Genomic DNA, 49,615 nt, shown 5'->3' on the forward strand with positions numbered 1-49,615 from the left:
GGGAGAACAGTTTCATCGACGGGATCTGCGTCCCTAAAGATGCTTCGTTTTCCCGGCTACCACCATCGTATAACACTTACAAAAATAGGCCAACCAGAATTCTCTGGCTGACCTAATAATACGAAAAGATGCTTCCAGTTCCACTTATTAGTGGTTTGGAGGCATCTTTTCACATCATTTGGGACTAACTCATTGGATATTGGACTTTTCGGACGGACAAGCCTATTTCATTCGTTTAATGCTGCAAATTCGATCGTTCCGCGCTCCCGATCTGCAAGGATCAGCTTGCCTGAGAATGCTGCGCCATCTGCTGATTTCAGCGTAAGCTTGCGCGTCTCGCCATTAGTCACTAACGCCTTCGCCATCGCAGCTGTTATCGCTCTGCCCTGCTGCTCCTTCCAAATGACGAAGGAACAGCCTTCTCTGAAGCGGATACAGCCATAACCACGTTTTCCTTCAACGACTTGGCCACCGCAGCCTGGGCGAGGACAACCTCCGATGACAGCAGGAGCATTGCTTGAAGTCGCGGATGCCGGAGTGGCCGGTTCATTCTCTCCGCCCGCAGCGCTCTTCTTGGGAGCTGTTTTCCTCGTCTTCGGGGCAGAGACGCTCTTGTCGGATGACGCCTTCCTTCCTGCAGCAGCAGCGGATACGCTTTTCTCTGCGTCCCCCTTGCTGCGGCTGCGCCCCTTCTTCTCTGCTTCTTCCTCAGCGAACAGACTTGCTGCTGCCGGACGCTGGCGCTTTACTTTACCGACAATCATCTCGGCGAACTGCTTCACCTTCTGCATAAACTGCTCGTCCGATGCTTCACCCTTGGAGATTTGGTGAAGACGCTGTTCCCAGCGTCCTGTCATCTCTGGCGATGCCAGCAATTCCACGCCTGCACCGCGAATAAGCTCGATAGCAGCGCAGCCTTTCGTCGTTATATCCAGCCGTTTGCCAGTAGGCTTAATGTAACCGACCTGCTTGAGCCGCTCTATGGTAGCTGCGCGGGTAGCCGGTGTTCCAAGACCCGTCTGCTTCATCGCTTCCCTCAGCTCGTCATCCTCGATTGATTTGCCGGCACTCTCCATCGCCTTGAGCAGCGTGCCCTCTGTGAACGGCTTGGGCGGCTTAGTCGCCTTCTCCACAGCAGCAGCCTCAGAGCAATGCACCGGTAATGCTGCATTCACAGAGAACGGACGGTCCGTCACCATTAATTCATCCTCTGAATCATCAGCTCCGGTTCCATCGTCACCCTTCTTCTTGCGGGACTTCTCAGGCGCTCCCTTGCTCTCATCACCGCTAAGAACAACGCGCCAACCGGCATCAAGCTGCTCCTTGGCCCGTGTGCGGAACGTCTCCCCTTCAACCTCCGTTATCACCTCGTGATTGTTGTATACAGCGGGCGGATAGTAATGGGATAAAAATCTGCGCACAATCAGATCGTAAATATTCTGCTCCTCAGCACTTAATGCGCCGGGCTTCTTGGGAGTCGGAAGAATGGCATGGTGATCCTCAACCTTGGCCGGATTGCATACCGCTTTATTGCCTTTATGAACACGGCTGTGATCGGCCCCATTCGCCAAATCCCCGTACTGGGTGGACTGCTTTAACGTATTCAGCACATTGCCCATAACCGGGATATTCTCTTCCGTCACATAGTTCGAGCTGGTTCTCGGATACGTAATGACTTTATGCTTCTCATAGAGAGCTTGCGCAATATCAAGCGTTTTCTTGGCGGGATAGCCGAACTTGCCATTGGCTTCACGTTGAAGCAAGGTCAGGTCATACAATCTGAACGGGTATTCCTTCGATTCATTCGTTTCATAGCTGACAATTCGCCCCTGCTTGTCCGCCACCTTGGCAGCCAGCGCCTCAGCCTGCTCACGCTTCGTAATGCGATCACCCTGCCAAAGTCCCTTGTAGCTGAAATCCTCTTGATTGAATACGGCCTGGACTACAAAATAAGTTTCACTATCGAAGGCCGTTATTTCTTTGTGTCGGTCATAGAGCAGCGCCAGGACAGGCGTCTGCACTCTGCCTACCGACAGCAGCGTACGGTGGCGGATCGTGAAAGCTCTTGACGCATTCATGCCAACAAGCCAATCGGCTTCGCTCCGCGCCCGTGCGGCACGGGTTAACGGATCATATTCCTGGTCACTGCGCAGCATATCGAACCCACGACGAATAGTCTCCGGTGTTAAGTCGGAGATCCATAGCCGTTCAGTAGGCTGTGTCATTTTCAAATATTGCCTGATCAGGTGGAATATAAGCTGCCCTTCGCGCCCGGCATCGCAGGCATTAACCAAACGGTCGCAGCGCTTGGACAGATCTCCTATAATCTGCAGCTGATCCTTCGTCCTCGGATTAGGAAACAGAATGAAGCGATCCGGTATAATCGGCAAATCCGCTTCATTCCACTTTTTATATTTGGGATCATAATGATCCGGTTCAGCAAGACTGACTAGATGCCCGATTGCCCATGTAATGATATACTGCTCGCCTTCCAGATAGGACCGCTTGTTCTGCGCTTTAGGTTCAATGACAGCAGCTATCGTGCGGCCCATATCCGGCTTCTCAGCGATGATTAATGTTTTCAACTGATCGCCTCTTTACTACGGGGTATCTGTCTCCAAATGACGTTTCATCGCCTTAAAAATACTTCGTACACCATTGGACCAATTAGGGTCCTCTGCATACTCTCTGTTAATCCACGTAAAAGCATCCCTGTTATCCGGCCTGTCCTTGCTCAGCCGCATAATCGTACGTGCTGCTACAGCAGCCGACTGCTTGATCGTTGTATTATATTCTTCCCAGCTATGAAAAACATTGAACGGGTTGTTCGCTATCTTCTTCGCCTGTTTATGGTCTCTAGGCACAAACCCTTGCTCTTGCCCGGTAATAGCAAATAGAAACAGCGGATGAATATCAAATTCCCTGGCAGTATCCAATATGGCATTCATATAAGGTGCATCAGCAAGAATCGATTTCTTACTCTGCAGGAATGCCGTTAGCCGCGCCCGGTCTACCTCGATATATTGCAGTTCAGCCGGAAGCTCATTCTTGGATTGCAGCACGATGTCCTTCGTCGGAATTGGTGCCGCAATCGGCAGCGGGTCAGCAGTCTGCTCCGTTTTCATGAGGTGCCATCCATACATCGTAGTCGTAATGACAAGCAGCAAGGAAAGTACAGCATACAGTGATGTACGCATGACATTGTGCTGGCGCAGCGGCAGCTCTATCACTTGTCCGACGACACTGGCTAATGCTAGTCCGGTCTCGCCCCCGCTGATGCTCTGAAGACCGGCCGCATGAGACTTTGCCCTGCTCCATGCCGAACTGTCTTCCCCGTTTACCGCATCAGCGTTCGACGCCGCAGCCAGCAATCCGCGGAACGCTGCTGCATCCATGTCCAGATTCAGCCGCTGCTCCGTCCATGACTGGAGGGGCTCTAGAAGCTCCGGATCCTCCAAGCTCAAGGACAGGCAGCGTGAAAAAATATGCTCGGCGCCAACAGGCCGCTGCTCAGCAGCAACAACTTCTCGCAATAGCTCGGCTGCAAGCTTGCGCTTCACATCATTCGTGAAATCCGGCAGCTGCTTTAATACGATCTGCCGCATCGCATCCGCAACAATCTCGGCATGACGATGACTCGGCAGATCTCTATATTTCACCTTTACATAATGACGAATGTTGCCAATGTCGGTCGGCGTAAGCACAGTGGCGCCGTCGGTCCGCATCGTCATTCCCCCAACTGAAGAGTGGCTAATCCAATCTCTTCGATTCTACCACAACTTTCCTGCCGTTGGGGAGGATAGATTTGCAATGGCCAGCTGGATTTCCGGGCGCTCCATATATGCCGCTATCTGCTCTTTCTCGCTTGCCGTAAATTGAAACTCGCAATCGCAGCCTTCATCCAGAGGAACGATCTGAGCAATCATTCCATTGATCGTACAAATAACGAGAACCGTAAGCAAAGTTATACCAGCTGGAATTGGTGTTGCATCCGACAATTCAACATCCAGCTCAATATCAACCCATTGCCCGTCACGCGGTTCAATATGGGGATGGAATGCAGTGAATACCAGCTCCGTTATCGTATCAGACCCGTATTGAATCATTTGATTCCCTCCTCGCCTTCGCGCTCTTCATCTTCATCGTTTCAGCCTATTTCGCACTCTATGCCCGGCACAGACGAATTCCAAGCAAATAAAAAGCGCCCGAAGGCGCTTCGTTATACCTATTATGACACATCTCTATACTTTATGGCAGCATTGTTGTTCCCATCAGGTAGCGGTCAACCTCACGAGCCGCTTCACGGCCTTCATTGATTGCCCACACGACAAGACTTTGACCACGACGCATATCACCAGCCGCGAACACTTTGTCTACACTTGTGCGGTAATCTCCGTAAGAAGCCTTCACATTGGAACGGCGATCCTGTTCAAGACCGAGCTGATTAATAATGGAGTTCTCCGGGCCTTCGAAGCCGATTGCAATCATGACGATGTCTGCCGGCCATACTTTCTCCGTGCCTGGAATCTCCTTGTAGATCTTCCGGCCTGTTTCATCGACAGTGCGTTCAATTTGAACCGTGTGCAATTCCTTCAGGTTGCCGTTCTCGTCACCAACGAATTTCTTCGTCAGTACAGAGAAAGCACGCGGATCTTCGCCGTAGAGAGCTTTCGCTTCCTCTTGCGCATAGTCCAGCGTATAGACATTCGGGAATTCTGGCCAAGGATTGTTGATTTGATCACGCTCCAATGGCGCTTTGGCATGAGTACCGAATTGCGTGACCGACTTGCAGCCATGGCGAAGCGCTGTCGCTACACAGTCCGTACCGGTATCGCCGCCGCCGATAACAATTACATCCTTGTCTTTGGCGGAAATATAATTGCCGTCCTCCAGATTGGAGTCCAGATAACTCTTGATTGTGCCGTTCAAGTAATCCATTGCCAGATGAACGCCCTTCAAATCGCGGCCTTCAATATCGACCTCACGGGCTTTCGTTGCGCCGCCGCACAGGACAACAGCATCAAACTCGTTCATCAGCTGGTCTGCTGGAATATCCTTGCCGATCTCGGTATTCGTAACGAAAGTAATCCCTTCCGCTGCCAGCAGATCAACACGGCGCTGAACGACATGCTTCTCCAGCTTCATTGTCGGGATTCCATACATCAGCAAGCCGCCGATACGATCCGCACGCTCATAGACCGTTACCGTATGCCCTGCTTTATTCAACTGAGCCGCAGCCGCGAGGCCAGCAGGTCCAGAACCTACAACAGCGACGCGCTTGCCTGTACGCACTTTAGGAGGGTGAGGCACGACCCAGCCTTCGTCGAAGCCCTTATCGATAATTGCTTGCTCAATCGTCTTAATCGTAACCGCGTCGCCGATCAGGCCAACTGTACATGATCCTTCGCAAGGCGCAGGACAGACTCGGCCGGTAAACTCAGGGAAATTGTTCGTTTTGTGCAAACGCTCCAGCGCTTCATGCCATAGTCCGCGGTAGATCAGGTTGTTCCACTCTGGAATAAGATTGTTGACCGGGCAGCCGGACGTCCCGCCGCTAAGCTCCATTCCTGTATGACAGTATGGCGTGCCGCAGTCCATGCAGCGCGCTCCTTGAGTACGCAATTGGTCATCGCTGAAATGCTTATGAAATTCTCCCCAATCCTTTATCCGATCAAGCGGATCGCGGTCAGTGGGCAGCTCGCGTTTAAAGTCCATGAATCCAGTAGGTGTTGACATGATCGCTTATCCTCCATCTCTTTGTGCAAGGTACGCTCGAAACTCTCTCTCTAAAAAATATATCGAGAATTGCTGATTTTATCAATATCAAACTTTGCCATTGAGAGCAAAGCATCTATATAATCGTAGCAATTGCACATCAACCGTTAAATGGATTTTCCGTATAATAATTTGCACTTTAATACATATCATTCGTCATAGACTGGCATAAAATTCTAATTTTTCGACACCGTATTGCGTACATAAGTGCAAATTTTGAAATCATAGCTGTTCTTCTCGTCCCGTTCATGAGAGATTTCTTCAACCAAACGCCAATCGGCAGCATCAAAGGCAGGAAAGAATGCATCGCCTTCAACATCGGCATCCACCTTGGTCACCAGCAGCTTGTCAGCGAAAGGAAGGAATTGCTTGTAGACCTGTTCCCCGCCGATAACGACGAGTTCCTGCTCCTGGTCACTATGATCAGCCAGAAGGGAACATGCCTCCTCGACGGTATGGACGGCCTCGCAGCCCTCTGCATGCCAGTTGGGATCGCGGGTCAGTATGATATTCCGGCGGTCCTTGAGCGGCCGTCCGAGCGATTCGAACGTTTTGCGGCCCATTAGAACGGCTCTGCCTATTGTTGATCGGCGGAAGTGCGCCATCTCAGCCGGCAGCTTCCATGGCAGTTGATTATTAATGCCGATGACGTTATTATGAGCCATCGCAGCTACTAGCGTAATGCTCATGCGCAGCAGCCCCCTTTCTGTCTAGATCGCTACCTCTGCCTTAATCGTCGGATGATGCTCATAATGGAGAATTTCGAAATCTTCAAACTTATACTCAAAGATGGACGCCGGCTTGCGCTTAATTACAAGCTGCGGCAGCGGGAGCGGCTCTCTCGTCAACTGGAGCTTGACCTGCTCGATATGATTGCTGTAGATATGAACGTCCGCACCTGAATATATAAACTCCCCAACTTCCAGATCGCACTGCTGTGCAATCATATGTGTGAGGAGAGCATATTGCGCAATATTGAAAGGCAGCCCCAGGAACGTATCGGAAGAGCGCATTGTCAGCATACAGGATAATTTGCCGCCCGCCACATAGAACTGGAACACAAAATGGCACGGAGGCAGCTTCATATTGTCAATCTCAGCGACATTCCATGCGCTGACGATATGTCGCCGTGAATCGGGATTGCGCTTGATCGAATCGATGACGCCGGCAATTTGGTCAATTCTTCGTCCATCCGGCGCCTCCCACGCGCGCCACTGGGAGCCATACACCGGGCCCAGATCGCCGTTCTCATCCGCCCATTCATTCCATATCCGCACGCCATTCTCCTGCAAATAACGGACGTTCGTATCTCCCATGAGAAACCAGAGCAGTTCATGAATGATCGATTTCACATGCATCCTTTTGGTTGTGACAAGCGGAAACCCTTTGCTCAGATCGAAGCGCAGCTGCCTGCCGAATACAGACACCGTTCCCGTTCCCGTCCGATCCTCTTTGACGATCCCATTATCAAGCACATCCTGCAGCAAGTCCAAATATGATCTCAAAGCAGATGAAACCCCCTTCTCCTGCAATTACGTTAACTCTAAAGTTGATTGTTCTAACATTCTACCATCTAACGCGCAATCTGACGAGCAAACAAACTCCCGGCCTTCGCATGCTGTTTAGCGAGCGTCCTCCCTTTCCTGCTTCCGCGCCATCCGCTGCTCATAACGGCCCGGGGCCGAGGCATGCAGCGCCTTCTCCTCCTCGCTCTCTGGAATCACGATAGGAACCAGCGTTGGCCTTCCATTCTCGTCTAACGCCACGAAGGAGAAGAATGCTGTTACCGCGGTCGTTTTCTCGCCCGTATATACATTTTCAGCCACTACCTTTACATAAACCTCCATCGAGCTTTTGCGGGTCCACGTAACATAAGCCTCCACCTCAATCACATCGCCCACCCGAATCGGCGCAACGAAATCCAGACTATCCGTCGAGACAGTAACAGCAGGTTTACGGGCATGACGCATACTGGTAATCGCCGCTATTTTATCCATATATTCCATCACTTTACCGCCAAACATCGTCCCATGATAATTCGTGTCGGATGGAAAAATAAGCTGTGTCATTATCGAACGTGATTCACTTGCACGTCTGCTCTCCCGTTCCATGCCGGTATGCCCCCTGTCATCGTATAGGAATCAGAAAAGAGGCCAGCCGCTGCAACAGCGGCGTGACCTCCAAGCTCTCATGTCTCTAAACTTTGCTTACTTGCCAATCGCGTGTATAGGATGACCAAGCGCCATTTCGACTGCGTCGAGAACGATCTCTCCCAGCGTCGGATGCGCATGAATCGTAAGTGCAATATCCTCAAGCGTTGCGCCCATTTCGATTGCAAGACCTAGCTCGGCAATCATGTTGGATGCTTCAATACCAGCAATCTGAGCACCGAGAACAAGCCCGTTGTCAGCATCTGCGATCACTTTCACGAAGCCCTCTTTGACGCCAAGGGACAGCGCGCGTCCATTGATGTTGAAAGGAAATTTGCCAACCTTCACATTATGGCCTTTATCCTTCGCTTCTTTCTCGCTGTAGCCGACACTGGAGCATTCCGGATCAGAAAATACGACAAGCGGGATGCACTTGTAATCGATCTTGCTCGGCTGTCCGGCAATGACCTCGGCTGCTACGCGGCCTTCGTACATCGCTTTATGCGCAAGCGCAGGCCCATCGATAATATCGCCAATTGCGAAAATATGCGGGATGTTCGTACGGCATTGCTCATCGACTTCAATCAGACCGCGATCAGTCATTTTGATATTGATCAGATCAAGGCCAAGCTCGCCATCCGTATTCGGACGGCGGCCAACAGTAACGAGCAGATAATCAGCCGTCACTTGCTTGTCTTCTCCGCCTACCGTGTAAGTAACCGTAACATCTTTGTCCGTCTGCTCCGCGCTCTTCGCTTGTGCGCCGGTCACAATCTCTGCCTGTGAGCCCTTAAGCTTCTTGGCTACAAGAGAAGACATATCCTTATCGAAGCCCGGAAGAATCGTATCGGAGCCCTCGATGATCGTTACTTTCGTGCCGAAGCGGGCATACATTTGTCCGAGCTCAACACCGATATAGCCGCCGCCGATAACGATCAGGCTCTTAGGAATCTCAGGCAGCGACAGCGCTTCGGTCGAGGACACGATACGGCCGCCGTACGGGAATGCCTTCAGCTCGATCGGACGGGAACCCGTCGCGATAATACAGTTCTTGAACCGGTAACGAGGCGCTTCCTGATCATTAAAGACACGAGCCTCGTTCTCGTTGATGAACATCACTTCGCCGCTGAAGTACTCGATCTTGTTCGCCTTGAGCAGCGATGCAACGCCGCCTGTCAGCTTTTTCACAACGCCATTCTTGAACTCCTGCACTTTGCTCCATTCAACCTTCACATCAGAAGCGGTAATGCCGAACTGGGAAGCATGGCCGATGGATTCATATTGATGGGATGCGGAAATGAGCGCCTTGGAAGGAATACAGCCTACATTCAGGCATACGCCGCCGACATAAGCTTTATCCACAACAAGAACATTCTGTCCAAGCTGAGCGGCACGAATCGCCGCTACGTAACCGCCTGGTCCTGCACCAATGACTAGAGTATCAATATCCAGTGAAGCGTCACCTACTACCATTGGGTTACACCTCCATTACAAGCAATTGCGGGTCTGCCAGCAGTTGCTTGATATAATTCATGAAATTCTGAGCTGTTGCGCCGTCGATCAGACGGTGGTCGAAGCTAAGGGACAGTGCCATAACTGGAGCGATAACAATCTCTCCATTCTTCACAACCGGCTTCTCCGTTATACGTCCTGTTCCGAGAATTGCAACTTCAGGGAAGTTGATGACCGGCGTGAAGAACATGCCGCCCGCGGAACCGATATTGGTAATTGTAATCGTGCTGCCCTTGAGCTCGCTGCCCGACAGCTTGCCGTCGCGTCCGCGTGTTGCCAGATCCTTGATCGTCTCCGCAACCATCCACACGTTCTTGCGATCCGCATCCGCAATGACCGGAACGATCAGACCGTTGTCCGTATCTGTAGCAATTCCGATATTATAGTACTTCTTGTATACAATCTCCTGCTTCTCTTCATCCAGCATGGCATTCATAATCGGGAATTGGCGGCATGCCGCAACAAGCGCCTTCACGATGAATGGCAAGTAAGTCAGCTTGACGCCCTTCTTCTCGGCAAGCGGCTTCGCTTTCGTGCGGAGCGCAACGAGCTCGGTAACGTCCACTTCGTCCATAATCGTAACATGTGGAGCTGTGTAGACCGATTTGGACATGGCGTTCGCAATGACTTTGCGGATGCCTTTGAAAGGAACACGCTCCTCGGTACGGTCGCCAACCACAGTGCTTGCTTGAGCAGGCTTCGCTTCTCCTGCGCCTTGAGCCGCAACAGCTGCTGCGTCTTCACCTTTCGGTGCAGCTGCACCGCCGCCCGCTGCATATCCATCGATGTCCTCGCGTGTAATGCGTCCGTTCTTGCCGGAACCGCTAACAGCCGCGATGTCCACACTCTTCTCGCGAGCATATTTGCGCACGCTCGGTGTTGCTAGCACAAGACCGCCGCTTGACTTCGCAGGCGCTGCTCCTTGTGCTGCTGCCTGTGGCGCTGCATCCTTCGCTGTATCCGCTGCACTGGTCTTAGGCAGCTCTGATTCAGCCGGCTTGGCAGCCTGTGCCGGAGCCGGAGCGCTGCTGTGGCTGTCGCCCGCTGGAGCCGCTTGCTCTGGAACCTCGCCCTCTGCATCAATAACAGCGACAACTTCGCCAACATGGCATACTTGTCCGTCCTTCACTAGCACTTCCAGCACTTTGCCGTTCACTGGACAAGGCACCTCTACGATCGCCTTGTCGTTCTGTACTTCCATAATGATGTCTTCATCCGTTACCGTATCGCCTGGCTTGATGTGCATTTTAATAATTTCGCCCTCATGCAGCCCTTCGCCCAGCTCCGGAAAACGATACTCGAATTTCGCCACGTGACGTGACCTCCCTCATCTCGATCTTGACGACATGCCTTGAATAATTAAAGCATCTATAATAGCCGTACTAAAATTCCAATACTTTGTTCACTGCTGCGATCACACGAGCAGGGTTTGGCAGCCAAGCATCTTCCACCTGAGCGAACGGATATACCGTATCCGGTCCTGCCACACGCAGTACAGGCGCTTCAAGATGAAGAATAGCCTTCTCATTGATTTGTGCGATAATTTCTGCTGCAGCCCCGGACGTCTTCTGCGCTTCTTGAACTACAATCGCGCGGTTCGTCTTCTGAATCGAAGCTACAATCGTATCGATATCAAGCGGCAACAACGTGCGAAGATCGATAACCTCTGCCTTCACGCCGCTCTTCTCCAGCTCTTCAGCTGCTTTAACCGCTGTGTGAACCATCATGCCATAGGCGATGATCGTAACATCGCTGCCTTCACGGACAACATTAGCTTTGCCGATTGGCACTGTGTATGCCTCCTCAGGCACATCCTGACGGAATGCATGGTACAGATTCAAGTGCTCCATGAAGAAGACCGGATCGTTGTCGCGAATTGCCGATACAAGCAATCCCTTCGCGTCATAAGGATTCGAAGGAACGATAACTTTAATGCCCGGTGTTTGAATCGCGAGCCCTTCGAGTGAATCTGTATGAAGCTCGGCAGCTTTAACGCCTCCGCCGAACGGAGTGCGGAATACGATTGGCGAATTGTAACGGCCGCCGGAACGGTAACGCATGCGAGCAGCTTGAATGAACATTTGGTCAAGAGCTTCATAGATGAAGCCGACAAATTGAATCTCGGCTACTGGACGGAAGCCTTGAATGCCCATCCCTACCGCCATACCTGCAATTGCAGATTCAGCAAGCGGCGTATCAAACACGCGATCTTCGCCGAACTCGCCTTGCAGACCTTCCGTCGCGCGGAATACTCCACCGACTTTACCGACGTCTTCACCGAAAACAAGAACGTTGGGATCGTTTTTCAACTCTACGCGCATCGCGTCGCGTATCGCTTCTTTCATATTCATTTGAGCCATTGTCGAAGATCCTCCTCCAAGAGTTTTACCCGGTCTAGCTATATGTCAACCCATTATTGAAAATCGGCTTTTTGCTCTTCTAAGTATTGCGGAGTCGATTCGAACATGGAATCGATCAGTCCGCTAACTGTCATTTTCTCAGTCGCTTCGGCTTTCTTGATGTTCTCGTTAACAGCCGCTTTCGCTTCTTCTTTCACACGCGCTGTATCCTCATCCGACCATAGACCCTTCTTCTCGAGGAATTTGGCAAAACGAGTGAGCGGATCTTTCAAGCTCCATTCTGCTTCTTCTTCCTTCGTCCGGTATTTGGACGTGTCATCCGCCATGGAGTGCGGACGGAAACGGTAAGTCAGAAGCTCGATCAAAGTCGCGCCCTCGCCATTGCGGCCGCGCTCTGCTGCGTCGGAAACGGCTTTAATAACAGCAAGTACATCCATGCCGTCAACCTGAACGCCCTTGATGCCTGCGGCTACCGCTTTGTGAGCGATAGACAGGGCAGCTGTCTGCTTCTCGAAAGGTGTCGTAATCGCATATCCGTTATTCTGCACACAGTAGATAACAGGAAGCTTGAATACGCCAGCAAAGTTAAGGCCCTCGTAGAAATCGCCTTCCGAGGAACCGCCATCACCTGTATAAGTGATCGCTACGCGCTTCTCATTCCGTTTCTTGAATGCCATCGCTACGCCAGTAGCGTGGAGAATTTGCGCTCCGATAATAATCTGTGGCATCAGAACATTAACGCCCTCAGGAATTTGTCCGCCGTGCTGATGGCCGCGGGAGTAGAGGAATGCTTGATACAGCGGCAAGCCATGCCATACGATCTGCGGCATATCGCGGTAACCCGGACATACAAAGTCATCCTTGTTAAGCGCATACTCACTGCCGACCATAGAAGCTTCTTGTCCGGAAACCGGAGCATAGAATCCAAGACGCCCTTGTCTTCCGAGATTAACTGCGCGTTCGTCCCATGTACGAGTGAATACCATGCGGTACATAATTTCTTTCAGTTGATCGTCCGTCAAAGCCGGCATCAAATCCGGATTAACGATTTCACCTTCTGGAGAAAGCACGGACAACGGCAGAACCGGCTCCGTCTGAACTTCGTAAGGCAGCTTACTCATGATCGTTCACCTCAGTAAAATATTTGTAAAACGTCGAGTCTCTGTTATAGAATGATTATAACCCTGTTTTCTGTTTATGGTCAAAGTATAAAATAGTAAAACCCGTGGTTTTTCACACTTTCATTCACTTTTGACCTCAGATTGTATATGTAACAGTATATCGATTTTTATATAACAGCATAATACAACACCATCAGCATATGCCGCATCAGCGAGCTATTGATCTCCCTTTTGTTTACCCACAACAGGCGCAAACCATGCAAGATTGAAAGGAGAATTTCACAAATGACCGACAACCGCTATCTCAAACGCACCATCAATAAGGAAACGGTGCCCAGCACGCATCTTCCTGAAGGCTCCAGGGATCTGCGAGTCTACCTTCCGCCCGGTTACAATGAATTGCTAAGCTATCCGGTCGTTTACTGTCAGGATGGGGAGGATTTCTTCAACTTCGGCAGAATTGCCACAATCGCCAACCGGATGATTCTCGACGAGGGACTCGAGCCCTTCCTTATCGTCGGCGTTGAGGTAGACAAGAGCAAGCGCACGGATGAATATGCGGCTGACGGTGCACGGCATAACCAATACACCACCTTCTTCGGGGAAGAACTTATCCCGTTTATTGAGGGCAAATATCCGGTTCGGCGCGAGCCTTCTCAGCGCGTGCTCGCCGGAGACTCGCTAGGCGCAACGGTATCTCTGCACATTGCTCTCGCCTATCCTGATCTGTTCCATCAAATCATCTCGCTATCCGGGGCTTATTATCCCTCATCCTGCACCATTGCATCCGAGACCGGCGATCTGGGCTGGTTAACGATGTACATGATCGTTGGACTGCAGGAAACAGCTTACGAGACCGACCGCGGCATCTATGATTTTGTCGCGATGAATCGTGAGATGAAGCAAATTCTGGAAAGCAAAAATGCCACTCTGCACTACAGCGAGCATGAAGGCCAGCATGCATGGGGCTTCTGGCAGCGGATGATTCCCGAAGCGCTGCAAACCTTTATTGACTCTGATTCCTAACCGCCGCCAGCATGAGGGGCATAACAATAATAAAAACCGTTCACCGCAGGGGTCTCAGCTTAGCTGCCCCTGTGTGGTGAACGGTTATTCATCATCCCTTATACGCCCTCCCGGCTCAGCTGTTCCTCCTGAATCCGGGCCATCAGCCGCTTGCATCCTTGTTCCACAAGCTGGTATACCTCTTCAAAGTTGCCTGTATAATAGGGATCGGGTACATCATCGCATTTCTTCTCGGGCAGCAAACTCATAAATTTGAACACCTTCGCATTGCCGTCGGATTTGCTGCCGAACAGCTGGCGGACGTCCCGCTCATTGTTGCTGTCCATGCAGACGATATAGTCAAACTCATTGTAATCTGTCAAACGCACTTGACGCGCGCGCATCCCTTCATAGGAAACGCCATACTGATCCAACAGGCTTCGAGTTCCTTCATGCGGCTGCTTGCCGATATGCCAGTCCCCTGTTCCCGCTGAATCAACCGTTATCACGCCCTCCAGGCCCTGCTCCAACAGTTGATGCTTGAATACCGCTTCCGCCATAGGCGACCGGCAAATATTGCCAAGACATACGAACAATACCGAGATCATGCTGAATTCCCCTTCTTCTGTTCATCTATTGCAGCTGCCGCTGCTGCACGCCGCTCCTCAGAGTGAATGGATTGCGACAATGCATATTTGAGCGAGCGTCGTGGCAGCCTCCATTTGTACTTAACCGACAGCATTCGAAAAATAATGACAATTACGAACAGCATAAGCAGTTCCCACGGTGTCTGGAACCAGCCGAGACCAATTACTGCACCTGCCGCCATTGCCCATACCGCATAGATTTCGTCTCTCAGCACGAGCGGCTTGCGGCCGGCCAGCACATCCCGAATCATTCCGCCGCCTATTCCCGTCAGCATCGCTGCAACGATAACTGCGCTGAGCGGATGCTTGCCAGTTGCGTACAGCGCTCCTTGAATGGCGAACGCCGACAGGCCGATTGCATCAAAGAACGCCTCGCTTCTCTGCCATCGCTGTATCCACCTGACCGGGAGTATGAACGCAATCGTCATCGCGATTATCGCGGTTTTGAGCAGGGGCCCCTGTGTCCATAACGTCGTAACCGGAACGTCAATGAGCAAATTGCGTACAACCCCCCCGCCGAAGGCCGTAACAAGCCCCAGTACGTAGACGCCCAAAATATCGTACTCCTCTTCCATTGCTACAATCGCGCCGCTCACTGCAAAAGCGATCGTACCAATCACACTGAATATCGTGAAGATATCCATGTCCAAGTGCCAGTTCACCTCATGATGCCTCCGCTTACAGATTTGGCGATTATGGAGATTCCTTTCACAAGCAAGCCCCGCAATTGCTCAAATCATGTCCGATTCAAATCCTATCTCATTTTAGCTGTGCGAATCAGAATCGGCAAGCGAAAAATATTCAGTCCGGCTCGTCCTGCTTCATGAAGCGTAATTCCTGGCCAGCTCCGGCAATCATCAGCTTTTGCATTTTCGCCTATATTCATGCTGGTCAACAGACTCGCGCGCGGGTATACTGACGTAAGATTTGTCTTATAGAGAGGAACGATCTGCCGATGGGCAACAACCGCATACTAATCTTTACGGGCGGCCGTCTCGGTGAATGGGCGCTGGAACATATACAAGAAGGCGATACGCTTTATGGCGCGGATAGCGGCGCATTATTCCTGGTTAAGCACGGGTTCCGCCCGGATCTTTCATTAGGCGACTTTGACTCTGTTACAGGGGAGCAGCTCGCTGCGATACGGCAGGCTAGCACAGAAACATACGATTGCGACCCCGTTGATAAAGACTACACGGATACCGAGCTTGCATTCCGGCAAGCACTTGGGCAGCAGCCGGATGAGATCGTGCTGCTCGGCGCGCTCGGCACAAGGTTCGACCATTCCTTAGCGAACGTCCATCTGCTGCGCTCGGCCATTGAGCAGGGCATTGCAGCCCTTATTATGGACGAGCATAATACGATTCGGCTCATTGATGGCATGGTCGAGCTTGAACGCAGCCCGCATCGGTCCTATGTGTCCCTGCTGCCGCTCTCGACACAAGTTACAGGCATTACTCTGGTCGGATTTCAGTATCCGTTGACCGATGCCTCCCTGGAGATCGGCCAATCTCTTGGCATCAGCAATGTGCTGTTGCACGATCGCGGCACGATCTCGATTCGGGATGGACTGCTGCTCGTTATCGAAAGCCGGGATTAACGCCTGAACTTTTGACCACTCATTCACAGGATGCGGCTGTCCCGAAAGTCCTTTTTGGAAATTTCGGTTACCAATGCGAGTTGCGAGTTGCGAGTTGGGCGAAACATACGAAACGGCATGTATTTGCTCGCTTCTGGCCCCATAAAGGTAAAATGCCTGCCAGCGCGCAGGTATTTTACCTTCGTTCCCCATTATCGGCCGATTTTCCTTCAAATTCATGCATGATCGCAGGAATTTAACCATTATGGTGCCCTGCAACCGAAATTCATGCACATTCGCAGGAATCTTACTCTGTCACGCTGCCTTCAAACCACACTTGGAGAAAGTAAAGGCTACGCCGGAGAACCTCCCAGAAACAATAAATAATCTGCTTATGGGACAGCCCTACTTAGTCTTGCTGCTCTTCCGGCGGTGAGACAATCGTTAGTCCGGGGACATATTTTCTCCCCATCAGATTTCTCAGCTTGCGATTCTCCTTGGATTCGAACACAATATCCATGTCATAATCATCACCGGGATACAACTCCTTGCTGGCAATGTATAGAGACAGCCGTTTCCGGTTGAAGGTCAGCTTCCTCTTCTCCACCTGCACGATAACTTCCCCCCGCTCATTAGCCGGACGGTAGACGATGCCTGTTCTGCGCAGCGGGTAAATCCAGACACAATCGCCGACCTGGAATGGACGCTGGGCCGGTTTGCTTGCCCCTTCACTTCCTGCGGCTCCACTCTCCTTGCTTGCAGCTGGCCTCCTCGTCTTTTTCGCAGCTGCCGATTGTCCCTTATCCGGCACTTCAGCTGCAGGCTCTCCCAAACTTTGTATATTGGCTGGCCGATTGTTATTGGAGTCCTCCCCGCCCCAATTCCGATAGGATGCAACCTTCTCCTCTGCCCGGCGAACAAGCCGCTCCGGAAGGCCGAATCTTCTCGCAATAGCAAAGGCAAAGCTGTCCCCGGCTTCGCCGATCTCAAGCTGATAAAGCGGCTCTAACGTTTCTGGATGAAAGGTCATACGAGCATTGATGCAGCCCTCTGTCCGCGAAGCAAAACGTTTAATCTCGTTAAAATGTGTCGTCGCTGCCGTCAGCGTCCCACGTTCCAGCAATTCCTCCAGAACCGCTATCGATAATGCAATACCTTCGCCTGGATCTGTTCCCGCAGCCAATTCATCCAGCAGAACGAGTGATCGCCCATTTGCTGCGCCCAGAATGTCCTTCAAGCTGGCCATATGAGCAGAGAAGGTACTCAACGATTGCTCAATACTCTGACCGTCGCCAACATCCGCCATAATATGCTGGAAAATGCCGAACGTCGTCCCCTCTCCTGCCGGGACGAGCAAGCCGGATTGAACCATAAGCGCAAGCAGCCCGATCGTCTTCAGCGTTACCGTCTTGCCTCCCGTGTTGGGACCCGTGATGATCAGTTGATTCCACTCCCCTCCAAGCTCTGCATGAAGCGGCACACACCCTGTGCCGAGCAGAGGATGCTTCGCTCCTGCCAGCTTGACATAGGGTCTGTCAGCCAGCTTCACGGCAATCCCGTCATAGGTGAGTGCCAGCTTGGCTCTGGCGAAGATGAAATCAAACGAAGCCATCGCCTCCATATTCCATCTGAGCTGCTGTTCATGCTGCTCGGCCAGCTCTGACAATCCGGCCAGAATAATCGTACGCTCCCGCTCCTCTTCCGCTTTCCACAGCTGCCATTCTCCTTGAAGCTCGCCAACATCAACCGGCTCCACGAACAGCGTTTGCCCGCTTGCCGATTGATCCCATACTGTACCCGGCACCTGTTTGCGGTAATCGCGCTTCACTGGGATAACGAAGTGTCCGTTTCGCTTACTGACAAGTTGCTCCTGCAGAGCGGATTTATATTTGCTGAGCAGTCCATTGAGCCTGCGCTCAATTCGATCCTCTGCTACAGCGATCTGCCGGCGAATATGAGCGAGCGAGCTGCTTGCCCCATCTGTCAACACGCCATGGCGAATGGCGCGGTCAATTTCTGTACGCAGCTGCGGGCAATCCTGCATGGAATCACCGTAGCCGCTTATCGTCGGGGCAATAAACCGCTTCGAATCCATATACCGCTTCATTTGCGCGACAGCGCTAAGCCATGCGGACAATGCCTGAAGCTCCTGCTCCGAATAGATCTTTCCTTTGCCAAGCAGCGCAATAAAAGGCTCCATTCCATCCATGGAAGATAACGGCACACTCGCCCCTGCAGCAAGCAGCCGCGCTGCCTCCTCGGTCTCGTTCAACCATGCTTTGACCTGGGCATCATTCGTGCTTGGGCTAAGAGCTTCAGCAAGCGCCCTGCCGGATGCGGACAGCGTAAATTCCAACAATTTAACCTTTATTTTGTCGTATTCCAATCTCTTCAAGCTATGCTCGTTCATTTGGTAATCCTCCTCGTATCTCCTATTGGGTACAAAAAAAACAGGAGCAGAACGCATAATCGCGTCCCGCTCCTGTTCGTATATACGGCAAACATACAGTTATGCGGCACCGCATTCATCTCATGAAGCGGTGCTCGCTGTATAACTGTAGGAATAAAGAAAGGCGTGCTCTAAGAGCACGCCTTTCTGCCGTATTGCAGGCGGAAATCGTCATGTTCTTAACTCAGGGCGAGAAGGAGTGATGAGATACAGCGAATAAACCAGACATCCACAGAAAGTCGGGCATGATTCTCTATACTCTGCATTCATTCACAGTCTCGCTTATCCAATTACGAGTTAAGAACACCAGCAAACATTAAAATTTCCCCTTGCACATTAAGATAGGTTAATCATACCGATATCAGACTTCAGCGTCAAGGGCATTCCGCCCTTAGACAGAAATCACAGTACCCGTACGCGCAAATTCAACAGCAGGAGGCAGCGGATAACTGCGGCGCAGATCAATGTCATGGGACAAATGCGTGAATATTGCGCGATCCGGCTTCCATATCTGAAGGCAATCCAGCGCTTCGACCACATCATAGACCGATCGTGTCTCAACGGCGAACGGTTCCTTGTAGAAATTGGTGCCTAATATGAGGACATTAAGCCCGTGGAGCGGCTGCTGCTGCTCATCCGTCAGCGCAATCGCATCCGAGCAGTAAGCCCACGAGCGCCCGGAAGGATTGTGAGAGAATCGGAATGCATACGCATGCCCGTTCTTCCCGTGATTGACCCTCCAGCAGCCGACAGTCCATCCTCCAAATTGGAGCGGACCTTCAATCGGTATGAAGGCAATCTGATTATGAATCCAGGGGAAACGCACCCCAATATCGCCAATGACATCCGGCATCGCATAGGCTTCGCCTTTAATCCCCAGATAGCGGCACATATCCGCCCATTCAGGAAGGCCGCCGATATGGTCAAAGTGCGCATGCGTGATCAAAATCCGTTCGATTCGCCTTTTGCCAGCCCGTTCCATTTGCCCGCGCCAATCGGGTCCGCAATCGATCAGCATAGACCCGAATTCAGGGTCATCGACATGGACAAGCGACCGGTAACGCCGATTTACCCCTGTATCTCTCGCTTCCGTGCAAATTGCACATTCGCAGAACACACGGGGCACTCCCGCAGAATCACCCGTACCCCAGAACGTGATCGCAGTTGTCATAGCCATAACCCTCCCGCAGCTGCAAATACCATCAAATTGGTTTCAGCTTAATAGATTGTTCCCGTTTCAGCAGCGCAATCATCTCATGCCATGCAGCCGGCTTATTCGGAAGAGCCGTATAATAACGCTCCAGAAATGTTGTCACAAGCGAAGCCGGCAATGCCGTCATCGTTTCATCCTCTGGCAGAAAACAAAGATCAAGCCCCTCTACCGCTTCCCCGTTCTCCTCCCAGGATGGATGAACATAAGCGAAATCCAGCCGTTGATAGCCGATATGCGATAATACTTCACGACGCACGTAGGGATTCATGGCCGCCACACCGCCAAACCCATAATCGACTTGCTGCGGATTATAGATCTCTGCGAACATACCGATTGCCACCGTTCCGCTTGCCGATGCCAGCCTGGCAATGTCCTTCTCGCGTTTGCGCAGCAGGAATCGGCCAATGCCTGAATTGGGACGGCCAATAATGGTAAAATCGGTCATCGCTACACGCATGTCGGGATAATACCGGTATTCCGTAGCGCCGACAACCTCCCCATCCAATACGGCAGCATAGACATGTATCCCTTCATCCTCCAGCGGTTCCTTCCATTTGTCTGCCGCCAACACTTCCTCGGGAGGAAACACGTTGCCCATTAACTCATGCATGCGTTGAAACAGCGGATCCTGAATGGATTGTATGCGGATATATTCCATCTTATTGCCTCCTCATCGTTGCAAAGGGATTTCTCCACTCCATGATTGCTGCATAATGGCAGGATTCTTCATCTTCCAGATAATGCTGCGCCACACCAACAGGCATTCTTCCGCAGCGCAGCAGGAAAGTGATCACGGGATCATGCCATTCCCCAGCCACTACGCGGTCCAAGTATTGCTGTGCAGTCGCTTCATTCGCATAGCGATGATAGCCTGGCATGCGCCCCCCGCCCACCAGCCTGTTCAGTCCGAGATGAACAACCACCTCGAACATGGACTGCATCAGCCATTTGCCGATTCCAGCCTTGCGATAGGCAGGAATAACACACAGATCAACGACATAAAGCGTATCGCCAGCCGGGTTATGATTACGGATATACCCTCCGTCCGTGATCTCTTCCCAGCTGTGGTTCCCCACAGCCGCTGTACCATCGACAAGAAGGCCGGTCATCGATCCGATAAGCCTTCCGTCTGCTTCCGCGCACAACGCTCCCTCAGGAAAGCGCGCCACATGCTCCAGCAGCTGCAGCTCATTCCACCAAAGCTCAGACGGAAATGGCGGCGGGAAGCTTTGCTGCTGGATCGCGATCATGCCCTGCAGGTCATCCCTCGTGTAGTTGCGAATAACAATCCGCTCCGGCTTGCCGGATACGTAGACGATCAGCTCTTTGTGCATCGTACTCTCCTTCAACGTTCCGCCTTGCAACCATTGACCTACCAATCCCTGTAAAGATCCGTTCTCCGGTCCCGCCATGTCGTGACAGAGCCTGCTGCCCTCACATCAGCCAGCAGCTGCAAATCCAAGTCGGCTACAATAAGCATGTCATCATTTATGACACCCTCGCTAATAATGCCAGCTGGCGGAAACGGGATATCATTAGGCGATATAATAGCAGCTTGCCCATAATTAGCCCTCATGAAATCAACCTTGCGCAGCGAGCCTACAGTTCCGGTCGTTACAATATAGATCTGATTCTCAACAGCTCGCGCATGACAGCAGTAACGAACACGATAGAAGCCATGGCGGTCATCTGTGCATGAAGGGCAGAAGATGATGTCCGCTCCCCTAGCCCGAGCCATTCTTACAATCTCGGGGAACTCAATATCGTAACAGGTCAGCATAGCAACCGTTCCGTACTCGGTCTCGAATACGGCAAGCGAATCGCCCGCGTCCATATGCCACTCTTCGCGCTCGGTTGGTGTCATATGCAGCTTCGCTTGAACTGCAACACGGCCATCGGGATAGAACAAATGCGCAGCATTATGCTTCCTGCCGTTACCCGCATCTATAACATGTGTGCCGCCGACAATATGCATCCCATATTGGGCAGCCAGCCCCGTGAACAGCGCCAAATACGGCTCAGTGAACTGCGGAAGATCGTCTATCGCAAGCGCATTGCCCTCCCCGTCAGGAATAGATAGAAGCTGTGTAGTGAAGAATTCCGGGAACAGTATAAATTCCACACCATATTCCGAAGCATTCCTGACATAATGGGCAGCCTGATCCGCGAATTGTTGAAAGCTACTGATGTCCTCCAGCATGTACTGAACCGCGCAAACACGTATTTTCACAATTCCTTCTCCCCTACTATTAAAAATTTCTCATCGTTTTCTAATAAACATGCTCAAATGCTTGAAAACACTACCATTCACTTCTTCGTGGTAATGTTTAGGAGCAACTTTTTCTGATATAGTGGTTTCCGACAGACAAGTCAACACCGATGAATTTGGAGGGACAACAAGAATATGACAACGAAGAACAACAGATTCATCCGTACAGTAGCAACGATTGGTATAAGCGCTGTTATCGGATTATCAACTATTACGATCGGACATACCCCTAAAGCAGAGGCAGCCACCGCTTCCGTTGCCAACAAAATTATTAGCATTGGTGACAACTATCTGGGCGTGCCTTACCGATTCGGAGCTCCGGTGGGAATTACATATGTATTCGACTGCTCTTCCTTTACCCAATATGTATTCAAGAAAATAGGCGTTTCCCTCCCGCGTACTTCCAAGGCGCAAGCAAGCAGAGGGAGTTATGTATCCAGAGCGAATCTGAAGAAGGGGGATCTCGTCTTTTTCTCCACAGCGCGTACAGGTAAAAGCATTGGCCATGTGGCGATTTATGCCGGCAACAACCGCATACTGCACACTTATGGCAGCGGTGGCGTCAGATTCTCCAATCTCAACTCCTCGCATTGGAGTTCCCATTACATTACCGCACGCCGAGTGAAGTAGTCTATCTACCAAACCGTTCGATCAATAGCTGATCACAGCGGGAATGGAGCTATCCCTAAGTTATTGTTCCTGGGAGGTTCCCCGGCGTTTCGCCTGTTTCGCCTGACGGGAACCAAAATTTCCAAATAGAACTTTCGGGAAAGCCCCATTCCATGCTGGAATCAGTTATTTTCTTTGCGGCAGCACGACTGTAATAGTTGTACCGTGCTCAGCTTTGCTAAAGACATCGATCTTCCCCTCATGCAGGTCCACGATTCTCTTCGCAATCGATAAACCCAGGCCAACGCCTCCAGTCGTTCGGCTTCTTGCTCCGTCCACACGAAAGAATCTTTCGAACAGCAGCGGCATATCATCCTCAGGAATGCCAATCCCTTTGTCCGCAACGGAAATGCGTACAGTTCCCTTCGCCACTTGCATGGAAATATCAATCGCTTCTTTGCTGTATTTAAGCGCATTATCCAGCAATATAACAAGCAGCTGCCTTATTTTGTCCTTGTCCGCAATTAATTTAACATCGCTCTTAGGCGTATGCACGCGAATTGTCCGTCCGAAGGTCGCGTTCAGCATTTCTGCTGTCTCATCGGCAAGCTGCACGAGATCGAACCGCTCCAGCTTCAGCCAATCCTCCCGCTCTGCTTCCGCCAGAACCAGCATCGACTTGGTGAGATTCTGCAGACGTTGCGCTTCCGTGCTGATCGCCTCAATCGCTTCATCGCGCACATTCTCATCATCTCTTCCCCAACGCTTCAGCATGTTTGCATAACTGCTAATAACGGTGAGCGGTGTTTTGAGCTCATGCGAAGCATCAGCGACAAACTGCTTCTGCCGATCGAAGGTCCGCTCAAGACGATTGATCATCTGATTAAAGGCGCGAGCCAACTGCTCCAGCTCCGCTGACTGCTCCTTGCCGCTTAGCTCGATCTGCCTCAGCTTGCCGCTTCGATCAATCTCCCGCATCGTCTGCACCATATACTGAATGGGCGATGTCAGCCGTGAAGTGAACCAATACGTTCCTATTATGGCGAATAAAACAGCGCCGAAGCTGGTTATTGTCAGGGCAATGACGAGCACTTGAATGTAGCTGTCAAGCAGCGTCAGCTTCCTGTACATTTCCAGCGTGCCGATAATTTTGTCGCCCTGATACAAGGGCACCTTCATGTAGAGCACCCGGCGGCCTTCAAGATAATTCATTCCCGTCTCATACTCTGTCGTGAACTGCGGAGCAAGCGCCAGCAGCTCCGGGTCGGAGCCCTGCATATTGGCAACCGCCCCTCCCGGCAAAACAATGCGCATCAGTTCATTGACATTATAATAGTCACGGAGCAGCTCCAGACTATTGAGCTTATTGGGATCATTGATCTTGGGGTCTTCGAGCAGAATATTCACTTTATTCGTGAGCAGCTGCTCCTCGCTGCGCATCGTTATCTTTATGACGAACAAATACACAAAAATGTTGAATAAAATTAAGATGAAAATTAACCAAAAGATTGTAAAAAAAGTAAACCTTCTTCGTAAGGTCATGCATCCGGCTCCTTAAGCATGTATCCAACTCCGCGAACCGTGTGAATGAGCTTATGTCGGTAACCCTTATCAATCTTCTGCCTCAAATACCGGATATATACGTCGACCAGATTCGTCTCGCCTATGAAGTCATAGCCCCATACCTCGGACAATATATCCTCCCTCGATTTCTCCTGATTCTTGTTCTCCGCGAGAAACACGAGCAGCTCAAACTCTCTCGGCGTGAGCTCGATCGGCAGCTCCTTGCGGGTTACTTTGCGAGTCCTCAGCTCAATGGATAAATCAGCGGCCTTCAGCACATCCGGACTTTCACTCTCACGGGGCTGCTGCTGAAAAATGCGCAATAAATTGCGTACACGCGCAAGCAGCTCCTCCATAGCGAACGGCTTGGTCAAATAGTCGTTAGCCCCATGCTCAAACCCGCTTACCTTGTCAGGGATCGTATCTCGCGCTGTTAGAAGGATGATCGGGATGGGATTGCCTGCTTGCCTGATCCGTCTCAGCACTTCTATTCCATTCAATGCCGGGAGCATGACATCGAGCAGAACCAGATCCCACTCGCCGGAGCTCGCTTTCTCAAGTCCCGTTCGTCCGTCTGCTGCCCGTCCTACTGTGTAGCCTTCATGCTCAAGCTCCAATTGGAGAACACGAGCGATTCCATCTTCATCTTCAATGACCAGAACACGTTCCTTCATATGTACACCCACTTCTACATTGGACTTCTTCTTTTTGGGGATGGATCATTGTTTTTTCCTATCATAAAGAAGCGTTCCCCCATTTGCAAGCAAGAACCGCCTCGCTATAAAACAAGCCATCCGGCAATAGCGGAGAAGAGCACCGCTTCCCAAGGCTGCCGCTTCCATACATGCAGCAGCATAAAAACAAGGAGGACAATTACAAAATGACTCGTCGATGTTACTGCATCCTGCCAGATCGGATCATACAGAGCCGCCAGCAAAATACCGACTACGGCCGCATTAATGCCCATTAGCGCAGCCTGTGCCCGTTGATTGCGGCGAATGGCTTGCCAGAACGGCAGCGCTCCCGCCAGAAGCAGATAAGATGGCAAGAAGATAGCTGCCAATGCAGCCACGCTGTAGATCACACTCTGCACACCACCAGCCATGGCGCCTCCGAGATAAGCAGCAAAGGTGAATAAGGGTCCCGGAACAGCCTGAACCGCTCCGTAACCCGCTGTAAAAGTTTCCGCAGACAGCTTGCCGGAACCAGTACCGACCAGCTCGCTTTCCAGCATAGGAAGAATGACATGCCCGCCTCCGAATACAAGCGATCCCGCTCTGTAAGCGCTATCCATTAAGGATAATAAGGGCGAATCCAAAACCTGCACGGCAGTTGGAAGCAAGATCAGCAGCAGCACAAAGGATAAAACGGATAGCAACGCGGTCTTCTTGGACACATACAGGTTAAAGGCGAAGTCCTTCTCCACCTCTTGAAGAGGGGCCGCAGCCCCTGTGTTCTTGGAGGATCGGAACAAGAGGAAGCCTGTTATAGCGCATACAACCAGGGGCAGCAGTTGTCCCGCTGCACCCGGTATTAACAACGCGGCACCTGCTGCGCCGATTGCCATCGTCGCACGCGGAAGGTCGGGAGCCAGCGTACGGCTCATGCTCCATACCGCCAATGCGACGACCGCTACTGCAGCCAGCTTCAACCCTTGCAGCCACCCCGCATTGTAGACGTCCACATTGGTTGCTGCAAATGCGAAGAACAGCATCACAAGTGCGGATGGCAGCGAGAATCCTAGCCATGCCGCTAAAGCACCCGGCAATCCAGCGCGACCGATGCCAATTGCCATGCCAAGCTGACTGCTGGCAGGTCCAGGAAGGAACTGGCAGAGGGCGGTAAGATCGGCAAAGGCCCCCTCACTTAACCACCGTCTCCGATTCACATATTCATCCCGGAAATATCCGATATGAGCCGTCGGACCGCCAAATGACGTCAAACCAAGCTTCAATGCAGTCAGGAACACTTCACCAAAGGTTCCTCTAGATGGCTTCTCGTTCATCGGTCACTTCTCCATCTCAAGAATAGTAAGATGAATCGTCGCTATTATTTCGCGCTTTGCATTGACCAGGCTTCAACATCCCATGTCTTGGTTACCCAATCCTCGTAGAAGTCCGGTTCGTGGGAAACGAGGACAATGGTTCCTTTGAATGCTTGCAGCGCACGCTTTAATTCCGCTTTGGCTACGACGTCCAAGTGATTCGTCGGTTCATCGAATGCGATGAAATTGCTTTCGCGCATCAAGAGCTTGCACAGACGCACCTTGGCTTGCTCGCCACCGCTCAACTGATTCAGCGCACGTGTAATATGCTCATTCTTGAGTCCGCAGCGGGCAAGCGCAGCGCGCACCTCGTGCTGGTTCATGCTGGAGAATTCATTCCATACATCATCGAGCGGTGTTGCAGTCGGCGCCTTCACCTCTTGCTGAAAATAAGCCGGGTGCAAATAGTCGCCATGATATACTTTGCCGTCAAGCGCAGGTATGACGCCAAGAATGGTCTTCAGAAGGGTAGATTTACCAACCCCGTTGCAGCCGACGATGGCGATCTTGTCACCGCGCTCAATCAGCATATCCATCTTGGGCAGAAGGGGCTGTGAATAGCCGATGGACAAACCTTCCGCCTGAAATACCGTCTTGCCACTTGTGCGCGCTTCCTTGAAAACGAAAGTCGGCTTCATCGCCTCCTCCGGACGGTCAATCCTCTCGATCCGGTCAAGCTGCTTCTCGCGGCTCTTGGCACGTCCGCTTGTGGAGTAGCGCGCTTTGTTGCGCTGAATGAAATCTTCCTGCTTCTTGATGAACTCCTGCTGCTTCTCATATGCGTCGATATGCTGGTTCTTATTTATATCGGCCATTTGCAGAAATTTTTCATAGTTGGCTGTATATCGAGTCAATTTGGCAAATTCCAAATGGTAGATAACATCCACAACTTCGTTCATAAAGGTCGTATCATGCGATATCAGCATAAACGCATGCGGATATGATTTGAGATAATTGGTGAGCCATGCAATATGCTCATCATCCAGATAGTTGGTAGGCTCATCAAGCAGCAGTACCGTAGGCTTCTCCAGCAGCAGCTTGGCGAGTAGCACCTTGGTCCGCTGTCCCCCGCTCAGAGCAGCTACATCACGGTCGAGTCCGATCACATTCAAGCCAAGGCCGTTAGCCATCTCCTCCACCTTCACGTCCAGCAGGTAGAAATCGCCGATCTCAAGCTCTTCCTGAATCTCGCCCATGCGGATGAGAAGCTGCTCCAATGTATCGGGGTCAGCTTCTGCCATCTGCGCCGCGATCTCATTCAATTCCGTCTCAAGCTCCAGCAAAGGGAGAAACGCATCTTTGAGCACATCACGAATGGTAAGTCCCGGGGTCAGCTTCGTATGCTGATCCAGATAGCCGTAACGCACTTTGGGCGTCCATTCCACTTTACCGCTGTCCTTCAACAGCTTTCCGGTCAGAATGTTCATCATCGTGGACTTGCCTGTTCCGTTGGCGCCAACCAATCCGACATGCTCTCCAGCCAGCAGGCGGAAGGAGACGTTCTTGAACAGCGTCCGGTCGCCAAAATTATGGGATAGTTCTTCTACAGTCAATAAGCTCATTGTTCGAGGCTCCGTTTCATTATGGTCATGTCAATAGAGCGAGGTTAACCATCGCTCGCGTTCCATTGTATCACAGGAGATTCACTCTTGTGTCAACTTCATGCAAAAAGCTTTGCAAATATCGGTTCGAATGCTCTCTCCATTAGCCGCAGCCATGGTCCATGTGCCGTAACCCACCCGCCGCGCCATAGCTTTTGCGTCCATTCCTCAGGCGGAAGCTGCGGAATCGCAGCAACGGGCCTGGACGGCATGCTCCTCAGCCACTCTCTGCGGCTCGGGAAGGCCATATCCCGGTTAGCAATCCACAGGGTCGAAAGGTTATGGCTTGCCCGCTCAGAGCAGAGTGCTGCTGAAGCCCCGATGCGTGTTGGCGTCCACTTGGCTGGATGTGGGTCAACAACGAATAACAGAATATCTGCGCGAAGCAGCTGTTCCTCCCCGTCCTTGCCCAGCCAGCGGCTGGAAAGGTCGGTGACGATGATTCTTTGCGAGACATTCTCCAGCATCAGCCGATATTTGAGCCCTAGATCAGCGCCTTCATGCCTGCCCGTTGGTTCCAGCGCGTGCCACAGCACGCCATCTCTATATGCACGGATATATCGAGGGTCCTGGGGCGCGGAGGCGGTTGCAGACTGCCTTGCTCTGGCAAAGTCGAGCAGCGCATGCCATTCCGGTTCCAGCTCCCAATATTCTACCGCTGCACAGGCAATACCGCGCAAGCCCAGCAAATGCGCCAGTGTAAGCGACACGAAAGTAGCGCCAGCGCCTGGGCAAAGCGATGCAACCGCTACATGAAGCGGCCTGCTTGCAGCTCCCTCTGCGGCAGTTGAATCTTCTGTACGAGCGGGATATCCAGCTGCAAGCGACTCTGCCCACGTCGTCGAAAGGCCAGCTTGCATATTGTCGGGATATTGCCGCCCATGCGGCAAGCATGCCATCAGCGCCGCCTGCGTTTCCTTCATTGAAGCATAGCGGCAGCCCGGGCGTTCATCCATCATCCGGTCAATAACAGCGGCAAGCGGCTCCGGCAGTTGAACCATATATGGACTGCGCTGCGGAGTAAACACATGCCCACCGCTCAACAAATAGTATAATAATGCCCCCAGACCGTAAATATCCGTCCGCGCATCGCTCTGACTCTCACCCCCCTGCTCCGGCGCAGCAAAGCCAGGTGTGCCGAGCATCACTGTATCCTGCTGCTGATAGTTCTTGTAGCGCCTGGCGATGCCGAAGTCAATAAGCCGAATATGACCGCTGCTTGAAATCATCACATTGGAAGGCTTCAAATCCCGATGAATAATAGGCGGCTGCTGCATATGCAAATAATGGAGCGCCTCACAGAGCTGTATCCCGATACCGATCACCGCTTCAACCGCTATAACGCCATCTTGCGCTTGCACATAGGATTGCATCGTTGCTCCATCGATGTAATCCATCACCAGCATCTCAACTCCGGCATCATCAGGCGGATAATAATCGACGATTGCCGGCAGCCGGGGATGATTCAGGCGCATCAGCAGCGATGCCTCCTCCACGCAGTTCTTCGCTGGCTCTGAAGTCGGCTTATTCACTTTAAGAGCGCGCAGCTTACCCTGCAGCCGCATGTCCTCCACCGCATAGACCTCCCCCATCCCGCCGCTTCCTATGAAGCCGACGATCCGGTATCTCCCCCCGATGATGGCGTCATTGGCGAGCCCCTCCTGCGGTACATTGTTCATTCCCTCTCCTCCTCTGCACAAAAAAACATCCCGAATGAGGGGACCGCAGTCCATTCATTCGGGATGCTTTCCCGATCCATTATTTAATAGCATAAATTATCTCTTCACCAAGTATAACGTTATTTCATCGCGGTTGTGGAATAACTGCTTTGCCTTCACGAGAACGAATGCTGATTCAAGCTTCGCAATAACATCACGAATCGTTTGCAAAGGTTTCTTGTGCATGAGCTTCACCGTAATAATTGCTGTCGCCCCATTCGCCAAAGCACCGATACCTTCCAGCACGAGCTTGGACATCTGCATCGGACTCCAGCTCATATCGCACACCAGCAAATCAAATGCTTCCGCCTTGAATTTGACATCTGACGCATTCTTCTTCCAGTAAGTCAGCCGCGGGTACTGCTTCAATGAAGGATGCAGCTCAGCCGGGTCTACCGAGGTGACATACAGCCCCCGCTCGAGCAGCAGCTGTGTCCACCCGCCTGGAGCTGCCCCGATATCCAGCGCCTCCCCGAAGGAAGCGAAATCCAGCTTGAATGCCCGCTCCGCCTCCAGCAGCTTGAATTTCGCCCGCGAGATCTGCCCGTCTTCACGTTGAAATCTGACAGCCCCTCCCGGCCAATCCGACAGCTGCTCCTCCGGTGTCCCCCATCCGACATACAGCTCTTGTGCGCCTGCGTAAATTGATAAAATAAGCTCGGGGGACTGCACAACAGGCTCACAGTCTACCTCGCTAAGCACCGCATCCAATATCGCCTTGGTATCCCCCGCCGTATACAGGAATGGACTATTATCCGCACGGCGCAGATGAACAGCAGTCATTCGATTCTCACAGCGCAAGCGGGAGTTGCGAACGAGATCGGATAATGCTTGCAGATCATCCGCATTGCCTTCAATCGGCAGTATCCGCTCAACCGGCTGTATATGGCGCAGGAAGATCGGCTCCTTTTGCTGGAGCATTGCCATTGCCTCTTCGCGCTCAAGCGGAACCTCCATGCGGAATATTTCATTAGGTGCAAGCTGGTTGAACTTAACGTCATTAAATAAACGGCGCAGCTCTTCCATTGCATAAGTGGCAAAACCATGATTAGCCGTACAAATCCATTGCGTCACTGTTGTTCTCCTCCTGGTGCTGCCTTGATCCAAGGCCTGCCATACGACCATTCAACCTCAACCGGCCATTCATAGATCCCACTAAGCCGTTCTCCGCTAAGCACCTCTTCCTTAGGGCCAGCGATGGCAATTTGACCGTCGTGCACTAATGCTACATGTGTAAACATAGGGATGATTTCCTCCAGATGATGGGTAACGTAAACGACTGTAATCTCCCTCTCCTTGAGCCTCTCCAGATCGGCAAGCAGCTTTTCCCGTTCGTGCAGGTCCAGTCCGGCACAGGGCTCGTCCATGATGAGCAGCTTGGGGTCAGCCATCAGCGCTCTTGCCAATATAGCCTTCTTTCGTTCCCCCTGCGATAAGGTGCCAAAAGGCTGCTCAGCCATATGACGGAGCCCTGCCTCGTCCAGCAGGCGAAGCGCCTTCAGCCTCACGGATTCATCAATCTCCTGATAGAAACGCAGGAAGGCATATTGACCGGTAGCGACAATTTCCCACACGGGATCCCGCAAGGTCAGCTTCTCGATCACCGATTGGCTGATGTAGCCGATTTCCTTGCGAACCTCCCGAATATCAACCTCGCCGTAGCGATGGCCGAGCACCTCGACAGTGCCTGAAGAGGGAAAAAGATAACCCGTCATCATTTCGAGCAGCGTAGTCTTGCCGGAGCCGTTGCGCCCGAGAATGGCCCAGTGCTCGCCCTTGTTGATTGTCAGGTCCACACCCTTGAGCAGCTCACGCTCTTCCCGCCGTAGATACAGACGTTGCAATTGAATCATTCTAGAGTCCCCCACTCTTGAAAATGTTCCGTCAATCCGGCATCGATCTATTATGGATGACGACCTCTGGCGGTGCATGCTGAATCAGCCAATGATGCATCTGCAATCGCCCGGAAGGGCTCGATGTATGAATATAGATCGTTCGCGGATAACGGCCGCTGGACACGATATAATTGACAACCTCCATGCCTGTCGGCTGCCCCCACCCCAGATCAAAGTCAAGCGAAATAATGTCCACCTGCTCTGCTTCCAGCAGCAGAATGCATTCCTCAGAGGTTTTGGCTGGCACGAACCCTTGCGGGCATGGCCGATAATCATCGAGGTAGATGTTAATCACCGATCAGTCGTCTCCTCCCCATTGCCTAACAAGCTCTAACTGCATGCGATGCGTTCCATCAGATCCCGAGGGTGTTTCCAATATAAAAGGCGTAGCTGCGAATGCTGGCTGCCCAAGCAGCCATCTCATTCCTTCTGCTCCGATATGTCCTTCGCCGATAACCGCATGCCTGTCCCGCTTCGCTCCGGAAGGGTACACGGAATCGTTCAAATGAATCGCCGCCACATGCTGTAATACATCGAGCCGCTTCGCCTTCTCGAACCATTCCGCGTCCACGCTGCCGTCCCATACACCGCTTGCGAACAGATGACAGGTATCCAGGCAAAATCCGATTTTGTGCGGATCGGCGCATAAGCTCCGAATCTGTGCCAGCTCCTCCATGGTGGTTCCCATGAAAGTATGGTCTCCCGCCCCGTTCTCAATCAACAGCTTGGCTCGTCCATGCCATTGCGCAGCGACACTGCTTAGCGCGACAACAGCATTGCGGTAGCCTTGAAGCGGGTCCTTCCCTTTGTACACGCCAAAATGAACGACGACCCCAAGCGAACCGCATGCCTCGGCAATATCAAGATCATTCAATAACGAAAGGACCGAACGTTCCAGATGACTGGGGTCCTCTGCGGCTACATTGGTCGGATAAGGCGAATGCGCAATAGAGACGATCCCCTTCGCCTGGCAATATTCCGCACAACGCCCGGCATCCCCTGCATCGAATGATTTCGGCGACAGACTGCGGGGATTTTTCGGAAAATATTGAAAAGCTCTCGCCCCAGCATCATGGGCTCTCTTCGCAGCTTCCCGATAACCTCCACGGGTGGACACATGATAGCCGATCAGCATCTCGCCTCTACCGGTCTCTCTGACAGGATGGGCAATAGAAGGCCTTGCGGGAGTTAATCTCGCTTTGCTCAATCGTTCCGTTGCAGCGCACACATGGCTCCCCTGCACGATCATAGACACGGCAGCGTTCATTGAAGCCGCCTGTGAGCGTATCATCCGCCGTGAAAGGCATCTCCATATACCCGCCGTAGGTCAGAGCCTCATTCAGCACTTCATGCATAGCCCCATATAGCCGCTCCCAAGTTCCCTCTTCCAGATCGGATAATTGAGCGCTTGGCAGAACTCCCGCTGCGAAAGTGATCTCATCCGAATAGCAGTTGCCGATGCCGGAGATTACATTCTGGTTGACCAACGCCGTCTTGAGCGAGCCGCGCTTCCGTGCGAAGCGCTCCTTGAAACGCTCCAGCGTCAATCGTTTGTCGAAGGGGTCCGGTCCCAGCTTGCCCAGGCTATTCTCGACTTCCTTCGCAGTTAGAAGATGGATGTAGCCGAGACGAAGTCCGATAAAGCTGATCTCGCCAACCGGGAATCGAATGGAAACTTGAACGGTCCTCTCCGGTTTGTCCTCGGGCTGACCGAAATAGATCATTCCGCCCAGCATCAGATGAAGCAGCAGGCGCTTGCCATTATCGAGGTGGAACAGCAGCGTTTTTCCCCGCCGCTCAACAAACCATACCGTGCGTCCGATCAGCTCTTGCGAGAATTGCTCTGGTGCAACGTTTATCGATTTGGGCCGTGTCACCTCCACGCCTGAAATCGGCTGCCCGACGATTCTCTGTGCGAGCATAGTTCGATAGGATTCCATTTCCGGCCATTCCGGCATCTGTACTCTTCCTTCCTGTTGTAAGTTGCGATTATTGTGCAGCAGACTTTCTTATATACTCCAGCAATATATGTAGATTGTCGAACACCGCGTCAGCCTTGCAGTCTGCTGATTGAAGCAATTCGCTGTAATTCGCTTGCGTTGCCAGCCCTGTCAGCACAAGAATGGAACGGCATCCTGCCGCATTGCCTGCTGCAATATCTGTAGCCGGATTATCACCGACAACCCATGTATCCTCTGCGGGCAGAGCCAGCTTCTCCAGAGCATAATCCATCAGAATCGCAGAGGGCTTGCCGATCACGGTCGGCCGAACGCCGCTTGCTGTTTGAAGGAGAGCAGATATGGAGCCTGCGCCCGGGATAAAACCTCCGTCAGAGGGAAGCAGCACATCGGGATTCGTCAGTATATAGGTTGCTCCCTGCCTGATGTAACCAACTGCCGTGGACAATCGGGAATAAGTGAGCTGCCTGTCAATCCCCTGAAGAACGACATCGGGATTCTCCTCGACAAGCTGCAGTCCCGCATTCATCACTGCGAAACGCAGCCCCTCCTCGCCGATTGTGAATACTCTGCTGGCTTCCAGCCTCTTCGCAATATAGAATGCGGCTGCCTGCGCAGAGGTGCACACTTCATGAGGCTGGGCCGGAATTCCCATTCCATTGAGCCGCTCCGCTACTTTCTCTGGCGTGGCGGAAGAGTTGTTCGTCACGAACAGGAAGCGGGTACCCAGTTCCCGCAATGTGTGTATTAAAGCATCCGCGCCTTCGATCATTGTATGGCCCTTGTACAAGGTGCCGTCAAGATCGATCAATAAGCCCTTGATTGCCGGGATGTCCATTTAGTTCAGCCCCTTGTTTTCCTTCAGGACGCGATCGATCCAGTACTCGGCCTGTACCCCGTCGGCAATAGTCGGAGCGAGTCCAGGGAACCGGTCCTCTCCTGCATAACGCCATAAGAAATGATACAACGCGCCAAAATGCGTATCCACTCCGAAACCCATCGTCCCCTTCTCATCCGGGAGCAGCGACAGCGACTCCGCTGCCGGCAGCGAGGACGTGCCTCCTTTGAGCAAGTGGACAGTCGGGATCGCATCGCGCTCCAGGTCGCATGTAATCGATCCCCGCTTGCCGACAATCTGAATATCGAAGGCATCTGAGCCAAGGGCGATCCGGGAAACCTCCACCGTGCCGCTCACACCCGAGGCTGTGAAATAGTGCAGCATCGCCCAGTCGTCCACATCTACGTCTACGATATTGCCGGATGCCGAATCCGGCCGCTGCTTGACATATGTATTCGTCCGTCCTCTAACATCCATCAGCTCGCCAAACCAGTGACGGAGCAGATCCAGCGCATGAACGCCCAGATCGCTGATTGCGCCTCCGCCCGACATGCCGCTCTGCAGACGCCAGCTGACGGGACGCTCGGGGTTCAAATAACCTGATCTGCGATAGGCAATTTTGCATTGCAGCACATCGCCGATGAGTCCCTCCTCCAGCCAGCGCCGGATGCGCATTACAGCCGGGTGGTACCGGAAGGTGAACGCCAGCTGCTCCAGCACCGCTGGCCCGCTCTCGATCAGACCTAGCAGCTCCTTGGAGCGTTCATAGTCTTCTGTCACCGGCTTCTCGCAGTAGATCGCCTTGCCTCCCTGCAGACCTGCGGCAACATCAGTGTAGTGGTTCGCGTTAGGCGTGCACACATCGAATGCATGCACCTTGTCATCCTGGGCCGCTTCGCTGATTGAAGAGGTGACACGGCGGAAACCGATCAGCTCCGCCTGCGCTCTGTTCGCCTCCGGATCTCTTGTGACCAGTGTATCCAGAACCGGAACCACCGGTAGCTTCTTTATAATTGGCATCGCTCTTAGCGCAGTCATATGCGTCTTGGCAATATTCCCGAATCCCAGTATCGCAAATCGCAGTTCATTCATCCTGACAGCCTCCCTATCTTCACCCTCAGCCGGTCGATCCGTTTGCGGATGCCTTCCAGCTCCTCGCGTCTCTTGGCATCGAGCCTGAGGCCAAGATAACGCTTCTGAGCGAGCGAAAGTGCAGTCTCAGCGAGCGACAACGCGGACTGAATCTGTTTGGTCTTATGCTCATAGTACATGGACAGCTCAATATGAGCCTTCCAATCCGGCCACAAGGAGCTTTCGGCCGCATGTACAACCTTCTGCCACAATAACACAGCACGAGTCCAATTTCCACATTTCTTGTCTCTTTCGGCCAGCATTAACAAGCAGGCAGGCGAAGCGCTGCCATCATCGGCAAGCTGCGCGAATATCGGCTCTGCGAGCAGCATCGCCCCCATCTTCTCCAGCCATAGTCCTGTGCGCAGCAGTTCCTCCGATTCAGGCCGCTGCTGAACATAAGCGCCAAGCTGTCCGGCCAGCAGATGTCCGAAGCGAATAGCAAGACATGCCAAAGACAGCATATCGGTCTCATTATGACGAAAAACACCCAGCAGCGGCTGTGGATTATGATCGGCCAAAAATTGAAAATAAATAGCCGGCGCCAGCGATCCCGGAACATCATCATCTCTGGTAATGCCTAGCCGCTCCTCCTCCACATGGCTTAACCGGCAGGAGACGAGCGTATTGCGCCAAACACTGCGTGAGGGATGGAGCAAATCAATATGAAGCGGCTCCCACGTGAATTTGCGAAAGCCGTTAAGAATAAGACGATTAAGCAATAGCGGCCAATCAAAGGTTCTGCCGTTATAAGTAACAAGATGAGTAAACCCCGGCAGCTTCCCGCACAGATAAGTCAGCATGGCCCGCTCTTCTGCTGGGTGCCGGATTAGCATCTGCTCGACTATAAACGCTTCACCGGACATGTACGCAATGCCCACCATAAAAGGAACATTGCCGGTCCCGACACCAAGACCTGTTGTCTCCAGATCGAGAAACAGCACCTTTTCCGGATCGAGGGGCGTCCGGTTGGCAGCATCGAACTGCTCCTGCCGAATCGTCCGATTGCGCTCTACGGCTGAGACCGCCCGAAAAGCAGCAAGCCCCTTCACCGATGCACGCAGCTCCTCCAAGCGATGGAGCCCATGCTGATACGACAGCGGGTATTTCGCTTCTCTGCGCAAGAAGGAACCGTTCGCCGTATCGGTCAATTGAACGTCAAGACCTTCCCATAATGGAGACAGCGTCTCATGCTCAGCTTCCTCCATTCCCTCCACGGAAGCAGCATCAGCATCGACAGGGCTCGCTGTGTCCGCACTTGGCTCTTCCATGACCTCTTCGGCAGAGGCACGATGCCGGAGCAGCCGATCCCGCAGCCGGCTCATCCTACGATCTCCGCCTGCTCGATCAGATCGAGCGCCAATGACTTGCCAAGCAATCCGACCTCTTCAATCGGGCCGACGCAGGCCGGGCAGCCGCTGAGACAGGAGCATGCCCTGATAAGCGATTTGGCTTGGCTGAGGAGCTTGTCGTGCACCTCGAACAACCGTTCGCTAAGGCCGATGCCGCCAGGGTAACGGTCATAGAAGTAGATTGTCGGCCGCTTCGTATGAACAGCCTTCACCTGTGGCACAACACGAATATCCTGCGGATCGCACATCAAATACAGCGGCGCGATATGGACAAGCACATTCGATAGCCCGAGCAGCGCCTGCTGCATATCGTTCGTGCTCTTCCGCGCAGCAGCCTCCTCGCTGAAGGAGAACCAGTAGCCGCTCGTATGCAGCTCCTCCTCCGGCAGATGAATAGGGCCTGAGCCGATATTTTCATGCGAGCCGAGCCTGATTTTCTTGAAAATCGTTGCCTTTGCGTTGACGGTCAGCTCGCCGTATTGCCTGAGCAGCTCGCCTGTCTCCCGCTCCTTGTCCACATGCAGCACCTTCAGCTCCACTGCCAGGTTCGCGTCTGTGAAATAATCGACATCCACCTCGCGCACATACGCTTTTTTCTCCGGATAATCGAGCTTCTCCACTTGATACTGGACACCTTCATGAATATAGATTGCCTCTTCATGGATAAGCGTTGGCGCACTGAACCGGTCTACCTCGCCAAGCACTCTGCTGCCTTCCGTCCGGTCGATAATGATGAAATTCTCCTGCGCCGCGCTGCGCAGCGAGATGCCGTGAGCCGGGAATGACTGCTCCATCCAGAACCAGCGGTCGCCCGCGTGGTGAAGCACCTTCTCTTCAGCCAGAAACTCCAGCATGTCCTCAAGCGGCTCATCCCCGAACTTCTCGCCTCTCTCGAACGGAAGCTCGTAAGCAGCACATTTCACATGATCGATCAGGATGAGCAAATTGTCGGGATGAATCAGCGCCCGTTCTGGCGGACGGTTGAAGAAGAAGTCCGGATTCTGAATCATGTACTGATCCAGCGGATTGCTGCTTGCGACAAGGAAGGTGACTGAGGTGCCCTGTCTGCGGCCAGCGCGCCCCGATTGCTGCCATGTGCTGGCGATGGTGCCCGGATAGCCGTTCATGACACAGGCCTGCAGCTGGCCGATATCAATACCGAGCTCCAGCGCATTCGTGCTGACGACGCCGCGGATCTCCCCGTTCCGAAGCCCCCGCTCGATCTCCCGCCGCAGCTTGGGCAGATACCCGCCGCGATAGCCCCGGATCGTCTTCGTTCCAAGCTCGTCCTTTACCAGCTCCTGCAAGTAAGTGAGCAGCAGCTCCACCCTGACCCGGCTGCGGGCAAATACGATCGTTTGGACACCCTGACGGAGCAGCGACGCTGCCAGTCTGCGCGTCTCCAGCACGCTGCTGCGGCGTATGCCAAGCTGCTTGTTAACGACAGGCGGATTATAGCAGATGAAGTGCTTCTCGCCCATCGGCGCTCCATTATTGTCGATCAAGCTTACATCCTCGCCGATCAGGCGCTCCGCATGCTCGCGCGGATTGTCAATGGTTGCGGAGGCGCAAATGAACTGCGGATTCGAGCCGTAGAATCGGCATATACGCTTCAACCGCCTAATAACATTGGCCACATGGCTTCCAAACACTCCTCTGTAGGAATGCAGCTCATCTATGATGATATATTTAATATTCTCGAATAATTTCACCCATTTGGTATGATGTGGAAGGATAGCAGAATGCAGCATATCGGGATTCGTCACGACGATATGACCGGCATTGCGTATAATCTGCCTCACGGTTGGCGGTGTATCCCCGTCATAAGTGTTCGTCTTGAGATCGACATCCATTGCCGCTGCCAGCTCCTGAAGCTCTGCCACTTGATCCTGTGCAAGCGCCTTCGTAGGAAATAAGTACAGCGCTCTTCCGCTCCCATTCTCAAGCAGCGACTGCACAACGGGCAGGTTGTAGCACAGCGTCTTGCCTGATGCCGTCGGAGTGACCGTCACGACATGATCTCCCTTGCGAACAGCAAGATACGCCTCCGCCTGATGAACGAACAGCCTCTCGATCCCGCGTCCGGCTAACGCTTCGGCGAGCTTGGGATGAATGTCCTGCGGCATTGCCGCTGTACGCGGCTCGCGTGGCGGAATCGTATGCCAATGCGTCACATTTGCCATTATTTCCGGCTGTCCCTTGAGAAGCTGCAGCCATTCCTCCAAGCCCGATGCTTTCCCCGTCCACCGGTTCATTGCAATCTCTCCCTCATTATATATGTTGAACGCGCTATGCCCGGTGAATGTTCTTCTGAACGCTGACGCTTCTTCAGAACCCTTCCATCTGACACTGCTCTGTTGTTCTTTCACTCATGCAATAGTAATCGCTCCTGTAACTACTTATTGTACAGAATGCATGTTCGGTCTGCAATCCAAAATAGCTATAAACAATAAGCATAACAATCGGACTGCATGCGCGATCAAATAAAAACGGTTATCTTAAAGGCCGTATTCCTGACCTGAAAGGTAACCGTTTCTGCGCTGCTAATGAAACCTTGAATCATCCTATTGGCTTTGGAATATTAACATCCATATAATCGCACGCAGCAACTGTATTCGGGAATGCTTCACGCGCCGCCTCTACCAGCGTAGTAATAGCATGATCATCAAAGCGTGAGCTGAAATGCGTAAGCACAAGCTGCTTAACCTTTGCGAGCGCAGCTATTTGCGCAGCCTGCAGTACGGTAGAGTGGCCATAAGCCCGCGCCTTCTCCTCCATCCCCGGTGCGAATGTCCCCTCATGCACGAGCAGATCACTATCCATAGCCAGCTTGATTGCGTTGTCGCAGGGACATGTATCACCCAGCACCGTTATGATCCGGCCAGGAACCTGGGGGCCGACGACATCAGCGGCATGAATAATGCCGCCGCTCTCAAGAGTCACATCCTGCCCATGCTTCAGCTTGCCATATAACGGGCCCGGCGGCACGCCCAGCTCCGCTAATCTCGACAAATTTAATTGTCCAGGCTGAGGATATTCCGTAATCCGGTATCCATAACAGGGCATGCGATGGTCAAGCTCGGCAGCTTCCACCTTGAACCGTCCATCATCCATAATTTCGCCAGGCGCAATCTCGACAATGTCCAGCTCATACGCCAGATGCGTGCCGCTCAGCTTGAACACACCCTCAACAAACGCGCGGATGCCCGATGGTCCGAATAGCTTCAGCGGCCCCGCACCGTCAAAATAAGAACGGCTGCTGAGCAGCCCTGGAAGCCCGTACACATGATCGCCGTGCAGATGTGTAATAAAAATATGTTCCAGCTTATTCAGCTTCAGCTTGCTGCCCATTAGCCGGTGCTGTGTGCCTTCACCCGCATCGAAAAGCCAGAAGCCGTTCAATGGCTCAGGCAGCGATAATGCGATCGAAGTTACATTGCGTTCCTTGGTCGGCCTTCCGGCACTTGTACCGAGAAAAGTAAGCTGCATGTGTACACACCTCCCTATTATAGGTCTCTACAGCAATACCCTTCGCGAAAGACGGAGAAACTCCGTAAGCGCGAAGGGTATGCGGTCAATCAATACGTTCACTATTCGTTATGGTTAGCCTTTGTAATCCCGCTAAACTTTCTCAACATTGAAATATTGCGCCTCGCGATGGGAGAAGACCATTGCGGATACCGATGCTTCCGGCTCCATCATAAAGCCTTCCGTAAGCTCAACTCCGATATCTTCCGGTTTCATCAAGGCGAACAGCGGCCCCTGATCCTCCAGATTCGGACAAGCCGGATATCCGAACGACACGCGGATTCCTTGATAGCGCGCGCCATGGCGCTGCTTCATCGTCATCTCCAGCGGATCCGGGAATCCCCAAATATCGCGCATAACATGGTGGACCCGCTCCGCAAGTCCTTCCGCAACCTCAAGTGCAACTGCGTTAAGCGCATGTGAACGCAAGTAATCGCCATTATCCTTCCATTCGTTAGCCATGTCGCGAACACCCTCGCCAGCTGTTACAACAAGGAAACCGACATAATCCATTATACCACTCTCTACCGGCTTCAAGAAATCAGCGAGACAGAGATACGGCTCCACATTCTGGCGCGGGAATGTGAATCGCTTAATCTCCCGACCAGGCTCCTGCGGATCATAAATAATGATATCATTGCCTGTCGATTGTGCCGGGAAGAAGCGATACATCGCATGTGCGCGAATAATGCCCTTCGTTGCAGCTTCATGCAGAATGTTATCCACTGTTTCCTTGAGCTGTACCGCCTTCTCATTGCCTTCTGCAAGCAATTGATCCACATTGCCGCGCAGCCCGAGGTGATGACCCAGCAGCATGCTCATATTCACATAGGGCACAATATGCGGAATCGGGACATCTCTAAGGACGTGACGATCAAGATCCGGCGGTATAAACACAGGATCATCGACTGAAATTTTGGATCTTTCAACACGAGTTAGCGCAGGCAATTCCTTCTTCTCTTCCGTCTCGACACTGCCCGCTGCCTTGAATGCAGCCAACTCTTCTTCATACTGGCGACGGAACTCCGGATTCATGAGCTTATTCGATATATCAAGCCCATCCATCGCGTCCTTCGCATAGAGCACCAGACCGTCATATTCAGGACTGATACGGTTCTTCGTAAACTTCCTTGTCAAAGCGGCGCCGCCTACCAATATCGGAGCATCAATGCCGGCTACACGCAGATCCTGCGCGGTTGTTACCATTTGCTGTGCCGATTTGACAAGCAGTCCCGATAATCCGATCGCATCCACATTCTCCTTGCGATAAGCTTCGATGATCTGCTCTGGCGGCACCTTGATGCCGAGGTTAATGATTTTGTAGCCGTTGTTCGACAAAATAATCTCGACGAGATTTTTACCGATATCATGGACATCGCCTTTAACGGTAGCGAGAATAATTTTCCCTTTGACAGAGGTCTCGTTCTTCTCCATGAACGGCTCCAGATAAGCGACAGATGCTTTCATAACCTCTGCGCTCTGCAGCACCTCGGCCACGATCAGCTCATTGTTGTTGAACAGGCGGCCTACCTCTTCCATCCCTTTCATGAGCGGACCGTTGATGATCTCAAGCGGCGAATACTTCTTCATCGCTTCATCCAGATCAGGGATCAGCCCCTCCTTGGTCCCTTCAACAACATAAGAACCAAGACGCTCCTCAAGCGACAGATTGGATACCTTCTCCTTCTTCTCCACCTTCTTATCGCGGAAGGCAGCAACAAAAGCAGCTAAAGTATCATCATTTGTATTATAAATCAGTTCCTCGGCCAGGCGGCGGTCTTCCTCAGAGATGGATGCGTAGCGCTCCAGCTTCTCCGTGTTGACGATCGCGTAGTCCAGACCCGCCTTCGTGCAATGATAGAGATATACCGAGTTCAGCACTTCACGTCCGGCATCTGGCAAGCCGAATGAGATGTTGCTGAGTCCCAGAATGGTTTTGGCTCTAGGGAACTTCTCCTTTATCATCCGTATCCCTTCAATCGTCTCTACAGCAGAGCCGATATACTGCGGATCACCGGAGCCGACAGGGAACATGTTGGGATCAAAAATGATATCATCCGGTACCATGCCGTATTTGTTCACCAACAAGTCGTAGGATCTGGAGGCAACCTCCATCTTCGCTTCCCGCGACACAGCCTGCCCCCGCTCATCAATAAGAATACAAACGACAGCAGCGCCATAACGATGTATAAGCGGGAGAATCTGTTCGAACTTCGATTCCCCGTCCTCAAGGTTAATGGAGTTAATAATGGCCTTGCCTTGTGAATATTTGAGCCCCAGCTCAATAATATGATCATAGGTGGAGTCCAGCATGAGCGGGACTTTAATCTTCTTCACAACCTCAGGCAGGAATTGATTCACCGCGTACGCTTCATCAATATCGGTATCCTGAAGGTTAATATCGATAATATGCGCGCCGCCCTTAACCTGCGACCTGGCAATCTCGGACGCTTCGTCGAACTTGCCTTCCTTAATAAGCCGCTTGAACTTGCGCGATCCGGATATGTTTGTCCGCTCCCCGATCATGATCGGGCGGTTATCCTCTTCAATATAGACCGTCTCGATACCGGATACTGCAGGCGGGTGATCCCCGTTAATCTCACGCGGCGAAAATTTGCTCAGCACCTCGTCCATTGCCCGGATATGATCCGGTGTAGTTCCACAGCATCCGCCGGCGATATTGAGCCAGCCCTGCTCCGCAAATGCCGAGATCTTCGCAGCCAATGAAGCTGGCGATTCATGATAGTTGCCGTTCTCATCCGGCAATCCGGCATTCGGATAGCAGCTGATCGCTGTACGGGCAATCGCTGACAACGACCGGATATGATCCCGCATGAATTCCGGACCTGTCGCACAGTTCAAGCCGATCGAGATCGGATTCAAGTGCTCCAGTGATATATAGAAGGATTCAATATTTTGTCCCGCGAGCGTAGTGCCCATCGGCTCAATCGTACCCGAAATCATAATAGGCAGCGTCTGCCCTGTAATTTCGAACGCTTGATGAATACCGATGCTTCCCGCCTTGACGTTCAAAGTATCCTGCGATGTTTCCAGCATAAGCGCGTCAACGCCGCCTTCAATAAGCGCCACCGCTTGCTCGCGGTAGCTTTCTACAAGCTCATCGAATGTAACGCCTCCGGTGACGGATAGCGTCTTCGTCGTTGGCCCCATTGCGCCAGCTACATAACGCGGACGTTCAGGTGTAGAGTATTTGCGTGCCGCTTCCACAGCAATAGCCGCTGCCGCTAGATTGATCTCTCTCGCCTTGTCCTGAATATCGTATTCCGCAAGCACGACACTTGCTGCTCCGAATGTATTCGTCTCCAGAATATCGGTTCCAGCTGCCAGGTATGCCTCGTGAATATCACGAATAACATCCGGTCTGGTCAAAACCAGCATTTCGTTGCAGCCCTCCAGCTCTTCGCCTCCGAAGTCTTCAGGACCCAGGTCAACCTGTTGAATCATCGTCCCCATTGCTCCATCCAGAATGAGGATTCGCTGCTTTATCATTTCTTGAATTGTCGGCTTCGACATCGATGAACTTCCTTCCCCACACTGCAATATAGGCCCCTGCAACAGTCAACAGCTGGCACATTTGTCAGTGAAAAATCATTACCACTTAGTCTACCAGAATCGTTCGAATGTGAAAAGGTTCTTCTGTCGACAGTGCTGTACATTTCCTATATAATAATTCTTATCGGAATATAACACATTATGAAACGAGGGATAAAGCGATGGCTGAAATTCGCATTCGCAACACAAATGAACGCATTCAAGGTGAAGAGAACGTTCGCGCCTTTCTTGAAGGCCAGGAAGTTCTCTATGAGCATTGGAATCCCGAACAGCTCCCCGTAGAGCTTCGCAACAAATTCATATTAAGCGATGAGGAGAAAGGGCAGATTCTGGCGACCTTCGATAACGAGATTCGTGATCTTGCCTCCCGCCGCGGCTACCTGACCTGGGATATTATTGCATTGTCAGATGCGACGCCTAACCTTGATGAGCTGTTGAAGAAATTCGAGCAGGTTCATACGCATACGGAAGACGAAGTGCGTGCCATTACAGCAGGCAAAGGAATTTTCATCATTAAAGGCACTGACGAGGTTGGTTACTTCGACGTCGAATTGGAAGCTGGCGATGTCATTTCCGTCCCTGAGCATAAGCCTCACTTCTTCACCCTGATGGAGAACCGCCAAATTGTTGCTGTTCGCCTCTTTATCGAGACTGAGGGCTGGATTGCCCACTCGTACGACGATCCTTCATTCCAGAAAGCGCAAGCTTAATACAGGCTGCTCATAACGCCTATTTATAAAGACCCGCTTATCAGAACGCTTCACAAGCGTACTGGTAAACGGGTCTCTTTATTTGTCTGCGCAATTATTAAACAAGCAGCGGCAATAGCTCTTCCAGATGCTTGATTTCATGTGTCGGAATAATTTCATCCGTGCGCTCCATGCCATGACGATTGATCCATACAGAAGTCATGCCGATCGTATTGGCGCCAAGAATATCAGTGGTCAGCTTGTCCCCGACCATGACCCCGTCCTCAGGCTGTATGCCCAGACGCTCCAGTGCATGCTCGAAGATAGGAGCCGCAGGCTTGCCTACACCGAACTCACCGGAAATAATAATGTCGTCGAAATAAGGAGCCAGTTCCGGCACTCCGCTAAGCTTCTCCCGCTGCAGATCAGGCGAGCCATTCGTGAGCAGCAGCAGCTGGTACTTCCCTTTCAGCGCATCAAGCAGGCGGAATGTTTCTTCATAAACGATCGGACGATTGCGTCGTTCAGCCGGGAACTGCTCAGCAAGCTCCGCGCCAAGCTCTTCATTGTTGACGCCCAGAGCGCTTAGTCCCCGTGTCCAAGCTTCGCGACGGTAACCAGGAGCCAGCTGCTCTAGCTTGCGGAACTCCTCCTGCTCTCCCTCGCGAAATTGCGCCCACAGGCCTTCGAACGGGTTAATGCCAATCATTTTCGTAAAAGGGAACGTCTCATACGATTCATACAACGCCCGCGCCTCGCGGCGAACCGATTCCTCCAGCGCCTCGGCATCAACACCCGCAGCCTCTGCCCCTCTCCGGCAGGTCACTTCAAAGGCTTCCTTGATGCTCCGGTCGTCCCACAGCAAAGTATCATCCAAATCAAACAGTACCGCTTTCTTAGCCATAACGAATATTCGACCCCTGTCTCTTTTATTTCTCCACGAATGGAATGCCATTGTTTGCTGCAAAAATGCGTAAAGGCTCGCTCATTTGATCCGTTGGAAACCGGTTCGTCGCTTGTGCGAAGACCCAGTTGCCGCCCTTCTGCTGTTCAATGATAACGTAGCCTCTCTTCACGACAATCGCCTTAATCGCAACCTTGTACAACGATTTGTCACCTGTAAACCGGCGGGAGCGGATAAATTCCTTCCCAATGGACAAATACGGCCTCCGGAAAAAGAACAATACAGCAAGCAGCACATAACAAGCGATTGTAACCCAGAACATAGCCCCTGTCTGCGCGTAAACAGCAGATCTGAGCGTAACGGAAATATAGAAACCGATAAACATCAGAAGGAAAATCGGGAAAATAAAGCTTCTGCCCTTAAACGTCTCCACTGCTGGCTCAGCTGAAGCTGCGGATGAACCGATACTTAGCGGCTTCTTCCCTTCCTTCTTTCTTTGTTTATTAAGCTGTGATTGATTCTTCTGAACTTTGCGTTCCCAAGATCGTGACACGGATGTTCCCCCTTATATCGATAGCAAAGCTGGCATTACATGCTTCAGCATGTGCCGCTTCTTATAACGGTCTGGCGAATTTGGCGATAAAACGGTTCGGGTACTCGGAAGGCAGCGCGCTTGCCGCATCTAGCTGATCCCAGATCTCTTGGGGCATCATCCAGCCAACGGCTCCCATATTGTCTTCGAACTGTTCTAATGTTCTCGCGCCAAAGATAGGAGAGGTTACCCCTCTTTGTTGAATCAGCCATCTTAGAGCAATTTGGGCTGGCGTTCTGCCCAGCTCCCTTGCTGCGCTCTGTATGGCGTCCAGAATAGCAAAGTTTCTGTCCGTTGCGCGAACCTCCCAGGAGCTCTCCCCCGTCTTCGCGGTCAGACGACCGCTTGTCGGCTCTTCCCTTGTGTAACGACCTGTCAGGAAGCCGCCACCGAGCGGTGCCCAAGGAATAATGCCCACATTCTCTTCCAGGCAGAGCGAGATCATCTCACGATCCATCTCACGGCTAACCAGGCTGTACTGCGGTTGAATGGAGATGAAACGAACGTACTTGTTCATTTCACTCGTTGCAAGCGACTTCATGAGCTGCCAGGCCAAAAAATTCGAACAGCCGATATAGCGCACCTTGCCTGAAGAAACCAGATCGTCCAGTGTGCGCAGTGTTTCATCGATGGGGGTCGCATGATCCCACACATGCATCTGGTACAAATCGATATAATCGGTTTGCAGCCGTTTCAGGCTTGCCTCTACCCCATCCATGATATGCTTGCGTGAAATGCCGGCTCCATTGGGATGATCCGCTGTCGCGAAGCGCACTTTGGTTGCCAGAACAACCTCAGAGCGGCGGTCCTTAATCGCTTGACCGACAATCTCTTCGGAACGGCCGGAAACATAAACATCAGCGGTATCCAGAAAATTTCCTCCGCGATCCAGAAAGCTGTGAATCATCGAAATGGACTCACTGTCACTTGTCGTATTGCCAAAGGTCATTGTGCCAAGACAAAGCTCCGAAACGGCAAGTCCGCTCCGGCCAAGCAATCGTGCCTGCATCATCTTAGGGTACCCTCCTTCGTCATGTTACGGCTGCTATTCCTTCTTATCTTCACTGCCTTCGTCTTCGTCTTCGGCCCATTTGATATGATCAAGCTGATCACGAAAGTTACGTTTGAAGTTATCCAGATACTGTCGTCGCAGCTCATCGCGTTCGATAACCTCTTCAGGTGATAAACCCACCGTCTTGTGCTTGCGCGACAGTTCATTAATACGGGCGATTAAATTCTCCACCAGCATGTGCTCCTCTCTCGTTGCGGTAAACATTCACTCCTTACTTTGACATTATTAAACCCGCATTGTCAAGGCGATTGAGCCGATTGAATCAACTGATTTCCGACATTTACTCTCATATCCCTCGCTTCTGTCCAATTGAGGAGACTATCATTGTAAAAATAGCGTGATTCGTGATGCGCTATTAAGTCTCTAAGGCACTGCTCTAAAGGATTCAAGGCCTATGTCGGGGAGCAAGACAAAAAAAACAGAGTGCAGGAACATATGTTCCTGCACTCTGTTTTCTCCAATTATTTATTTAGGTACGATTAATGTCTGTCCCGAACGAAGTACGCTCGATCCCAGGTCGTTGCGTTCCTTCAAATCATATACGATTCTGCGAACATCGTCATCCGCCTCACTTATTCCGCTTGCTATGGACCACAATGTATCACCAGTGGCAACAACGATTACCCGCTCATCTGCTGTCGGCAATGCAGGAGCATCTCCGCTCGCATTTCCTTTCATGAAAGCAAAGCCTACAAATAGTAACATGAATAGCAGCGCAGCACCCGCAAGTCTCAGCATGAGACGTTCTACACGGTGTTCCCTCTTTGCTTTAACCGCGACTTTCACTGTTGTATGAGCATTATGATTAGAATAGGAAGAGATCATCGATATCATTATCAGCACCCCAAACGTTTGTTCTGTATTATCTGCATTCAGATTAACACGAACGTTCGTTTGGTGTCAACAATATTTGGAACATTTGTTCGCAATAAAATACGAACCCTTGTTTCTCGAACTTATGTTTGTACGAACTCCGGTTCTGTGCTATAATTTGACACAAATGAACCCTATGGAGTGATTCAAGTGTCGAAACTATCCAACCGCCAACAGGCGATACTCGAATTTATAAAGAATGAAGTTCGGGAGAAAGGCTACCCGCCTTCTGTACGTGAAATAGGCGAAGCGGTAGGACTTGCTTCCAGTTCAACGGTTCACGGTCATTTGGATCGATTGGAGAAGAAGGGCCTGATCCGCCGGGACCCAACGAAGCCAAGAGCAATCGAGATATTGGATCAGGAGGATATGGAGTTCCCCTTCCCTCTAGCGATCGCCAAAGTTCCTGTTGTCGGCAAGGTAACGGCAGGCCTGCCGATTACTGCTACTGAGAATATCGATGACTACTTCCCGCTTCCTGCCAGCAAGGTAGGCGACCATAACGTATTCATATTAAGTGTTAGTGGTGAGAGTATGATAGATGCAGGCATTCGCAATGGCGATTATGTCATCGTACGCCAACAGCAATCCGCTTCTAACGGTGACATCGTCGTTGCAATGACTGAGGAAGACGAAGCAACTGTTAAGACCTTCTATCGCGAGAAGGATCATATTCGCCTTCAGCCAGAGAACCAGACAATGGAACCCATTCGGCTTCGCAATGTCACTATACTAGGCAAAGTAATTGGGCTATTTCGGGATATTCACTAGAATTAGTATTTTCGCAATAAAGGAGTCTCGATATTAAGCTGTAACAGCTTAATATCGAGACTCCTTTATTCATTCATTGCCACATTGCCCGCATAGAGGCGTTTGGCTCAGAATGAGGCTGCCGTTCGCCGTTGTACTCGCTCATTAAAGAGTGATCCCCATAACGGCGAATAATGCCTGCGTAAAAGCAGGTTTTTCTCTCGTTCCAGCCTGCCGAAGACCGAATGCCTGCCAAAGCGCAGGCATTTCGCCGTGTTTGCCCGATAGCAGCTCCATCCGCCATATTTTCCTGTGTTATTGCAGGCATTCTGCTCTCAACGGCTCCCTTTGATCGAAATGCCTGCACTTTCGCAGGCTTTACTCTCTACCAACCGAATGTGTTGTAGCCAGGCCAGACAATTGCACACTTTGGAAGAGTGGTTGACGGGAAAACCGCCGGACTATTCAATAACCTGCAAATAGGCAGGCTTTTCCCCATTTCAGCTTCCTGAAGACCGAATGCCTGCCAAAGCGCAGGCATTTCGTCGGATTTGCCCGATAGCAGCCCCATCCGCCATATTTTCCTGCGTTATCGCAGGCATTCTGCCCTCAACGCGATGACGTACAATAGTTTGTGTACCAAGATTTGGCCCCTTAACAGGGAACAAAAAAGTAGAGTATCCTCGGGGTTACCACGCACCAAGAAGGGACTCTACTCCATGACTATAATAGCAGAAAACCAGCTCACAAACCTATTTGAAAATCTTGTCACTCAGTTTGTAAAAGAAAACCTGGAATCCATTATGAAGGCGGAGATCAAACACTTCATGGAGGATGAAACGAAC

Annotated in this window: 44 protein-coding genes and 1 pseudogene; 6 read left to right on the plus strand and 39 right to left on the minus strand. The window is 51.9% G+C overall.

The window, feature by feature from the left end:
- Positions 1-227 precede the first annotated feature (227 nt).
- The 11 genes from K0T92_RS22915 to pdhA form a co-directional block, all read right to left on the minus strand.
- Positions 228-2,585: a type IA DNA topoisomerase gene (locus K0T92_RS22915; protein ID WP_219874873.1), complete on the minus strand. Its 2,358-nt coding sequence runs from the start codon at positions 2,583-2,585 to the stop codon at positions 228-230.
- 15 nt (positions 2,586-2,600) lie between these two features.
- Positions 2,601-3,725: a hypothetical protein gene (locus K0T92_RS22920; RefSeq protein ID WP_219874875.1), complete on the minus strand. Its 1,125-nt coding sequence runs from the start codon at positions 3,723-3,725 to the stop codon at positions 2,601-2,603.
- Between the two features lie 45 nt (positions 3,726-3,770).
- On the minus strand, positions 3,771-4,106 hold the full coding sequence (locus tag K0T92_RS22925; RefSeq protein ID WP_219874877.1) for a hypothetical protein: 336 nt from the start codon (positions 4,104-4,106) through the stop codon (positions 3,771-3,773).
- Between the two features lie 142 nt (positions 4,107-4,248).
- Complete coding sequence (locus K0T92_RS22930) at positions 4,249-5,736, minus strand: glutamate synthase subunit beta (RefSeq protein ID WP_219874879.1); 1,488 nt, start codon at positions 5,734-5,736, stop codon at positions 4,249-4,251.
- A 215-nt stretch (positions 5,737-5,951) separates the two neighbouring features.
- Positions 5,952-6,464 (minus strand): dihydrofolate reductase, encoded by a 513-nt coding sequence (locus tag K0T92_RS22935; protein ID WP_219874881.1) that lies wholly within the window; start codon positions 6,462-6,464, stop codon positions 5,952-5,954.
- Positions 6,465-6,485: 21 nt separating this feature from the next.
- On the minus strand, positions 6,486-7,280 hold the full coding sequence (gene thyA / locus K0T92_RS22940) for a thymidylate synthase (protein ID WP_219874883.1): 795 nt from the start codon (positions 7,278-7,280) through the stop codon (positions 6,486-6,488).
- A 117-nt stretch (positions 7,281-7,397) separates the two neighbouring features.
- The gene (locus K0T92_RS22945) at positions 7,398-7,886 is read right to left on the minus strand and encodes an acyl-CoA thioesterase (RefSeq protein ID WP_219874885.1); all 489 of its coding nucleotides are present in this window, start codon (positions 7,884-7,886) and stop codon (positions 7,398-7,400) included.
- 96 nt (positions 7,887-7,982) lie between these two features.
- Entirely contained in the window at positions 7,983-9,398 is a 1,416-nt protein-coding gene (gene lpdA / locus K0T92_RS22950) for a dihydrolipoyl dehydrogenase (RefSeq protein WP_219874887.1), read from the minus strand.
- 4 nt (positions 9,399-9,402) lie between these two features.
- Positions 9,403-10,749, minus strand: coding sequence for a dihydrolipoamide acetyltransferase family protein (locus K0T92_RS22955; protein WP_219874889.1), 1,347 nt, complete (start codon positions 10,747-10,749; stop codon positions 9,403-9,405).
- 70 nt (positions 10,750-10,819) lie between these two features.
- Positions 10,820-11,797 (minus strand): alpha-ketoacid dehydrogenase subunit beta, encoded by a 978-nt coding sequence (locus tag K0T92_RS22960; RefSeq protein WP_219874891.1) that lies wholly within the window; start codon positions 11,795-11,797, stop codon positions 10,820-10,822.
- A gap of 53 nt (positions 11,798-11,850) precedes the next feature.
- A complete protein-coding gene (gene pdhA / locus K0T92_RS22965; protein ID WP_219874893.1) occupies positions 11,851-12,918 on the minus strand; it encodes a pyruvate dehydrogenase (acetyl-transferring) E1 component subunit alpha in 1,068 nt (355 codons plus the stop codon).
- Positions 12,919-13,203: 285 nt separating this feature from the next.
- Here pdhA and K0T92_RS22970 point away from each other — a divergent pair, with 285 nt between their 5' ends.
- Positions 13,204-13,944, plus strand: a complete 741-nt coding sequence (locus K0T92_RS22970) for an alpha/beta hydrolase (protein ID WP_219874895.1) — start codon at positions 13,204-13,206, stop codon at positions 13,942-13,944.
- 98 nt (positions 13,945-14,042) lie between these two features.
- Here the strand turns inward: K0T92_RS22970 and K0T92_RS22975 are convergent, their stop codons facing one another.
- Together K0T92_RS22975 and K0T92_RS22980 are read right to left on the minus strand one after the other, a co-directional pair.
- Positions 14,043-14,531, minus strand: coding sequence for a low molecular weight protein-tyrosine-phosphatase (locus K0T92_RS22975; protein WP_219874897.1), 489 nt, complete (start codon positions 14,529-14,531; stop codon positions 14,043-14,045).
- Positions 14,528-15,214 (minus strand): trimeric intracellular cation channel family protein, encoded by a 687-nt coding sequence (locus K0T92_RS22980; RefSeq protein WP_219874951.1) that lies wholly within the window; start codon positions 15,212-15,214, stop codon positions 14,528-14,530. The genes K0T92_RS22975 and K0T92_RS22980 overlap by 4 nt, the downstream gene beginning before the upstream one ends.
- Before the next feature lie 311 nt (positions 15,215-15,525).
- On the opposite strand from K0T92_RS22980, the gene K0T92_RS22985 reads away from it, so the two are divergent.
- Positions 15,526-16,170: a thiamine diphosphokinase gene (locus K0T92_RS22985; RefSeq protein WP_219874899.1), complete on the plus strand. Its 645-nt coding sequence runs from the start codon at positions 15,526-15,528 to the stop codon at positions 16,168-16,170.
- A gap of 388 nt (positions 16,171-16,558) precedes the next feature.
- Here the strand turns inward: K0T92_RS22985 and K0T92_RS22990 are convergent, their stop codons facing one another.
- The 5 genes from K0T92_RS22990 to K0T92_RS23010 form a co-directional block, all read right to left on the minus strand.
- Positions 16,559-18,559, minus strand: coding sequence for an endonuclease MutS2 (locus K0T92_RS22990; RefSeq protein WP_219874901.1), 2,001 nt, complete (start codon positions 18,557-18,559; stop codon positions 16,559-16,561).
- Positions 18,560-18,989: 430 nt separating this feature from the next.
- Positions 18,990-19,769, minus strand: coding sequence for an MBL fold metallo-hydrolase (locus tag K0T92_RS22995; RefSeq protein WP_219874903.1), 780 nt, complete (start codon positions 19,767-19,769; stop codon positions 18,990-18,992).
- Positions 19,770-19,800: 31 nt separating this feature from the next.
- Positions 19,801-20,469, minus strand: a complete 669-nt coding sequence (locus K0T92_RS23000; RefSeq protein WP_219874905.1) for a GNAT family N-acetyltransferase — start codon at positions 20,467-20,469, stop codon at positions 19,801-19,803.
- A gap of 1 nt (position 20,470) precedes the next feature.
- Positions 20,471-21,145, minus strand: a complete 675-nt coding sequence (locus tag K0T92_RS23005; RefSeq protein ID WP_219874953.1) for a GNAT family N-acetyltransferase — start codon at positions 21,143-21,145, stop codon at positions 20,471-20,473.
- A gap of 38 nt (positions 21,146-21,183) precedes the next feature.
- On the minus strand, positions 21,184-22,041 hold the full coding sequence (locus K0T92_RS23010) for a carbon-nitrogen hydrolase family protein (protein ID WP_219874907.1): 858 nt from the start codon (positions 22,039-22,041) through the stop codon (positions 21,184-21,186).
- Between the two features lie 174 nt (positions 22,042-22,215).
- Here K0T92_RS23010 and K0T92_RS23015 point away from each other — a divergent pair, with 174 nt between their 5' ends.
- The gene (locus K0T92_RS23015) at positions 22,216-22,710 is read left to right on the plus strand and encodes a C40 family peptidase (protein ID WP_219874909.1); all 495 of its coding nucleotides are present in this window, start codon (positions 22,216-22,218) and stop codon (positions 22,708-22,710) included.
- 165 nt (positions 22,711-22,875) lie between these two features.
- Here the strand turns inward: K0T92_RS23015 and K0T92_RS23020 are convergent, their stop codons facing one another.
- From K0T92_RS23020 to metH, 16 genes are all read right to left on the minus strand, one after another.
- Positions 22,876-24,231 carry a HAMP domain-containing sensor histidine kinase gene (locus K0T92_RS23020; RefSeq protein WP_219874911.1) on the minus strand — a complete coding sequence of 452 codons (1,356 nt, stop codon included), beginning with the start codon at positions 24,229-24,231 and terminating at the stop codon, positions 22,876-22,878.
- On the minus strand, positions 24,228-24,926 hold the full coding sequence (locus K0T92_RS23025) for a response regulator transcription factor (protein WP_219874913.1): 699 nt from the start codon (positions 24,924-24,926) through the stop codon (positions 24,228-24,230). Before K0T92_RS23025 ends, K0T92_RS23020 begins: the two co-directional genes overlap by 4 nt.
- 104 nt (positions 24,927-25,030) lie before the next feature.
- Positions 25,031-26,257: a chromate efflux transporter gene (gene chrA / locus K0T92_RS23030; RefSeq protein WP_219874915.1), complete on the minus strand. Its 1,227-nt coding sequence runs from the start codon at positions 26,255-26,257 to the stop codon at positions 25,031-25,033.
- A 44-nt stretch (positions 26,258-26,301) separates the two neighbouring features.
- Entirely contained in the window at positions 26,302-27,858 is a 1,557-nt protein-coding gene (locus K0T92_RS23035) for an ABC-F family ATP-binding cassette domain-containing protein (protein ID WP_219874917.1), read from the minus strand.
- A 98-nt stretch (positions 27,859-27,956) separates the two neighbouring features.
- Entirely contained in the window at positions 27,957-29,576 is a 1,620-nt protein-coding gene (locus tag K0T92_RS23040; protein ID WP_219874919.1) for a serine/threonine-protein kinase, read from the minus strand.
- Positions 29,577-29,672: 96 nt separating this feature from the next.
- Complete coding sequence (locus K0T92_RS23045; protein ID WP_343223781.1) at positions 29,673-30,689, minus strand: 23S rRNA (cytidine(2498)-2'-O)-methyltransferase RlmM; 1,017 nt, start codon at positions 30,687-30,689, stop codon at positions 29,673-29,675.
- Positions 30,686-31,468 carry an ABC transporter ATP-binding protein gene (locus tag K0T92_RS23050; protein WP_219874926.1) on the minus strand — a complete coding sequence of 261 codons (783 nt, stop codon included), beginning with the start codon at positions 31,466-31,468 and terminating at the stop codon, positions 30,686-30,688. The genes K0T92_RS23045 and K0T92_RS23050 overlap by 4 nt, the downstream gene beginning before the upstream one ends.
- A gap of 31 nt (positions 31,469-31,499) precedes the next feature.
- Complete coding sequence (locus K0T92_RS23055) at positions 31,500-31,805, minus strand: cyclic-phosphate processing receiver domain-containing protein (protein WP_219874928.1); 306 nt, start codon at positions 31,803-31,805, stop codon at positions 31,500-31,502.
- 3 nt (positions 31,806-31,808) lie between these two features.
- Positions 31,809-32,645: a deoxyribonuclease IV gene (locus tag K0T92_RS23060; RefSeq protein ID WP_219874955.1), complete on the minus strand. Its 837-nt coding sequence runs from the start codon at positions 32,643-32,645 to the stop codon at positions 31,809-31,811.
- Positions 32,646-32,652: 7 nt separating this feature from the next.
- Positions 32,653-33,468, minus strand: coding sequence for a DNA-formamidopyrimidine glycosylase (gene mutM, locus K0T92_RS23065; protein WP_219874929.1), 816 nt, complete (start codon positions 33,466-33,468; stop codon positions 32,653-32,655).
- A 31-nt stretch (positions 33,469-33,499) separates the two neighbouring features.
- Positions 33,500-34,306 carry a TIGR01457 family HAD-type hydrolase gene (locus tag K0T92_RS23070; protein ID WP_219874930.1) on the minus strand — a complete coding sequence of 269 codons (807 nt, stop codon included), beginning with the start codon at positions 34,304-34,306 and terminating at the stop codon, positions 33,500-33,502.
- Positions 34,307-35,398 (minus strand): Gfo/Idh/MocA family protein, encoded by a 1,092-nt coding sequence (locus tag K0T92_RS23075; RefSeq protein ID WP_219874931.1) that lies wholly within the window; start codon positions 35,396-35,398, stop codon positions 34,307-34,309.
- Complete coding sequence (locus K0T92_RS23080; RefSeq protein WP_219874933.1) at positions 35,395-36,762, minus strand: ribonuclease H-like domain-containing protein; 1,368 nt, start codon at positions 36,760-36,762, stop codon at positions 35,395-35,397. The genes K0T92_RS23075 and K0T92_RS23080 overlap by 4 nt, the downstream gene beginning before the upstream one ends.
- Positions 36,759-39,044, minus strand: a complete 2,286-nt coding sequence (locus K0T92_RS23085) for a DEAD/DEAH box helicase (RefSeq protein ID WP_219874935.1) — start codon at positions 39,042-39,044, stop codon at positions 36,759-36,761. The genes K0T92_RS23080 and K0T92_RS23085 overlap by 4 nt, the downstream gene beginning before the upstream one ends.
- Positions 39,045-39,348: 304 nt before the next feature.
- Entirely contained in the window at positions 39,349-40,278 is a 930-nt protein-coding gene (gene rnz, locus K0T92_RS23090) for a ribonuclease Z (protein WP_219874937.1), read from the minus strand.
- A 132-nt stretch (positions 40,279-40,410) separates the two neighbouring features.
- Positions 40,411-43,851: a methionine synthase gene (gene metH / locus K0T92_RS23095; RefSeq protein ID WP_219874939.1), complete on the minus strand. Its 3,441-nt coding sequence runs from the start codon at positions 43,849-43,851 to the stop codon at positions 40,411-40,413.
- A gap of 200 nt (positions 43,852-44,051) precedes the next feature.
- Here metH and K0T92_RS23100 point away from each other — a divergent pair, with 200 nt between their 5' ends.
- Positions 44,052-44,600 (plus strand): 1,2-dihydroxy-3-keto-5-methylthiopentene dioxygenase, encoded by a 549-nt coding sequence (locus K0T92_RS23100; protein WP_219874941.1) that lies wholly within the window; start codon positions 44,052-44,054, stop codon positions 44,598-44,600.
- Positions 44,601-44,697: 97 nt separating this feature from the next.
- Here the strand turns inward: K0T92_RS23100 and K0T92_RS23105 are convergent, their stop codons facing one another.
- The 5 genes from K0T92_RS23105 to K0T92_RS23125 form a co-directional block, all read right to left on the minus strand.
- A complete protein-coding gene (locus K0T92_RS23105) occupies positions 44,698-45,483 on the minus strand; it encodes an HAD family hydrolase (RefSeq protein WP_219874943.1) in 786 nt (261 codons plus the stop codon).
- A 25-nt stretch (positions 45,484-45,508) separates the two neighbouring features.
- A complete protein-coding gene (locus K0T92_RS23110; protein WP_219874945.1) occupies positions 45,509-46,036 on the minus strand; it encodes a hypothetical protein in 528 nt (175 codons plus the stop codon).
- A gap of 61 nt (positions 46,037-46,097) precedes the next feature.
- On the minus strand, positions 46,098-47,084 hold the full coding sequence (locus K0T92_RS23115; protein ID WP_219874957.1) for an aldo/keto reductase: 987 nt from the start codon (positions 47,082-47,084) through the stop codon (positions 46,098-46,100).
- 36 nt (positions 47,085-47,120) lie between these two features.
- A complete protein-coding gene (locus tag K0T92_RS23120) occupies positions 47,121-47,351 on the minus strand; it encodes a DUF896 domain-containing protein (RefSeq protein WP_246628378.1) in 231 nt (76 codons plus the stop codon).
- Positions 47,352-47,612: 261 nt separating this feature from the next.
- A complete protein-coding gene (locus tag K0T92_RS23125; protein ID WP_219874947.1) occupies positions 47,613-47,981 on the minus strand; it encodes a LysM peptidoglycan-binding domain-containing protein in 369 nt (122 codons plus the stop codon).
- 189 nt (positions 47,982-48,170) lie between these two features.
- Between K0T92_RS23125 and lexA the strand changes: the two genes are divergently transcribed.
- Both lexA and K0T92_RS25710 read left to right on the plus strand, forming a co-directional pair.
- Positions 48,171-48,791, plus strand: a complete 621-nt coding sequence (lexA, locus tag K0T92_RS23130; protein ID WP_219874949.1) for a transcriptional repressor LexA — start codon at positions 48,171-48,173, stop codon at positions 48,789-48,791.
- 698 nt (positions 48,792-49,489) lie between these two features.
- Positions 49,490-49,615: pseudogene (locus K0T92_RS25710) on the plus strand (IS256 family transposase); the annotation flags it as partial.

Origin of the sequence: Paenibacillus oenotherae (assembly GCF_019443105.1) — a bacterium.
Classification (GTDB): Bacteria; Bacillota; Bacilli; order Paenibacillales; family Paenibacillaceae; genus Paenibacillus_Z; species Paenibacillus_Z oenotherae.

What these genes read in the sequence shown, in the direction of transcription:
- K0T92_RS22920 (WP_219874875.1), bottom strand. Translation starts at nt 3,725, where the DNA reads ATGCGGACCGACGGCGCCACTGTGCTTACGCCGACCGACATTGGCAAC.
- K0T92_RS22925 (WP_219874877.1), bottom strand. Translation starts at nt 4,106, where the DNA reads ATGATTCAATACGGGTCTGATACGATAACGGAGCTGGTATTCACTGCA.
- K0T92_RS22930 (WP_219874879.1), bottom strand. Translation starts at nt 5,736, where the DNA reads ATGTCAACACCTACTGGATTCATGGACTTTAAACGCGAGCTGCCCACT.
- K0T92_RS22935 (WP_219874881.1), bottom strand. Translation starts at nt 6,464, where the DNA reads ATGAGCATTACGCTAGTAGCTGCGATGGCTCATAATAACGTCATCGGC.
- K0T92_RS22945 (WP_219874885.1), bottom strand. Translation starts at nt 7,886, where the DNA reads ATGGAACGGGAGAGCAGACGTGCAAGTGAATCACGTTCGATAATGACA.
- lpdA (WP_219874887.1), bottom strand. Translation starts at nt 9,398, where the DNA reads ATGGTAGTAGGTGACGCTTCACTGGATATTGATACTCTAGTCATTGGT.
- K0T92_RS22960 (WP_219874891.1), bottom strand. Translation starts at nt 11,797, where the DNA reads ATGGCTCAAATGAATATGAAAGAAGCGATACGCGACGCGATGCGCGTA.
- pdhA (WP_219874893.1), bottom strand. Translation starts at nt 12,918, where the DNA reads ATGAGTAAGCTGCCTTACGAAGTTCAGACGGAGCCGGTTCTGCCGTTG.
- K0T92_RS22970 (WP_219874895.1), top strand. Translation starts at nt 13,204, where the DNA reads ATGACCGACAACCGCTATCTCAAACGCACCATCAATAAGGAAACGGTG.
- K0T92_RS22975 (WP_219874897.1), bottom strand. Translation starts at nt 14,531, where the DNA reads ATGATCTCGGTATTGTTCGTATGTCTTGGCAATATTTGCCGGTCGCCT.
- K0T92_RS22980 (WP_219874951.1), bottom strand. Translation starts at nt 15,214, where the DNA reads ATGGATATCTTCACGATATTCAGTGTGATTGGTACGATCGCTTTTGCA.
- K0T92_RS22985 (WP_219874899.1), top strand. Translation starts at nt 15,526, where the DNA reads ATGGGCAACAACCGCATACTAATCTTTACGGGCGGCCGTCTCGGTGAA.
- K0T92_RS22990 (WP_219874901.1), bottom strand. Translation starts at nt 18,559, where the DNA reads ATGAACGAGCATAGCTTGAAGAGATTGGAATACGACAAAATAAAGGTT.
- K0T92_RS22995 (WP_219874903.1), bottom strand. Translation starts at nt 19,769, where the DNA reads ATGACAACTGCGATCACGTTCTGGGGTACGGGTGATTCTGCGGGAGTG.
- K0T92_RS23000 (WP_219874905.1), bottom strand. Translation starts at nt 20,469, where the DNA reads ATGGAATATATCCGCATACAATCCATTCAGGATCCGCTGTTTCAACGC.
- K0T92_RS23005 (WP_219874953.1), bottom strand. Translation starts at nt 21,145, where the DNA reads ATGCACAAAGAGCTGATCGTCTACGTATCCGGCAAGCCGGAGCGGATT.
- K0T92_RS23015 (WP_219874909.1), top strand. Translation starts at nt 22,216, where the DNA reads ATGACAACGAAGAACAACAGATTCATCCGTACAGTAGCAACGATTGGT.
- K0T92_RS23020 (WP_219874911.1), bottom strand. Translation starts at nt 24,231, where the DNA reads ATGACCTTACGAAGAAGGTTTACTTTTTTTACAATCTTTTGGTTAATT.
- K0T92_RS23025 (WP_219874913.1), bottom strand. Translation starts at nt 24,926, where the DNA reads ATGAAGGAACGTGTTCTGGTCATTGAAGATGAAGATGGAATCGCTCGT.
- chrA (WP_219874915.1), bottom strand. Translation starts at nt 26,257, where the DNA reads ATGAACGAGAAGCCATCTAGAGGAACCTTTGGTGAAGTGTTCCTGACT.
- K0T92_RS23035 (WP_219874917.1), bottom strand. Translation starts at nt 27,858, where the DNA reads ATGAGCTTATTGACTGTAGAAGAACTATCCCATAATTTTGGCGACCGG.
- K0T92_RS23040 (WP_219874919.1), bottom strand. Translation starts at nt 29,576, where the DNA reads ATGAACAATGTACCGCAGGAGGGGCTCGCCAATGACGCCATCATCGGG.
- K0T92_RS23050 (WP_219874926.1), bottom strand. Translation starts at nt 31,468, where the DNA reads ATGATTCAATTGCAACGTCTGTATCTACGGCGGGAAGAGCGTGAGCTG.
- K0T92_RS23060 (WP_219874955.1), bottom strand. Translation starts at nt 32,645, where the DNA reads ATGCTGATCGGCTATCATGTGTCCACCCGTGGAGGTTATCGGGAAGCT.
- mutM (WP_219874929.1), bottom strand. Translation starts at nt 33,468, where the DNA reads ATGCCGGAATGGCCGGAAATGGAATCCTATCGAACTATGCTCGCACAG.
- K0T92_RS23070 (WP_219874930.1), bottom strand. Translation starts at nt 34,306, where the DNA reads ATGGACATCCCGGCAATCAAGGGCTTATTGATCGATCTTGACGGCACC.
- K0T92_RS23075 (WP_219874931.1), bottom strand. Translation starts at nt 35,398, where the DNA reads ATGAATGAACTGCGATTTGCGATACTGGGATTCGGGAATATTGCCAAG.
- K0T92_RS23080 (WP_219874933.1), bottom strand. Translation starts at nt 36,762, where the DNA reads ATGAGCCGGCTGCGGGATCGGCTGCTCCGGCATCGTGCCTCTGCCGAA.
- K0T92_RS23085 (WP_219874935.1), bottom strand. Translation starts at nt 39,044, where the DNA reads ATGAACCGGTGGACGGGGAAAGCATCGGGCTTGGAGGAATGGCTGCAG.
- rnz (WP_219874937.1), bottom strand. Translation starts at nt 40,278, where the DNA reads ATGCAGCTTACTTTTCTCGGTACAAGTGCCGGAAGGCCGACCAAGGAA.
- metH (WP_219874939.1), bottom strand. Translation starts at nt 43,851, where the DNA reads ATGTCGAAGCCGACAATTCAAGAAATGATAAAGCAGCGAATCCTCATT.
- K0T92_RS23100 (WP_219874941.1), top strand. Translation starts at nt 44,052, where the DNA reads ATGGCTGAAATTCGCATTCGCAACACAAATGAACGCATTCAAGGTGAA.
- K0T92_RS23105 (WP_219874943.1), bottom strand. Translation starts at nt 45,483, where the DNA reads ATGGCTAAGAAAGCGGTACTGTTTGATTTGGATGATACTTTGCTGTGG.
- K0T92_RS23115 (WP_219874957.1), bottom strand. Translation starts at nt 47,084, where the DNA reads ATGCAGGCACGATTGCTTGGCCGGAGCGGACTTGCCGTTTCGGAGCTT.
- K0T92_RS23120 (WP_246628378.1), bottom strand. Translation starts at nt 47,351, where the DNA reads ATGTTTACCGCAACGAGAGAGGAGCACATGCTGGTGGAGAATTTAATC.
- K0T92_RS23125 (WP_219874947.1), bottom strand. Translation starts at nt 47,981, where the DNA reads ATGATATCGATGATCTCTTCCTATTCTAATCATAATGCTCATACAACA.